General features: G+C 66.6%; 56 protein-coding genes (2 of these 56 running past the window's edge). 23 read left to right on the top strand and 33 right to left on the bottom strand.

What is annotated here, in order from left to right; translation table 11 throughout:
• The 3 genes in view from ACZK08_RS10865 to ACZK08_RS10855 are tightly spaced (each overlapping or abutting the next) and all read left to right on the top strand, a layout consistent with a single transcriptional unit that may run on beyond the window.
• Window positions 1-717 carry the 3' portion of a multidrug efflux RND transporter permease subunit gene (locus ACZK08_RS10865; protein WP_065182319.1) on the top strand. Its footprint begins 2,397 nt before the window's first position, so the window shows 717 of its 3,114 coding nt (coding positions 2,398-3,114); the start codon falls outside the window, past its left edge; the stop codon is at window positions 715-717.
• Window positions 714-1,403 carry a heavy metal response regulator transcription factor gene (locus ACZK08_RS10860; protein ID WP_053515914.1) on the top strand — a complete coding sequence of 230 codons (690 nt, stop codon included), beginning with the start codon at window positions 714-716 and terminating at the stop codon, window positions 1,401-1,403. The genes ACZK08_RS10865 and ACZK08_RS10860 overlap by 4 nt, the downstream gene beginning before the upstream one ends.
• Window positions 1,400-2,761 (top strand): heavy metal sensor histidine kinase, encoded by a 1,362-nt coding sequence (locus ACZK08_RS10855; protein WP_065182318.1) that lies wholly within the window; start codon window positions 1,400-1,402, stop codon window positions 2,759-2,761. The genes ACZK08_RS10860 and ACZK08_RS10855 overlap by 4 nt, the downstream gene beginning before the upstream one ends.
• A 9-nt stretch (window positions 2,762-2,770) precedes the next feature.
• On the opposite strand, the gene pip is transcribed toward ACZK08_RS10855, so the two are convergent.
• A complete protein-coding gene (gene pip / locus ACZK08_RS10850; RefSeq protein WP_065182358.1) occupies window positions 2,771-3,730 on the bottom strand; it encodes a prolyl aminopeptidase in 960 nt (319 codons plus the stop codon).
• Window positions 3,731-3,791: 61 nt separating this feature from the next.
• On the opposite strand from pip, the gene ACZK08_RS10845 reads away from it, so the two are divergent.
• Window positions 3,792-4,895, top strand: a complete 1,104-nt coding sequence (locus tag ACZK08_RS10845; RefSeq protein WP_065182317.1) for a DNA glycosylase AlkZ-like family protein — start codon at window positions 3,792-3,794, stop codon at window positions 4,893-4,895.
• A gap of 37 nt (window positions 4,896-4,932) precedes the next feature.
• Here ACZK08_RS10845 and ACZK08_RS10840 read toward each other — a convergent pair whose 3' ends face one another.
• The 3 genes from ACZK08_RS10840 to ACZK08_RS10830 all read right to left on the bottom strand — a co-directional run bounded on the left by ACZK08_RS10840 (window position 4,933) and on the right by ACZK08_RS10830 (window position 6,737).
• Window positions 4,933-5,493: a mechanosensitive ion channel domain-containing protein gene (locus tag ACZK08_RS10840; protein ID WP_065176095.1), complete on the bottom strand. Its 561-nt coding sequence runs from the start codon at window positions 5,491-5,493 to the stop codon at window positions 4,933-4,935.
• A gap of 5 nt (window positions 5,494-5,498) precedes the next feature.
• Window positions 5,499-6,365: a glucose 1-dehydrogenase gene (locus ACZK08_RS10835; RefSeq protein WP_065182316.1), complete on the bottom strand. Its 867-nt coding sequence runs from the start codon at window positions 6,363-6,365 to the stop codon at window positions 5,499-5,501.
• A gap of 102 nt (window positions 6,366-6,467) precedes the next feature.
• Window positions 6,468-6,737 carry a sensory rhodopsin transducer gene (locus tag ACZK08_RS10830; protein ID WP_478452178.1) on the bottom strand — a complete coding sequence of 90 codons (270 nt, stop codon included), beginning with the start codon at window positions 6,735-6,737 and terminating at the stop codon, window positions 6,468-6,470.
• Between the two features lie 144 nt (window positions 6,738-6,881).
• On the opposite strand from ACZK08_RS10830, the gene ACZK08_RS10825 reads away from it, so the two are divergent.
• Complete coding sequence (locus ACZK08_RS10825) at window positions 6,882-7,898, top strand: TIGR03885 family FMN-dependent LLM class oxidoreductase (RefSeq protein ID WP_231107780.1); 1,017 nt, start codon at window positions 6,882-6,884, stop codon at window positions 7,896-7,898.
• Here ACZK08_RS10825 and ACZK08_RS10820 read toward each other — a convergent pair.
• Complete coding sequence (locus tag ACZK08_RS10820) at window positions 7,868-9,454, bottom strand: alpha-amylase family glycosyl hydrolase (protein WP_065182314.1); 1,587 nt, start codon at window positions 9,452-9,454, stop codon at window positions 7,868-7,870. The genes ACZK08_RS10825 and ACZK08_RS10820 overlap by 31 nt on opposite strands.
• Window positions 9,455-9,615: 161 nt before the next feature.
• On the opposite strand from ACZK08_RS10820, the gene ACZK08_RS10815 reads away from it, so the two are divergent.
• On the top strand, window positions 9,616-10,407 hold the full coding sequence (locus ACZK08_RS10815; RefSeq protein WP_065182313.1) for an exodeoxyribonuclease III: 792 nt from the start codon (window positions 9,616-9,618) through the stop codon (window positions 10,405-10,407).
• A 44-nt stretch (window positions 10,408-10,451) separates the two neighbouring features.
• On the opposite strand, the gene ACZK08_RS10810 is transcribed toward ACZK08_RS10815, so the two are convergent.
• The 8 genes from ACZK08_RS10810 to ACZK08_RS10775 form a co-directional block, all read right to left on the bottom strand.
• Window positions 10,452-10,646: a hypothetical protein gene (locus ACZK08_RS10810; RefSeq protein ID WP_065182312.1), complete on the bottom strand. Its 195-nt coding sequence runs from the start codon at window positions 10,644-10,646 to the stop codon at window positions 10,452-10,454.
• Window positions 10,615-11,274, bottom strand: coding sequence for a DNA-3-methyladenine glycosylase (locus ACZK08_RS10805; RefSeq protein ID WP_065182311.1), 660 nt, complete (start codon window positions 11,272-11,274; stop codon window positions 10,615-10,617). The genes ACZK08_RS10810 and ACZK08_RS10805 overlap by 32 nt, the downstream gene beginning before the upstream one ends.
• A gap of 69 nt (window positions 11,275-11,343) precedes the next feature.
• Complete coding sequence (locus ACZK08_RS10800) at window positions 11,344-12,303, bottom strand: cation diffusion facilitator family transporter (protein WP_053515898.1); 960 nt, start codon at window positions 12,301-12,303, stop codon at window positions 11,344-11,346.
• Between the two features lie 70 nt (window positions 12,304-12,373).
• Entirely contained in the window at window positions 12,374-12,985 is a 612-nt protein-coding gene (locus tag ACZK08_RS10795; protein WP_065182310.1) for an AprI/Inh family metalloprotease inhibitor, read from the bottom strand.
• Between the two features lie 136 nt (window positions 12,986-13,121).
• Window positions 13,122-13,379 carry a hypothetical protein gene (locus ACZK08_RS10790; RefSeq protein WP_065182309.1) on the bottom strand — a complete coding sequence of 86 codons (258 nt, stop codon included), beginning with the start codon at window positions 13,377-13,379 and terminating at the stop codon, window positions 13,122-13,124.
• Window positions 13,376-14,728 (bottom strand): hypothetical protein, encoded by a 1,353-nt coding sequence (locus ACZK08_RS10785; protein ID WP_065182308.1) that lies wholly within the window; start codon window positions 14,726-14,728, stop codon window positions 13,376-13,378. Before ACZK08_RS10785 ends, ACZK08_RS10790 begins: the two co-directional genes overlap by 4 nt.
• Before the next feature lie 21 nt (window positions 14,729-14,749).
• A complete protein-coding gene (locus tag ACZK08_RS10780) occupies window positions 14,750-15,889 on the bottom strand; it encodes an SPFH domain-containing protein (protein ID WP_478452174.1) in 1,140 nt (379 codons plus the stop codon).
• Window positions 15,890-15,985: 96 nt separating this feature from the next.
• Window positions 15,986-16,858 (bottom strand): NAD(P)-dependent oxidoreductase, encoded by an 873-nt coding sequence (locus ACZK08_RS10775; RefSeq protein ID WP_081284411.1) that lies wholly within the window; start codon window positions 16,856-16,858, stop codon window positions 15,986-15,988.
• Window positions 16,859-17,062: 204 nt separating this feature from the next.
• Between ACZK08_RS10775 and ACZK08_RS10770 the strand changes: the two genes are divergently transcribed.
• Both ACZK08_RS10770 and ACZK08_RS10765 read left to right on the top strand, forming a co-directional pair.
• Window positions 17,063-17,524, top strand: a complete 462-nt coding sequence (locus ACZK08_RS10770; RefSeq protein WP_065182306.1) for a helix-turn-helix transcriptional regulator — start codon at window positions 17,063-17,065, stop codon at window positions 17,522-17,524.
• A 10-nt stretch (window positions 17,525-17,534) separates the two neighbouring features.
• Window positions 17,535-17,960: a VOC family protein gene (locus ACZK08_RS10765; RefSeq protein ID WP_065182305.1), complete on the top strand. Its 426-nt coding sequence runs from the start codon at window positions 17,535-17,537 to the stop codon at window positions 17,958-17,960.
• Window positions 17,961-18,005: 45 nt separating this feature from the next.
• On the opposite strand, the gene ACZK08_RS10760 is transcribed toward ACZK08_RS10765, so the two are convergent.
• Together ACZK08_RS10760 and ACZK08_RS10755 are read right to left on the bottom strand one after the other, a co-directional pair.
• Window positions 18,006-18,701, bottom strand: a complete 696-nt coding sequence (locus tag ACZK08_RS10760) for an HAD family hydrolase (protein WP_065182304.1) — start codon at window positions 18,699-18,701, stop codon at window positions 18,006-18,008.
• 93 nt (window positions 18,702-18,794) lie between these two features.
• Window positions 18,795-19,709 (bottom strand): hypothetical protein, encoded by a 915-nt coding sequence (locus ACZK08_RS10755; RefSeq protein ID WP_065182303.1) that lies wholly within the window; start codon window positions 19,707-19,709, stop codon window positions 18,795-18,797.
• Window positions 19,710-19,915: 206 nt separating this feature from the next.
• On the opposite strand from ACZK08_RS10755, the gene ACZK08_RS10750 reads away from it, so the two are divergent.
• Window positions 19,916-21,490 (top strand): S15 peptidase family protein, encoded by a 1,575-nt coding sequence (locus tag ACZK08_RS10750; protein WP_065182302.1) that lies wholly within the window; start codon window positions 19,916-19,918, stop codon window positions 21,488-21,490.
• Here ACZK08_RS10750 and ACZK08_RS10745 read toward each other — a convergent pair.
• Window positions 21,464-23,896, bottom strand: a complete 2,433-nt coding sequence (locus ACZK08_RS10745; protein ID WP_196768754.1) for an ATP-binding protein — start codon at window positions 23,894-23,896, stop codon at window positions 21,464-21,466. The two genes, ACZK08_RS10750 and ACZK08_RS10745, sit on opposite strands and share 27 nt — an antisense overlap.
• A 264-nt stretch (window positions 23,897-24,160) precedes the next feature.
• Window positions 24,161-24,799: a response regulator gene (locus ACZK08_RS10740; protein WP_065182300.1), complete on the bottom strand. Its 639-nt coding sequence runs from the start codon at window positions 24,797-24,799 to the stop codon at window positions 24,161-24,163.
• 83 nt (window positions 24,800-24,882) lie between these two features.
• On the opposite strand from ACZK08_RS10740, the gene ACZK08_RS10735 reads away from it, so the two are divergent.
• Window positions 24,883-25,527 (top strand): LuxR C-terminal-related transcriptional regulator, encoded by a 645-nt coding sequence (locus ACZK08_RS10735; protein WP_065182299.1) that lies wholly within the window; start codon window positions 24,883-24,885, stop codon window positions 25,525-25,527.
• A 90-nt stretch (window positions 25,528-25,617) separates the two neighbouring features.
• Window positions 25,618-25,821 (top strand): hypothetical protein, encoded by a 204-nt coding sequence (locus ACZK08_RS10730; RefSeq protein ID WP_065182298.1) that lies wholly within the window; start codon window positions 25,618-25,620, stop codon window positions 25,819-25,821.
• Window positions 25,822-25,856: 35 nt separating this feature from the next.
• Here ACZK08_RS10730 and ACZK08_RS10725 read toward each other — a convergent pair whose 3' ends face one another.
• A complete protein-coding gene (locus ACZK08_RS10725) occupies window positions 25,857-26,162 on the bottom strand; it encodes a hypothetical protein (protein WP_154582308.1) in 306 nt (101 codons plus the stop codon).
• 433 nt (window positions 26,163-26,595) lie between these two features.
• On the opposite strand from ACZK08_RS10725, the gene ACZK08_RS10720 reads away from it, so the two are divergent.
• From ACZK08_RS10720 to ACZK08_RS10665, 12 genes are all read left to right on the top strand, one after another.
• Window positions 26,596-26,961, top strand: a complete 366-nt coding sequence (locus tag ACZK08_RS10720) for a hypothetical protein (RefSeq protein WP_155761045.1) — start codon at window positions 26,596-26,598, stop codon at window positions 26,959-26,961.
• 172 nt (window positions 26,962-27,133) lie between these two features.
• Complete coding sequence (locus ACZK08_RS10715) at window positions 27,134-27,877, top strand: hypothetical protein (protein WP_065182296.1); 744 nt, start codon at window positions 27,134-27,136, stop codon at window positions 27,875-27,877.
• Window positions 27,878-27,945: 68 nt separating this feature from the next.
• Window positions 27,946-28,443: a CS1 type fimbrial major subunit gene (locus ACZK08_RS10710; protein WP_065182295.1), complete on the top strand. Its 498-nt coding sequence runs from the start codon at window positions 27,946-27,948 to the stop codon at window positions 28,441-28,443.
• A gap of 83 nt (window positions 28,444-28,526) precedes the next feature.
• Window positions 28,527-31,058, top strand: coding sequence for a TcfC E-set like domain-containing protein (locus tag ACZK08_RS10705; RefSeq protein WP_065182294.1), 2,532 nt, complete (start codon window positions 28,527-28,529; stop codon window positions 31,056-31,058).
• On the top strand, window positions 31,055-32,278 hold the full coding sequence (locus tag ACZK08_RS10700; protein WP_065182293.1) for a hypothetical protein: 1,224 nt from the start codon (window positions 31,055-31,057) through the stop codon (window positions 32,276-32,278). The genes ACZK08_RS10705 and ACZK08_RS10700 overlap by 4 nt, the downstream gene beginning before the upstream one ends.
• Window positions 32,279-32,359: 81 nt before the next feature.
• Window positions 32,360-32,956, top strand: coding sequence for an NADPH-dependent FMN reductase (locus ACZK08_RS10695; protein WP_065182292.1), 597 nt, complete (start codon window positions 32,360-32,362; stop codon window positions 32,954-32,956).
• Window positions 32,957-32,967: 11 nt separating this feature from the next.
• Window positions 32,968-33,651, top strand: coding sequence for a hypothetical protein (locus tag ACZK08_RS10690; RefSeq protein WP_053515858.1), 684 nt, complete (start codon window positions 32,968-32,970; stop codon window positions 33,649-33,651).
• 19 nt (window positions 33,652-33,670) lie between these two features.
• Entirely contained in the window at window positions 33,671-34,621 is a 951-nt protein-coding gene (locus ACZK08_RS10685; RefSeq protein ID WP_065182291.1) for a DUF2268 domain-containing putative Zn-dependent protease, read from the top strand.
• A 90-nt stretch (window positions 34,622-34,711) separates the two neighbouring features.
• Window positions 34,712-36,001 (top strand): serine hydrolase domain-containing protein, encoded by a 1,290-nt coding sequence (locus ACZK08_RS10680; protein WP_428992335.1) that lies wholly within the window; start codon window positions 34,712-34,714, stop codon window positions 35,999-36,001.
• 59 nt (window positions 36,002-36,060) lie between these two features.
• Window positions 36,061-37,101 (top strand): alpha/beta hydrolase, encoded by a 1,041-nt coding sequence (locus ACZK08_RS10675; protein WP_065182289.1) that lies wholly within the window; start codon window positions 36,061-36,063, stop codon window positions 37,099-37,101.
• Between the two features lie 32 nt (window positions 37,102-37,133).
• Window positions 37,134-38,615 (top strand): OprO/OprP family phosphate-selective porin, encoded by a 1,482-nt coding sequence (locus ACZK08_RS10670; protein ID WP_065182288.1) that lies wholly within the window; start codon window positions 37,134-37,136, stop codon window positions 38,613-38,615.
• Window positions 38,616-38,692: 77 nt separating this feature from the next.
• A complete protein-coding gene (locus ACZK08_RS10665; RefSeq protein ID WP_065182287.1) occupies window positions 38,693-39,115 on the top strand; it encodes an H-NS histone family protein in 423 nt (140 codons plus the stop codon).
• A gap of 78 nt (window positions 39,116-39,193) precedes the next feature.
• Here ACZK08_RS10665 and ACZK08_RS10660 read toward each other — a convergent pair whose 3' ends face one another.
• The 15 genes from ACZK08_RS10660 to ACZK08_RS10590 form a co-directional block, all read right to left on the bottom strand.
• Complete coding sequence (locus ACZK08_RS10660; RefSeq protein WP_065182286.1) at window positions 39,194-39,571, bottom strand: EF-hand domain-containing protein; 378 nt, start codon at window positions 39,569-39,571, stop codon at window positions 39,194-39,196.
• A gap of 33 nt (window positions 39,572-39,604) precedes the next feature.
• On the bottom strand, window positions 39,605-39,985 hold the full coding sequence (locus ACZK08_RS10655) for a BA14K family protein (protein ID WP_053515847.1): 381 nt from the start codon (window positions 39,983-39,985) through the stop codon (window positions 39,605-39,607).
• Window positions 39,986-40,071: 86 nt separating this feature from the next.
• A complete protein-coding gene (locus ACZK08_RS10650; RefSeq protein WP_065182356.1) occupies window positions 40,072-42,042 on the bottom strand; it encodes a MacB family efflux pump subunit in 1,971 nt (656 codons plus the stop codon).
• A complete protein-coding gene (locus ACZK08_RS10645; protein ID WP_053515933.1) occupies window positions 42,042-43,265 on the bottom strand; it encodes an efflux RND transporter periplasmic adaptor subunit in 1,224 nt (407 codons plus the stop codon). The genes ACZK08_RS10650 and ACZK08_RS10645 overlap by 1 nt, the downstream gene beginning before the upstream one ends.
• A 131-nt stretch (window positions 43,266-43,396) precedes the next feature.
• On the bottom strand, window positions 43,397-44,230 hold the full coding sequence (locus ACZK08_RS10640) for a hypothetical protein (RefSeq protein ID WP_196768753.1): 834 nt from the start codon (window positions 44,228-44,230) through the stop codon (window positions 43,397-43,399).
• 88 nt (window positions 44,231-44,318) lie between these two features.
• Window positions 44,319-45,674 carry a sensor histidine kinase gene (locus ACZK08_RS10635; RefSeq protein ID WP_065182284.1) on the bottom strand — a complete coding sequence of 452 codons (1,356 nt, stop codon included), beginning with the start codon at window positions 45,672-45,674 and terminating at the stop codon, window positions 44,319-44,321.
• Window positions 45,671-46,345, bottom strand: a complete 675-nt coding sequence (locus ACZK08_RS10630; RefSeq protein ID WP_053515840.1) for a response regulator transcription factor — start codon at window positions 46,343-46,345, stop codon at window positions 45,671-45,673. The genes ACZK08_RS10635 and ACZK08_RS10630 overlap by 4 nt, the downstream gene beginning before the upstream one ends.
• 151 nt (window positions 46,346-46,496) lie before the next feature.
• Window positions 46,497-47,549 (bottom strand): exo-alpha-sialidase, encoded by a 1,053-nt coding sequence (locus tag ACZK08_RS10625; protein ID WP_197600011.1) that lies wholly within the window; start codon window positions 47,547-47,549, stop codon window positions 46,497-46,499.
• A gap of 5 nt (window positions 47,550-47,554) precedes the next feature.
• On the bottom strand, window positions 47,555-49,114 hold the full coding sequence (locus ACZK08_RS10620) for a sodium/sugar symporter (protein WP_065182281.1): 1,560 nt from the start codon (window positions 49,112-49,114) through the stop codon (window positions 47,555-47,557).
• Window positions 49,111-50,046, bottom strand: coding sequence for an SMP-30/gluconolactonase/LRE family protein (locus ACZK08_RS10615; RefSeq protein WP_065182280.1), 936 nt, complete (start codon window positions 50,044-50,046; stop codon window positions 49,111-49,113). Before ACZK08_RS10615 ends, ACZK08_RS10620 begins: the two co-directional genes overlap by 4 nt.
• Complete coding sequence (locus tag ACZK08_RS10610) at window positions 50,043-50,807, bottom strand: SDR family NAD(P)-dependent oxidoreductase (RefSeq protein ID WP_111186937.1); 765 nt, start codon at window positions 50,805-50,807, stop codon at window positions 50,043-50,045. Before ACZK08_RS10610 ends, ACZK08_RS10615 begins: the two co-directional genes overlap by 4 nt.
• Before the next feature lie 5 nt (window positions 50,808-50,812).
• Window positions 50,813-51,961, bottom strand: coding sequence for a galactonate dehydratase (gene dgoD / locus ACZK08_RS10605; RefSeq protein ID WP_065182278.1), 1,149 nt, complete (start codon window positions 51,959-51,961; stop codon window positions 50,813-50,815).
• The gene (locus ACZK08_RS10600) at window positions 51,958-52,593 is read right to left on the bottom strand and encodes a 2-dehydro-3-deoxy-6-phosphogalactonate aldolase (protein ID WP_065182277.1); all 636 of its coding nucleotides are present in this window, start codon (window positions 52,591-52,593) and stop codon (window positions 51,958-51,960) included. The genes dgoD and ACZK08_RS10600 overlap by 4 nt, the downstream gene beginning before the upstream one ends.
• 10 nt (window positions 52,594-52,603) lie before the next feature.
• On the bottom strand, window positions 52,604-53,326 hold the full coding sequence (locus ACZK08_RS10595) for a FadR/GntR family transcriptional regulator (protein WP_053515824.1): 723 nt from the start codon (window positions 53,324-53,326) through the stop codon (window positions 52,604-52,606).
• Between the two features lie 93 nt (window positions 53,327-53,419).
• Window positions 53,420-55,417, bottom strand: the 3' portion of a protein-coding gene (locus ACZK08_RS10590; RefSeq protein ID WP_065182276.1) for a TonB-dependent receptor. It continues 714 nt past the right edge of the window; the window shows 1,998 of its 2,712 coding nt (coding positions 715-2,712); its start codon lies off the right edge, out of view — the gene reads right to left on this strand; it ends in the stop codon at window positions 53,420-53,422.

The following is a 55,417-nucleotide window of genomic DNA, read 5'->3' as shown; positions in this document are numbered from 1 at the left end:
AGCCACAACGGCATGCTGCCGGCGGTGAACCTGTCCTTCAATCTTGCCCCCGGCGTTTCACTGGGCGAAGCGGTCGGCCTGGTGGAGCAGGCGCAGGCGCAGATCGGCATGCCTGCCAGCATCAGCGGCCGCTTCCAGGGCACGGCACAGGCCTTCCAGGAGTCGCTGGCCAGCCAGCCGCTGCTGATCCTCGCGGCCCTGCTGGCGGTCTACATCATCCTCGGCGTGCTGTACGAGAGTTTCGTGCACCCGCTGACCATCCTGTCCACTCTGCCGTCGGCCGGCATCGGCGCGGTGCTGATGCTCTGGCTGTGGGGGCTGGACTTCTCGATCATGGCGCTGATCGGCATCGTGCTGCTGATCGGCATCGTCAAGAAGAACGGCATCCTGATGGTCGACTTCGCCCTCGACGCACAGCGCAACCGCGGGCTGGCGCCGCTGGAGGCGATCCACGAGGCCTGCCTGACCCGGTTCCGCCCGATCATGATGACCACGCTGGCCGCGTTGCTCGGTGCCATTCCGCTGATGATCGGTTTCGGTACGGGTTCGGAACTGCGCCAGCCGCTGGGCGTGGCGGTGGTCGGTGGCCTGCTGATCAGCCAGCTGTTGACCCTGTACAGTACCCCGGTGATCTACCTGGCCCTGGACCGCCTGTTCCTGCAGCGTCGCCGCGAGCGCAGGGAGGCGGCGGGCGCTGCCCTGGCGGACCCTGGATGAAACTGCTGATCGTGGAAGATGAAGGCAAGACCGCCCATTACCTGCGCACCGGCCTGGGCGAGCAGGGCTGGGCGGTGGATCTGGCTGCAGACGGTGTCACCGGCCTGCATCTGGCGCGCGAGTTCGACTACGACGTGATCGTGCTGGATGTGATGCTGCCGGGCATGGATGGCTTCAGCGTGCTGCGCGAGCTGCGCCGCAGCAAGCAGACACCGGTGATCATGCTGACCGCGCGGGACCGCGTGGATGATCGCGTGCACGGCCTGGGGCAGGGCGCCGACGACTACCTGGTCAAGCCGTTCTCGTTCATCGAACTGCTGGCGCGGCTGCAGGCCCTGGTGCGGCGTGGGCGCCAGCAGGAGCCGACCGAACTGCAGGTGGGCGATCTGCAGGTGAACCTGCTGGCCCGGCGGGCCTACCGCGATGGCTCGCGGCTGGACCTGACCGGCAAGGAGTTCGCGCTGCTGGCGCTGCTGGCACAGCGGCGGGGCCAGATCCTGTCCAAGACGGTGATCGCCGCCCAGGTCTGGGACATCAATTTCGACAGCAATACCAATGTGGTCGAAGTAGCGATCAAGCGCCTGCGCGGCAAGATCGACGGCCCTTACCCGAGCAAGCTGCTGCATACCGTGCGCGGCATGGGCTACGTGCTGGAAGTGCGCGAGGACGAGGGTGGGCGGGGATGAGGATGTCGATCGCCCAGCGCCTGTCGGCGATGTTCGCGCTGGCCGCATTGCTGGTGTTTGCGCTGCTGGGCGTGGGCGTCTATGGCGTGCTCGAGCGGCAGGTGGTGCGCTACCAGCATGCGGAACTGCAGACCAAGCTGCACGCGGTCAGTGGCAGCGTCGCGATGTGCGACAGCACCGAGCGCTGGAACAAGGTGCGCGAGAAGGTCGGCAACCTGATCTCCGGGGACCGCGACACCCTGGTCTGGGCATGGAGCGAGAACCCCACATTCCGCATCGGTCAGGCAGAGCCGCAGGTGCAGGCCCCCGGCAAGGGTGACAACGGCATGGGCACGCTGGCGCGTGAGGGTGGGCACCCGCTGCGCACGCTGTATGAACGGGTGCCGGGCAAGGGTGCGCGACCGGATGTGGACCTGTGGATCGGCATCGACTCGGAGCCCTATACGCAGGCGCTGCAGCGCTTCGGCGTTGCGTTGTGGGTGGCCGGCGGGCTGGGCGTGCTGCTGGTGGCCGGGCTTGGCTACTGGATCGCCCGGCTGGGGCTGGCCCCGCTGCGGGCGCTGTCCAACGAGGCACGCTCGCTCAGCCCGCAGCGGCTGTCGCAGCGCCTGGCCGCGCAGGGACTGCCGGCCGAACTGGGCCACCTCACGCAGGCCTTCAACGGCGCGCTGGATCGGTTGGAAGCAGCGTACACGCGGCTGGACGGGTTCAACGCGGACGTCGCGCACGAGCTGCGCACCCCCCTGGCCAATCTGATGGGACAGACCCAGGTGGCCCTGTCCCGTCCGCGTGATGTGGCGGCGCTGCAGGAGGTCATGCAGTCCAACCTGGAGGAACTGGAGCGCCTGCGTGCGATCGTCAACGATATGTTGTTCCTGTCGCGGGCCGGCCAGGGCGATATCGCGGTGGAAACGCGTCAGGTCCAGCTGGCAGACGAGGTCGCCACCGCCGGTGAATTCATGGAATTCCTGTTCGAAGAGGCCCAGCTGACGTTGCATGTCGAAGGCGACGCCACCGCCCGCATCGATCCGTCGTTGTTCCGCCGCGCGCTGACCAACCTGTTGCACAACGCCGTGCAGCATGCGCGTCCAGGCAGCGACGTGCGTGTGCAGCTGCAGTCCGAAGGCGACGGCGTGCGGGTGGCCGTGCTGAATGAAGGCAACGGCATCGCCGCCGAGCATCTGCCCCTGCTGTTCGAGCGCTTCTACCGGGTCGACCAGGCCCGTGAGTATCGGGGCGAGCGCCATCACGGGCTGGGGTTGTCCATCGTCAAGGCCATCGCCGCACTGCATGGCGGCGAAGTGTTCGTGGCCAGTTCGGACGGTCTGACGACGGTCGGCTTCACCGTGGCACGGTGAAGGAACGATTCAGCCGGGCTGGCCGAAACGGTCGGCGAAGTCGTCGGTCGCGCGCACCAGCGCGTCGGTCGTGGCCGCTTCGTTCGCACTGTGGCCGGCAATCACCATCTCCAGCCTGGCTTCCGGCCACGCCTTGGCCAGTTCCCACGCGCTGCGTGGCGGACAGATGATGTCGTAGCGGCCCTGTACGATCACCGCCGGGAGGTGGCGGATCCGCTCCACATCGCGCAGCAGCTGGCCGGGCTCAAGGAAGGCCCCGTTGCGGAAGTAGTGCGCTTCTATCCGGGCCTTGGCCAGGGTATCCATCGGGTCGCTGCTGGATTCGGCGGTCACCTCGTGCTGCAGGGTCGCAGCATTGTCCTCCCAGCCCAGCCACGCCATTGCGGCAGCAATGCGGATGGCGGGGTCCGGGCTGTCCAGGCGTGTCCAGTACGCCTGCAGCAGGTTGCCGCGCTCGTCTTCGGGAATGTGCGCTTCATAGCGGTCCCAGCGCTCCGGAAATATCCAGCGCGCACCGCCCTGCGGCTCGGAAAACCATTGGTTCTCGATGTCCCGCCCCAGATACACGCCGCGCACAATGAGGCCGGTGGCGCGGGCGGGATAGGCCTGCGCGTACGCCAGCGACAACGTCGAGCCCCAGGAGCCGCCATACACCAGCCAGCGCTCGATACCGAGGTGCTCACGTACCTTCTCGATATCGGCCACCAGTTCCTGCGTGGTGTTGTCGCGCAGTTCGCCGAACGGGGTGGAACGGCCGCTGCCGCGCTGGTCGATCAGCACGATGCGGTACCGCGCCGGGTCGAAGAAGCGACGATGCGTGGGTGAGATGCCGGCACCGGGACCGCCATGCAGATACACCACCGGAATGCCGTCGGGCGTCCCGCACTCTTCGACATGCAGGGTGTGCAGCGTGCTCACGGGCAGAGTGTGCTCGCGATAGGGCGTGATCGGGGGATACAGCGTGCGCATGATGGACGTCAGTGGACCGGGGCCTGACAGCATACCCCCGGCGCGCGCCTACAATGGCGTCATGTCCAGGCAGCCCACTCTCGACGACCTGCGCCGCTACGCGGTGGCGCGCACCCTGTTCCCGCCAACAACGTTGATGGCCGCGATCCGGCGGCTGGGCTTCGTACAGGCCGATCCGATCCGCGCGCCGGCCCGGGCACAGGATCTGACACTGCGGCATCGGGTGAAGGACTATCGGGCCGGTGACCTCGAGCGGCGTTACCCTCGCCTGCCGGTAGAGGAGGACTGCCTGGTCAACTACGGCTTCCTGCCGCGCGAGTACCTGGCGTTGATGCATCCCCGCGTCGCCCGGCGCGCATGGGACGCGGACACCGAACGCCGTGCGGCGGATGTGCTGGCGTTCGTGCGCGAACGTGGCAGCGTGCATCCGCGCGAGGTCGACCAGGCGTTCGCGCACGGCCGGGTGACCAACTACTGGGGCGGCACCAGCAACGCCAGCACGCATCTGCTGGAGGGCATGCACTATCGCGGCCTGCTGCGGGTGCAGCGGCGCGACAGCGGAACGCGCATCTACAGCGTGGCCGAGCATGCGCCGGCGGAGGACAGCGAGGACGGGCGCGTGCGGCGCGCGGCGGCACTGGTCGCGCTGATCGTGCGCAAGTACGCGCCGCTTCCATCGGCCAGCCTGACCTACCTGGCCCGGCTGCTGGGCTACGGCGCACCGCATCTGGCCGAGCAGACCCGGCAGGCGCTGAAGCTGGCGAAAGAACAGCTGGCGAGCGCTACCGTGGAGGGCACCACGTGGTACTGGCCGGCGGACGAGAATCCGCGCTCACGACGGCATGCGCCGAACGAGCAGGTACGCCTGCTGGCGCCGTTCGATCCGGTGGTCTGGGACCGTCGGCGGTTCGAGCTGCTGTGGGGCTGGGTCTACAGGTTCGAGGCCTACACGCCGGCGCCCAAGCGCCAGTATGGCTACTACGCGCTGCCGATGTTGTGGCGCGAGCAGGTGGTGGGGTGGGCCAATGTGACTGTCCGCGACGGCCAGCTTGAGCCATCGCTCGGCTATGCGGGGCGCTCACTGGCGCGCGACCGGCTGTTCCGCAGTGCGCTGGAGGACGAGCTGCAGCGCATGGCGCTGTTTCTGGCAGGCGGGCGCGGGTAGCCGTCGCCGGAAGGACCATCCAGCCGGATGCCCGGCGCTACCCGATCGGCGCCCTGCCATCGCCGCGATGACGGGTGATCCGCTGGAAGAACAATGAGTTGGGGACGCGCACCAGGCAGCCGCGTGCGCCTTCGCCGTGATCGCTGAGCGTCGTGTAGATCAGGTTGATGTCCACCACCTGGCCGCACAACCCTGGCTTGTCCACGCTGTCCAGCACTTCGATGGTGTCGTTGATCCGGAATGGACGGGTCGCCACGATGAGGAAAGAGCAGAACAGGTTGGAGAGAACGCTCCACGCGGCGAAGAACGCCACCGCACCCACCGCCATGAAGCCGGTGAGCGCCGTCCACAGTACCGAGCGCGAGACCCCCAGCCGCTCCAGCACCAGCAGCGCCGCCGCCAGATAGAGCAGCAGCGCTCCACCCCGGCGCAGGCCGACATGCAGTTCCGGCGCCAGTCTGCCGCGTCTGCGCGCTGCAAGCAGAAGCCATGCCAGCGCCCGAACCAACAGCCACGCCACGCCCAGGATCGCCAGCACTTCCGCCATCGGTACCACGGTGGCAAGCCAATCATCGACCCAGGGCGGCCACCTGTTCATCTGTGTCACAGCGTGGCGGCGCCGCCGGAGATGGTGAGCAGCGCGCCAGAGGTGTAGCTCGCGCTGTCCGATGCCAGCATCACGTAGGCTGACGCCAGTTCAGCGGGTTGGCCAGGACGTCCGAAAGGCGTCTGCGAACCGAACTGCTCCACCTCATCGGCGGACATCCCTGCGGGGATGAACGGTGTCCAGATCGGGCCCGGCAGTACGGCGTTGACGCGGATCCTGTGCTCGGCCAGCAGGCCGGCCAGGCCCAGGGTGAGGTTGGCTACGGCACCCTTGGTGGCGGAGTACGGCAGGATGTTGGGCGTCGGCCGCTTGGAGTTCACCGAGGCGGTGTTGATGATCGCCCCACCGCCACGCAGGTGTGGCACGCACAGGCGCGTAAGGTTGAACACGGCGTGCACGTTGGTATCGAACGTGCGTTTCCAGTCGTCGAGCGTGATGTCTTCGAAGTTCTCGTAATAGCGTTGGTAGGCAGCATTGTTGACCAGGATGTCCAGGCCATCGAGTTCGCTGGCGACACGGTCCACCAGCGAGCGTGCCTGTGCGGGGTCGCTGATGTCGCAGGGTACCAGCACGGCCTTGCGACCGGCCTGCTCGATCTGTTGCTGCACGTGACGGGCATCGTCCTGTTCGCCGTCCAGGAAGGCGATGGCCACGTCGGCACCTTCGCGCGCGAAAGCGATGGCCACTGCCGCACCGATTCCGCTGTCGCCGCCGGTGATGAGCGCCTTTCGACCCTGCAGCAGGCCGTAGCCGCGATAGCTGTCCTCACCATGGTCCGGCCGCGGCGTCATCTTCGCGGTCTTGCCGGGGAAGGATTGCTGCTGGGGCGGGAAGGGGGGGCGCGGATAGTCGGGCAGGGTCATCTCGGGAGCTCCTCATCGGGAAACGGCCCCAGTCTGTGCCGCGGCCGGTAAACGATCAGGCGGCGCGCTGTGGTGAGGATGTGGACGCCGCCGGCGACAGATTCACAGCGGGTGGGCGATGGTGGTCATGATGCTGTTGGCGGATTGCCGCGAATCCAGCCGCGTGTGCTGCACCACCAGGGGTTGGTCCGAGGTGATGAGCGTGGCGAAGCCGGTACCGCGCGGCACCGGTTCGGGATCATCCAGGTCATTGAAGCGCAGGTGGCGGGTGCGTCGTGCCGGAATCAGCAGCTGATAGGGGCCTGCCGGCTCGCGGTCCTCGAAGTACAGGACCAGCGTGACATGCGCATCGGTGTCGCCGGCGTTGAGCATGCAGCACGTTTCGTGACTCTGCAGGTTCCGGTGAGGGGCCGGTGCTCCAGGCCGGGATGTAGCCCTCGGCGATGGCCCAGCGTCGACGCCCGATGCAGGAGGAAGGCATTTTCATGACGTGGTTTTAGCCGTGAAGGTGTTGCCATGCTGTCCACTACCCGCGCGGAACACGTGATGACCATCGGCTACCACGCTTCCCATGAGCAGTTTGCTCCGGCCACGTTGCTGGGGCTGGCCCTGCGCTCGGAACAGGCCGGCTTCGAAGCGCTGATGTGCTCGGACCACTTCCATCCCTGGACCACCGCGCAGGGGCAGTCGGGCCACAGCTGGGTCTGGGCGGGTGCTCTGGCCGTGCAGAGCGGGTTGACGCTGGGCATGGTGACGTGCCCGATGCTGCGGCAGCATCCCGCACTGGTGGCCCAGGCGGCATCCACCCTGGAACAGCTGGCGCCCGGCCGGATCTGGCTGGCGCTCGGAACCGGTGAGGCGCTGAACGAGCGCGTCACCGGCCGGCCCTGGAATCCCAAGGGCGAACGACAGCAGGCACTGTACGAAGCGGCAGAGGTGATGCGGCGTCTCTGGGCCGGCGAACAGGTGGATCACCGTGGCGCCTTCGATGTGAGGCAGGCGCGTCTCTATAGCCGGCCGGCGTTACCGTTGCCGCTGCTGGGCGCGGCCGTCAGCGAGCAGACCGCGCGCTGGCTGGGCGGCTGGGCCGACGGCCTCATCACCATCAGCCAGCCGTTGCCGCAGCTGCGCCGCGTGGTGGCGGCCTTCGAGGAAGGCGGAGGCGCTGGCAAGCCGATGTACCTGCAGGCGAAGCTGTCCTATGCGCGCGCGGAACAAGCGGCGCTGGAGGGTGCAATGGAACAGTGGAGCGCCAACGTCCTGGCGCCGGAGCTGGCCGAAAACCTGGACCAGCCCGCGCAGTTCGAGGCACGTGCGCGATCGGTGGATGCCGGCACGCTGCGCCGTCACGTGCACGTCTCCGCGGATCCGCGCCGGCATCTGGGCTGGTTGCAGGACCTGCAGGGGCTGGGGTTTGACCGCATCTACCTGCACAACGTGAACCGGGAGCAGGACCGCTTCATCGACGATTTCGCGGCGCACGTGCTGCCGGGGCTGCGCACTCAGGACGCGTCGCCCGCCAGCCAGGCGTAGCCGTGCCCGCGCACCCGGCAACGGGTGCCATCGATGCGCGCGCCATGATTGACCACGGGTGGCAATGATGCCGTGTCCGCCAGGTCGATCTCGATCTCCTCCAATGCGAAGTTGATCAGCGCCAGCGCCTGCGCGGAACCGTCGTCGTAGGCGAGCACCAGCAGCGCAGGCGAGGGTGAGGGCTGCACATGCGGCCCCCGCTGCAGCACTGGATGGGCAGCCCGCTGCTGCAACAGTTCACGCACGCGCAGCAGCAGTGACCCCGGCGTGTCGCGCTGCGCCGCCACGCTGACCGAGCGGTAGCCGAATGGTCCGTCAGCAGGCGGAGCTCGCCACGCGTGGCGAGGATCGTCACAGAACCCTGCGCCGGGACCATCGTGCCAGTGCATCGGCATCCTGACCGCATTGCGCTCCGGCAGTTCCAGGCAGTCCCCCAGCCCGATCTCCTCGCCATAGCGGATGACCGGCACCTGGCCCAACGACAGCAGTGTAGCCCACGCCATGGCCTGCCAATCGACATCGCCGTCCAGCATCGGTGCCAGGCGGCGCCGGATGCCCCGCCGGTAGATGCGCATGCCCGGGTCAGGGGCGAAGCGCTGCATCACTTCCTCGCGCTCCTCCGGTTCCAACTGCTCAAGATCCAGCTCATCGTTGTTGCGCAGCCACGCGATGCGCGTACCGGGCGGCGCGTGTGGACCGTACTCGGCCATGACCCGGGCCACCTCGCTGGCATCACCGCGTGCCAGGGCAAGGAAGAAGTGATTGTTCAGGTGGAAGTCGAGCAGGTGCGACAGACGGCGTCCCTGGCAGATGAAGTCACCGTACTGACCGGCGCTGACATCGGCCTCGCCGATAAGCGGCAGGCCGGGTTGCTGCGCGTCAGCGGTGGCGCGCATGTCTTCCAGCAGCCACAGGCCATCGTCGCGGGGATCGGCCTGGCGTGCGCGTTCGACCATGTAGGGCACGGCGTCGACCCGGAAGCCTGCGACGCCGCGCCGCAGCCAGTGCGTCATCACCCGGTGCAGTTCGTCGCGGACCGGCGCGTGCGCCAGTTCCAGATCGGGTTCATGCCGGTAGAACATATGGCGGTTGAACGCACCGGCCTGGGCATCCCAGCTCCAGGTCGATGCTTCGATCGGCGGGAACATCGGCTGCAGCCCGTCGTCCGGCACCTCGTCACTCCACAGATACCACGGTCGCCAGTGCGGATCGCCCTGCTGCGCCGCGGCGAACCAGGGGTGCGCGCTGGCCGTGTGCTGCATGATCAGCTCGGCAATGATGCCGATGCCGCGCGCGTGCGCGGCATCGATCAGCCGCTGGAAGGCAGCATCGTCGCCCAGTCGAGGGTCGATGCGGTAGTGGTCGGTGACGTCATAGCCGCCGTCACGGCCGGCGTTGCGATAGAAGGGCAGCAGCCAGACATGGCTGACGCCGAGCCACTGAAGATAATCGAGCTTCTCGGTCACGCCGTCGAGCGTGCCCCAGCCGCGCCCTGTGCTGTCGCGGAACAGGTAGGGGTCGACCTGATAGATCGAATGCAGTGGGCGTACCGCCATGGACAGGTTCCTCCGGCGCGGCTGACGGTTGCCCAGCGTGGCGCCACAGGGGGCATGTGACTGTGAACCACATGCATCCGGAGCATGACGCGACCTCGACGGCGCCTGCATGACGGCGCAGGCACAGTGGTAGCTCTGCCCGCCGGCTTCAGGAGTTCTGCATGGCCCGCCGCAAGACGCTGCGCATCGCCACGTTCAACGTCAACGGTATCGGCACGCGCTTGCCCCATCTGCTTGCCTGGCTCGACAGGACATCGCCGGACGTGGTCGCATTGCAGGAGCTGAAGGCCACGGATGCTGCATTCCCGGCCGATGCGCTGGAACAGGCCGGCTACGGTGCACTGTGGCTGGGCGAAGCGCGATGGAATGGCGTGGCCCTGCTGGCAAGGGATGCGGTGCCGGTGGAAAGCCGGCGGCGGTTGCCGGGCGAACCGGCGGATGTGCAGAGCCGCTATCTGGAAGCGGCGGTGCACGGCATCGTCGTGGGTGGTCTCTACCTGCCCAACGGCAATCCCCAGCCGGGCCCCAGGTTCGACTACAAGCTGCGCTGGATGAAGCGCCTTATCCGTCACGCGCGCAGCCTCGTCGATCTCCCGCACCCTGCAGTGCTGCTGGGCGATTTCAACGTCATCCCCACCGAGGCCGATGTGTACGACCCGAAGGCATGGCGCCGCGACGCGCTGTTCCAGCCGGAGGTGCGCGAGCAGTTCGAGCATCTGCTCGCGCAGGGCTGGACCGACGCCCTGCGCAGCGTGCACGGTGACAGCACGATTTACACATTCTGGGACTACTTCCGCCAGCATGCCGAGCGCGACCGGGGACTGCGCATCGATCACCTGCTGCTGAACCCGATCCTGGCGGCACGCCTGGTGGATGCAGGCGTGGATCGTTGGGTGCGCCTGCAGGACAAGGCCAGCGATCATGCGCCAACGTGGGTGACGGTGCGCACCTGATCCGGATCCGGCGTTGTCTGTCGGCACTGTGGTGGGGCGTCCGCTCAGCGCGTCTGCAACGATGCCTGCAGGGCGGCGGCCAGGGCAGCATCACCTGACACCAGGTCACGCCAGCGCAGGACCACACCCTTGCGCCGGCCTTTTTCCATCAGCTTCAGGCCCTGCGGATCAAGCGTCAGGGTGTAGTGCTGGCCGTCGATCTCCAGTTCACGCCGCAGTGGCCGGTCCAGCGGCGTCATCTGCGTGCTGCCGATGCAGGCCGGGGGCGCGTGCCGAGACGTGCCGATGGCCGCGGACATGCCAGCGCCACGGAAAGTCGACGGCGCGGCTGATGCCGATCCGCGGGCCGATGACCGGGTCCGTCGGCGGAGGTGTGCCGTCGCGGGCAATGACCACACCGTGGCTGCCCGTCACCAGATCGGCACCGTCGAAGCTCTTGTCCAGGCCGAATGCCTGGGACAGCTTGCCTGGGCCGCTGGCAAGATCGCGATCGTGCCGTGCGGCTGGCCTGAGTTCCCGCATCCTGTCGATGCCCTGCACGGGCTCCGCTGCACGCAGCAGGACTGCCACGCCCTCGTGTTCCTGCCCGCACACCACGTTGCTTCCCCAGTGGATGCCGTAGCTGAAGTACACGTACAGATGCCCGGCCTCCCCGAACATGCTGGCTGTCCGCGGCGTCGGTCCTCGGTAGGAGTGCGCGGCCGGGTCCTGGCTGCCGCCGTAGGCCTCGACCTCGACGATACGGGCCGCCCGTCCATCGCTGCGTATCAGCAGCGCATTCAGGAGTTCGGGGGCGACCTCCTGCGGCGGACGCTGGTAGAAGCGGCGCGGCAGGAGCGTCCAGTGATCGGGCAGCCAGTCAGGCACGGCGGTAGCGGGTCGGCGAACGGGGGATCAGTCTGGCGCTGGCAGGGTGAAGCGGATGCGGACGCGGCGTCAATCCGGTGAACGCGGCGCGCGAAGCGCCGCACGCCGGGCGGCGTAGACTTCCGGCGTCTGCGGTTTGACGAACAGCGCCACCAGTTCCGGGTACTCACGCTTGACGGCGTTTTCGATGCGGGTGATGCAGGCTTCGATCTGCGGCGTATGCCGATCATCCTCGAACTCCGCGCTGAGCATGGCCACCACCTGCTCCGGGCCCATCTGCATGGTGGTCACGCCATTGGCGCGGCGCAGATCGGCATCGGTTTCGGCGACGGCCAGGATGCGCTCGGCCACCGCTGGATGGGCAGGCTCGCCCACCAGCAGACCCTTGGTCTCGCGTGCCAGCAGGAACGCAGTCACCGCCAGAACTGCGGCGATGCACAGCGAGGCCACGCCGTCCAAGACCGGCATGTCCAGCAGTTGCGCCGCGACCAGCCCGGCCAGCGCGAATCCGAGACCGAGCAGGGCTGCACTGTCCTCCAGAAGCACGGTGAACGTGGACGGGTCCTTGCTGCGTCGGAACGCCTCGAAATAGCCGAGCCTGCCCTTGGTGCGGCGGAACTCGCGCAGCGCCACCCACCACGACGCGCCTTCGAAGAGGATGGAAATGCCCAGCACGCTGTAGCTCAGCACATGGTGGGTCGCCGGTTCCGGCTGGCGGATGTGCTGGATGCCCTCGTATGCCGACACGCCCGCGCCTGCCGCAAACACCAGCAAGGCCACGATGAAGCTCCAGAAATACAGCTCGCGCCCGTAGCCGAATGGATGCACGGCGTCCGGCGCCTTGCCGGCCCTGCGCAGCCCGTACAGCAACAGCACTTCGTTCAGGGTGTCGACCAGCGAGTGCACGCCTTCACTGAGCATCGCTGAACTGCCGGAGATGCCAGCGGCGATGAATTTGGCCACGGCAATGGCGAGGTTGCCGGCCAGGGCGGCATAGATGACGAGGCGGGGACCGGTGGGGGCGGACATCGCAGGGCGGTTCAAGGAAGGTTGCCTGATCTTCCTGATGCTGCCGTCCCCGGGGCGTGCAGGGCGTCCGTCAGCGACCCTTCGGATTCAGGTAGAGCCGCGCGCCGTCGGACTCGCGAAAGCCAGACCACCGTCCGCCACCCGATGCACGGAAACGGCCGTACACCGTGTTGCTGGTGTCGGTCAGCAGCAACTGGTTACCGGAAAGCACCCAGCGGTTGGCCGGGAAGAATCCCTCTGGACAGCCCGCCGGCACATAGGCGCTGTAGCCGCCGAACCACTCCATGCTCTTCAGTTCGATCGTGCAGGTGTTCCCGTTCTCCTCGCCCAGCGTCCACGTGCCGAACAGGTCGCTGTCACGCAGATCGCGGGGATGGCGGCGTTCCTGGCCCCAGCGATCGGTGTCATCGGGGACGCCGATCTCCAGATCCACGCCGGTGCTCTCGCTGTTCGATTCGGAATGCGTCCGGGAATGGGTGCTGGACTGCGAGGTCATCGAGCCGCTGCTGCCGAAGGCCGTGTCATCGCTGCGCTGGCTTTGGCTCTGGGTGGTCGAGGTCTGGGTGGTCTGCGAGGTTTCGGTGCTCTGCTGGCCAAAGCCGAAGGATGCATCCTGGGCCATGACGGGAAGCGACAGGCAGCACAGCGCGGCCAGGCAGGTACGCGGGAGCAGGGCGATCATGGCGGGATGCTCGGGAGGGCGACCCGGAAAGCATGAGACCGGCAGGGTGGGAGACCGCGTGATGGTGCCATGCCGGCTGCGCAACGGCACTCGATGGCGGGCACCGTGGCGGTGCCCGTCGCCCCGGTCCCGGCCGTCAGGGCCTGGGTTTCAGCCGCGCCAAGCGTCGTCGGTACTGGTAGACGTTGTCGCCCTCGATGCGGGTGGCCTCGGTGCCGCGCACCTGGCCCACCTTCTGGTCCGAGCCGCTGACGGGCGCGGCCTGCACTTCGGTTTCATGCTCGAAGGCGTGTGATTTGTCGGTATTGCGGTAGTAGCGGTACAGCGCCCAGTACAGCGCGGTCGCGCCGGCCGGACCTGCCGCCAACAGCCAGAGGCCACTGTCGTCGCTCATGCGGTCGCCATCAGAATGAGGATTGCCACTGCTTCGATGATCGTGCCGGCCGTAAGGGCTGCCAGCAGCATCTTCCACTGCTGCACGGGCACGCTTCCCATGGTTTCGCCGGTACGCCCGTTCACCGCGATGTAGTGCAGCATGCCGCCGTTGCGGCCGGGCTGATGATAGGAGTACAGCCAGACCGGCAGGTACATGGATACCCAGCGGGTGCCATGCACGTCCAGCTGTTCCTGCTCCCAGCGGACGCCCCGGTTGTAGCCGCGCACCGACGCTTCCACCTGTGCGCGCGCGATCGACAGCAGCTGGTCCTCCAGCCGCGGGCGCAGCGTTTCGACATCGAGATTGCGCTTCTCGGACGTGAAGCCGGCCAGGTAGGACGCGTTCCATTTCACCGCGTTCTTGGTGTCGAACGGCAGAATGGCGTTGATGATGTTGTTGGTGTTGGCACTGATGTCCAGATTGCCGCGCTCGGCAGAGGATTCCAGCGGCAGATCGTCGACGGTGAAGTTCACCTGGCGCTCGATCTGGTAGACATCGGCGTCGTATACGGTGCGCTTGTTCTTCTCGCTGCCCACGGTGTATCGGCGGGTCTGGATCTCGCCCTTGCCCGCCACGGCGGCGCTGACATTGCTGTCCACGATCATGTACGGCAGGTACACGCCGACCACGTTCTCGGGCGTGAACTGATCCTTGAAGGCTTTCAGGGCGAACAGACGGCGCTTGTCGACGAACTGGCGGATGCGGGCAACCGCATCGTCCTTGCTGATGTGGAACGGCAGTACCGCATCCGGCACCGCGCCATTGGCGATCTGCTCGTTGACGCCGAACACATGCCGGCACCAGTGGCAGCGCGCCGTCATCGTGCTCTCGGTGTTGACCGTGACTTCGGCGCCGCAGCCGGTGCATTTGAAGCTCATCAGCGCCGAGGCATCGGCATCGATGTCGCGCGCACCGCTGGCAATGATGGTGCCACGCAGCTGGTCGATGTTCTCGCCCAGACCGAATGCCTCTTCCACCCGGGCGCCATGCCATTCGTGACGGCAGTACAGGCAGACCAGGATGTCTGTGCCGAGCTTGGGCCGGATATCGGTGGCGCCGCATTTCGGGCACCGGTTCAGGCCGTCCTTCAACTCGGTGGCGGAGGTGTCGATGGCCAGCGGGTCCGGAGCGTCCACTTCGTCGCGGATCGCCTGCGGCAGCTGCGAGGTGTCCAGCGGGAAGCTGCCGGGTGGGGGAGGGACGTCCCGCGGAGAGCCCGGACCGTCCAACGCCGCCCCCGGCAACGGCGGCGGTGTCACAGGGCCGGAAGCGGGCAGCGGAGGCGGTCCGTTGCGTGGATCTGACATGTGCGGTTCGCGTCCTGCGGGTTACAGGCCCAGCGCCTTTGCCTTCAACGCATCATAGTCATCCTGGGTGATCAGGCCCAGGTCCAGCATCTCCTTGGCCTTTTTCAGCTTGGCCACCGGGTCATCCGCAGCCGGGGTGGCCGGCTGCTGCATGCCGCCGACACCGAACATGCCCGATGCCATGCCGACCCCCACCAGGCCTGCCGCGCCGCCGTTCTCGCCGGCGGACTGGATGCCCTGGGCGACACTGGCCTGCAGGTTGGAGTTGCCGCGCGATCCGGCCAGCGCGTCGGCGCGCTGCACGGTCTTGAGCAGTTCACGGGTAGTGGCGTCGTATTCGATGGAGACGATCGCCGTCTTGACGATGGCCAGGCCGCGATCGCTCTGCCACTGGTAGGCCTGCTCGACGGCGGCCGACAGGCTCTGCGCGAAGCCGATCGAATCCTGCTGCAGCCGGGTGATGCGGTTGCCCTTGCCCGGATCGTTGGTGTACAGGCTGAAGGCCGGCGCCAGCGAGCCCACCACCTCATTGAACAGCTGGGTGGCGGCAGCGTTGTCCAGGTCGGTGAAGCCGAACACCTTGCCCGGTTGCAGGTAGGCTGCGGGTACGAAGTTCTTCACGAACAGGATCGGATCAACGATCTTCAACGTGTACGAACCGCGGGTGACCGCGCCGACCTGGGTGTTGAGGAAACCGTCATCCCAGTAGATCTCCGACTGGGTGCCGAAACGGTTGTCCGGCAGTTCCTTCAGCGAGACGAAGAAGGCGGCCTGCTGGCTTCCCGGCTGGCCACCGAACTTGAAGCGCTCCCAGCTCTGCTTGATGAAGGTGCTGACCAGGCCATCGCCGGCGAAGAGGGACTGCGAGTTCAGGTCGTCCGAGCGCCATTCGTATCCGCCCGGTTCGGCGACGAAGGCGGTGATCGCACCGTCCTGGAACAGCAGCAGGCCGTAGCCCTCGGGCACGACGATCTTCGAGCCGTTGCTGATGATGTTGGACGACCCGTGGGTATTGGAGCCGCGCCCGGCATTGGTGCCCTGCGGGACCGCAGCGAACAGGGCTGCGGTGGCCGGTAGGCCGGTGGGCACGGTGTAGAAGTCCTTCCACTGGTCGGCCAGAACACCACCGACCGCACCCTTCACCGCCTGTACCAGACCCATGGCCAACTCCCTGTTGTTGCGTGGACAGGCACCATGCCTGTCGAGCCCGCCTGAATATAGCAGCGGGCGGGGGCGGGCGTGCCATCCCTTGCTGAATCAGGCGGCGGGCGGTCCTCGCAGCGCCTGCAGCACGGCCGCCATGTCCAGCCCGCCCAGGCCGAGCCGCTGGGCGCGAGCGAAGAGAGCATCGCTGGCCTCGATCAGCGGTGCCGTGATGCCGGCATCGCGCGCCGCCGCAGCCACCAGCTGGCTGTTCTTCAGCACGTCGGTGATCGACGCCTGCACCGCGTAGTCGCCGCGCACCATCTTGTCGAGCTTGATCCGCGAAACGTCACTGGCCATCGGGCCGGCATCGAGCACCTGCGCGAAGCGCTCCAGCGGAATGCCGTGCGCTTCGGCGAAATGCACGGCCTCGGCCAGGCCGGTCACCAGCGTGATCAGGTACAGGTTCACGGCGAGCTTCATGCGCAATGCCGCGGGAACATTGCCGCAGGGAACGCATTGCCTGCCCAGCGGCGCCACCAGCGCGGAGGCCTGTGCGACGTCCTCGTCTTCACCTGCCAGCAGGATGACCAGCTGCGCGGCTTCGGCCTGCACCCGCGAGCCGGACACCGGGGCTTCCACATAGCGCCCGCCGGCTGCGCGCACCTGTTGTGCCAATGCCTGCGAATAGGACGCGGAGCTGGTCCCCATGTTGATCAGCAGGCGACCGGCAGCACGCGCGGCGAATTCGGGGCTGTCGCGTGCCAGCACGCTGTCGATCGCCGCGTCGTTGGCGAGCATGAGGATGATCGTGCCGCAGGCAGCGAACACGTCTTCAACGCCATCGGCCACTTCGACACCGGCGGCGACCGCCTCGGCGTCGTTGCGGCCCGAGCGCGACCATCCCAGTACCTGGCTTCCCGTCCGCGCCAGGTGCGACGCCATCGGCGTTCCCATCACTCCGAGCCCGATGAATCCGACAGGCATGACTGCTTCCGCTGGGGACAAGGCGCCCATCATGCCGCAGGGCGCCGGCGACCGGCAGGGATTGACCGCGCGCAGTCGGCGACGCAGGCTGGGCCGGCTCATGGCCGCCCGACACCCATCGCCCCTGTCCGCATCCCCGCACGCCATTGAAGGAGTGGCGTGCGCGGGGGATGCGTGGCCCTGCCTCGTGCATGCGGGGAGGCCATGAACCAGAGCCCGGAACTGCTGCGCCGGTTGCTGCGTGCCCGCGACTGCATGGACCGCGCCAGCCACGAACCGTGGCCGGTCGCCCGTCTGGCCGAGGTCAGCGCAGTGTCCGTGGCGCACTTCGCACGCTCCTTCAAGCAGGCGTTTGGCATACCGCCCCATCGCTACCTGCTCAGCCGGCGCATCGAGCGGGCGGTTGCCCTGCTGCGCGAGACCGAACTGCCCATCACCGAGATCGCACTGGCGACCGGCTGGGTCAGCCTGGGCACCTTTGGCCGCATCTTCCGTGACATCACCGGCGCCAGCCCGGGTGCCATCCGCGAACGCGAGCGCGCAGGGGTGGCAGCGCAGGGTCGGGTACCGGAGTGCCACGCCCGCGCGGCGCGACGCCCTGACCTGAAGACCGCAGTTCTGGAGAAGCGGCGACGCGACAGCGCTGCTAACGTCGCCCCCGACTGAGGGAGGTCCCATGACGAACAGCGTGAATGTGGTCGGCCTGTACGTGCGCGACCAGGATGAAGCACTCGACTTCTACGTCGGCAAGCTAGGCTTCGAAGTGCACACCGATGTGCGCAACGGTGACTACCGCTGGCTGACGGTCTGCAGCCCCGGGCAGGACGGCGTCCAGCTTGGCCTGTTCCGGCCCGGCCCACCGGTCCACGACGCCGCCACCACGGCGAGCCTGCAGCAGCTGCTGGCCAAGGGGGCGATGCCGCCCCTGGTGCTCGCGGTGGACGATTGCCGGGCCACCTACGAAGCTTGGCGACAGCGCGGGGTCGAGTTCACCCAGGAACCGGTCGAGCGCTACGGCGCGGTCGATGCCGGATTCCGTGATCCTTCCGGCAATGGCTGGAAGATGATCGAGGCCCGGTCCGATGCGAGGCGGCGGCCATGAGCCGCGGGCGCGGGGCCGGCCCCACGCTGCATTCGGTTGACCGGATCACGCCACGGCGCCGGCCGCGTGGGCGGCCAGCAGGGCCGGCAGCTCATCCATGCGCTGGAACACCCGATGGACACCTGCGGCGCGCAGTGCCTCCGGGGTGCTGTGGTGCGGCCCGCCCTCGCTGAAGCCGAACACGGTGGCACCCGCGGCCACGCCGGCCGCAGCGCCGGTCACGGTGTCCTCGATCACCGCACAGCGTTGCGGCTCGACGCCCAGCGAAGCGGAAGCGGCCAGGTAGACATCCGGATGTGGCTTGCTGCGCGGCATGTCCTGGCCGCTGAAGACATGGCCCTCGAAGGCGTCGAACATCCCGACCTTGCGCAGTTGCAGTTCCACCTTGTGCAGGTCCGCGCCGGACGCGCAGGCGATGCGGCCGCCGGTGGCTGCGTGGATGGCCCGCACGGCTTCAGGGGCACCTGCGATGGCGGTCAGGTCCCGCTCCAGGGCACGATTGCGCTGCTGGCGGAAATCCTCCAGCCATTCGGCGGTGAAGGGTTTTCCCGTGCGCTCCTCGATCAGGCCGGCCAATCCGGCAACGGACTTGCCGAGAAAGACCTCGCCTGCCTGGGCGGGGGTCAGCAGCCAGCCGCGCGCACTCAGCATCTCGGAGAGCACGCGGGCCACCAGCGGCTCGGAATCCACCAGTACGCCATCGCAGTCGAACAGCACCGCATCGAATGGGTAGGGGGACATCGACAACTCCTGCCAGTGAAAAGCCCATCATTATCGCCGGTTCGCGCAGCGCCGGGTTGCCGGGCTGCGGATGGGATGCCGAGGGCGCGCCGACTACAGGCCCGGCTCCCGTCCCATGCGATGCGCCAACGCGAAGATCGCATCGGCCCCGGCCTGGGCAGCGTCCCTGTCTTCCGGCTGCAGGTCGCTGGTGAACAGGTCCTCGACCGACTCCGGCCCGCACATGCCCGACTGGCCGCACAGGCGGTTGAGCAGCGGAGAGTCGATTCCGCAGGGGATGCCGAGCCGGCATCCGGCGAGCATCCAGGCCGCTGTGGCGACCTCACTGCCGGCGGGAACGCCCTGCAGCTGCTCGCGCCTGCCGGCCGCCGTCGAACCCATCAGGTTGGAAAGAGCCACGTACGCCTCGCCATCCTCCTGCAGGAGGACGGCTTCAATCAGTGTCCTGTCATCGGCCAGGGACAGATCAGAACGTGCATGCAGGATCTGCTCTTCTATCTGCGCCACCAGACTGCCCTGCCGGGCGGCCAGGCTTCGGTAGTGCCGGACGTTCCTGATGCTCTCGAGAATGCGCAGCGACACCCCGGCACAGCGCCTCTGCAACCAGGCATGGCTGCGTATCAGGGCCGCACGGCGCGCAGTCGGGATGTCGCTCGTCGCGAGTGCCGTAGGGTCGATGGACATCATGCACTCGTCGTAGATCCGGCTCAGGGCCAGGCTGGCGTCGGCGTCGCCGCTGCGCGAGCGCTGCTCCAGGTCGGCGATGAGCAGATCCAGGCGGGCCGCCTCGCGGTAGCGCGCCATGGGTGAAAGCACGGGCTTGGCCTGTCCGGTACCCGCGGCGGCTGCCGACGCCGGCGCACCGTGCAGCGCAGCCTCGGCTCCGGTAGTGGCCGTGGGTGATTGCGTGCTGTCCGCAGACCGCCGCGAGGCGACGACAAGCGTCATCGCCAGGAGGACCAGCAGGGCGGCCACGCACGCGGCCATCCGGAACGGGAACTTCACCATCGACCTCTTCTTGGCAACCGGATCCACCGGCACGGGCAGGGAGCTGTCTGTATGCCTGCATCGGCACGCTCGAGCCTAGCACGCCGCATTCATGTTCAAGCCCGGCGAGACGGGGCGTTGCCGCCATGTTGCGTCGCAAGGTGTCTCCCACCATTCGCACTGGTACGGTCCGGCTCGTCGCACTGCAGCGACGGGGAGAAACGACGATGCGCAAGATGCTGCTGCTGTTGATCCTGTTGACCGGCCTGTCACCTGCCGCCTGGGCGGTGACCGTCACCACCACCCATCAGACGATACCCAGCTGGGACGGAACACCGCTCGGGGTATTCGTCATCCAGCCGCAGGGGCAGGGCGAGGGACGCCTTCCGCTGCTGGTCATGCCCAGCAGTTGGGCCGTTCCCAGCGTGGAATATGTCGGCGTCGCGCAGGCGCTGGCCCAGCGTGGCTATATCGTGCTCAGCTACAGTTCGCGCGGATTCTGGGAGTCGGGTGGGTCGATCGACATCGCCGGACCCGCCACCGTCGAAGATGTCAGCGCGCTGATCGACTGGGCGCTGGACAACACCCGGGCCGATCCCGCCCGCATCGGTGTGTCCGGCATCTCCTACGGCGCCGGCACCAGTCTGCTGGCGGCGGCGCGTGATCCGCGCATCAAGGCGGTGGCCGCACTGAGCGGCTGGGCCGACCTGCAGGCGGCGCTGTACAGCAATGACACCCCCAGCGCGCAGGGCATTGCCCTGCTGGTGGCCGCCGGCCTGGCCACCGGCCGTCCCGGTGAGGAGCTGGCCACGATCAACCGCAGGGTGGTGACCGGCAACTTCCAGGGCGCGGTCGAATCGCTGCTGCCGGTTGCGGCACTGCGCAGCCCATCGGCCAGCGTGGCGGAGATCAACGCCAACCGCCCCGCCATCTTCCTGGCCAATGCCTTCAACGACAGCCTGTTCCCGCCCGGCCAGCTGGTGGACTTCTTCAATGCGTTGACTGGCCCCAAGCAGCTGCAGTTGCGTCATGGCGATCATGCCCTCAACGAGGCGCTGGGTGCGCTGGGGGTGCCGAATGAGGTCTACGCCTCGGTGGGGGACTGGTTCGATCACTACCTCAAGGGCGTGGCGAACGGCATCGACCGTGCCCCGGCCGTGCAGCTGAAGTCGCAGAAGGGCAGCTGGAACACCTATGCAGACTGGCAGGCGACCCGTGCCGGGGCGACCCAGTACGCGCTGACCGCGCCGGGCGGACTGCTGCTTCCCACGGGCGGCCTGGTCGAGAACGGGCGCAGCAGCGGCTGGAGTTACCGCATCGGCAGTGGCCTGCCGACCGCCGCCAACTCCGGTGTCGCGATGGTGTCCGGCTCCCTGCAGATGATCAACGTTGCGCCTGGCGCCTACGTGCCCTTCATCGGCCGCAATGCCGCCGGCGTCTGGCAGAGCCCGGTCTACTGGAGCGCCCGTCGCCTGGACGGCATGCCGGAAGTGCGCGTCACCGTCACCCCCAGCCGGGCCGACACCACGCTCTATGCGTATCTGTTCGTCGAGGACGTCCTCGGCAACGGGCAGCTGATCAGCCACAAGCCGTACACCCTGCGCAGCGCGACCCCAGGACAGGCCAGCACGCTCGATCTGCGTCTTGAAGCGAGCAGCTGGAACATCCCGGCCGGAAGCCGGCTGACCCTGGTGATCGACACCGTGGACCTGCGCTATGCCGGCGTCAGCCAGCTGGGCGGAACGGTCACCTTCAGTTCCCCGGCCAACGCACCTTCAGTCCTGCGGGTGTCCTTGCACTGAGGCGATGCCGCGTTCCTCGACGGGGACGCGGCCGCGTGCGGCGGAGGAAGCGCACGGCGCCGCTGCCAGCGGCGCCTGCTGCATCCGCGTGCCATGCGCCGCATACCATCGCAGGTCTTCGATGAGGCGGGCGATGTCACTGGCCGACGCCGGGTCTGCCGTGCGTTGGCGCAGTGCCGGCATCAGGGCCCGCGCGATGGCTTCGATGCCACGCTCGCCAGCGATGGCCGCGCTGCCGCAGATGCGGTGGGCCATGTCGCCGGCCTTGCCCCAGACGCCCGCCTCGACCGCGACCTGGAGATCCTGCAGGTCGCTGTCATACGATTCCCAGAAGATCTCCAGCATTCCGCGTGCGATCTCGTCCCCCGGTCCGCGGCCCAGCCAGGCCCTGAGCTGGAAGGTGGAGAGAGGTTTGGTCACGACGTGATCGAACCCCGCCTCGGCGCACTCCTTCGCATGTTCAACGCCCTCCATCGCTGAGATCGCCAGGATGCTGGCACGTCCTTGCCGCCGCGAGTGCTCAATCGCGCGGATCCGCCGGCACAGTGCGTAGCCATCCATGTCGGGCAGGTTGCAGTCCAGCAGGATCGAGCCGAACTGAGGAGCCGTCCGGATTACGCGCAGGGCATGCGCAGCATCCGTCGCCAAGGTCACCGACAGCCCCATCGCCTCGATCTGCGCCTTGAACATCCGTGCACTGTAGATATGGTCCTCCACGATCAGTACCGATGGATTCCCGTGCGTGGCGGTCGCCTGCTGTTGGAGTGCGAGCGTGGGAGCGGAAGGTTCGCAGGCTCGCGCGTGACGTGCGGGAAGCACGACGTGGAAGCGACTGCCTTCTCCGGGGCTGCTCTCCACCTGGATGGAACCCCCCAGCCGCTGCGTGATGCGCGAGCAGATGGACAGGCCCAGGCCAGCACCGCCCAGGGCGCGTCCCTGCTGGCTCTGCCAGTAGTCGGAGAACAAGGCGTCGCGCTCCTCGGCACTCATGCCGATACCGCTGTCGATGACCTCGATGTTCAGCGTGCAGTGCCCGGACGTTCCGGCCTCCACCCACAGGCGTACACGTACGTCACCGTTGCGTGTGAACTTGATCGCGTTGGACAACAGGTTGACGACCACCTGCCGCACCACGATGGGATCGATCCACAGATCGCCCGGCTCGCCACAGGGCAGTTCCACATGGCAGGTTACGTTGCGCTCGCGCGCCTGCGGGCGGAACGCGCGCACCGACTCCTCGATCAGGGGGCGCAGCGCGACCCGCGTTGGCTCCGCTGCGCGGCTGCCTCCTTCAAATCGCGAGTACTCCAATGCGTTGTTCAGCAGAAGACTGAGGCTGGAGGCACTGGCCAGGGCTGCATCGAGGGCCTCTTCCTGCTCCGGAAGCACGGGTCCCTTGCCGAGCAGGTCGGTTGCCGAAAGCAGCGCATTGGCCGAATTGCGGATTTCATGGCTGACCACGGCCAGCATCCTTGCCTTCTCCTGCGCGGCGCGTTTGGCCAGATCCCGTGATCGCTTCATCTGGTAGGCCGCGAACGCCAGCGCCAGCAGGACGAGGGCGGCGGAAATCGCTTCCGTCCGGTAGTACAGCAGGATTGCGCCGACCGAGGGCGGCGTGCGGTACACCGTCTCCAGCCAGCCATCGATCACATCCCGGTGATGGGCGACCGAAAGCGCGCGGAGTCCGCTGTCGATGGTGTCCAGCAGCGCCTTGTCCTCGCGCCTGACCACCGCACGCACCACGATCGGCAGCTCCGCGACCGCACCGGACGCGACCAGCGTATGCTGGAAGTATCGGCGGATCACCGGGTTGTACAGCGCATCGGTTCCCAGCGCCGCATCCGCCGTTCCCGACTCGACCGCACCGAGGATCTGCGGCACTCCCGTGAACTCCAGCACCTTGATATCCGGATGATGGCGCCGGATCCAGTCGACGTACTGGCTGCCCTCGCGTACGGCGACCACGTGGCCGGCCAGCGCGCCAAGCGTAGCGAAACCGGGCCCGGCCGCGCGCGAGAACAGCAGTGTCCTGCCCTCGAAGTAGGGTGGCGACACCAGGAAGCGGTCATCCTGCGGAAGATCCAGGTCCATGACCGAAGGCACCAGATCCACCTTGCCCGACTGAAGCTGACGGTAGGCCTCCGTGGGCGATCCGGTGGGTACGAACTGGAAGCGGACGCCCGCGAGCCCGGCGATGTGCATCATGTAGCGATAGGCGGAAGCACCTTTCCCGGTGGCGAAGCCAACCGCACGCCCTCCATCCAACTGCGGATCGGCGGCCACACGGATGATGCGCGCCTGCGTGGCGTCGTGGTTGCGGGAGGAGTGATGGACTCCCGTGGCAAGCGCGCAGAGCAGAAGCGCGGCTGCAGCCAGCAGCCCGGCCATTCCTGTTGATCGTTTCATCGGCCTTCCAGAGGCGGGCAAAGCACGTGAGCGGATCTCACGGGACGTTGTGCTGAAGAAGCCGTGGCGACGCGGTGCTGTCACCCCGCGGTGCTCCTCCATTTCGGTGCTGGAAGGCTAGCAAAGAGTGCCCGATGCGTCTTTGCAACTAATTGTATTGGAGAACCTGAACGAGCCGTACATCATTCCTGCCCCGGCCCGCTGCCGCCTTCCCACTACACGAGGTGCCAACGCGACCCTGGGCGCGCCCGTCGGCAGACGCGCTCATTCCAGTCCCAACTCCGATGCGAACCTGAAAAGTTCGGCATTGCTGCTCACGCCGAGCTTGCGCATTGCCGCACGCTTCTGGGTGCTGACCGTCTGCTTGGTGACCGCCAGCTCAAGCGCAATCTCATTCACGCCCTTGCCCGCCAGGAGCAGATGTACCACCTGTGCTTCGCGAGGCGAGAGCAGTTCGCCGGCGGAATCGAATCCGTTCACATCGCGGCTGGCCAGGATGGCGGGTGAGAAATACCGGCGTCCCTGGGATGCGGCCAGCAACGCTCTGGCGACATGCCGCAGGTCATCCGACTTGCTGACCACCGCGGCCACCCCGCGCGTGAGCAGAACCTGGATGATCGGCCACTGGTCCAGCGCGGTGAGAACCACGATGCGCAGTGCCGGGTACCTGCTGCACAACGTATCCACCAACGCCAGGCCATCGCAGCCGTCGCCAGCGGGCATGGAGTAGTCGACGACGGCAACATCGGCAGGCTGGACAGCGAGGAGGTCCAGCAGTTCGACGCCGTTTGCAACGCTGGCCAGGCATTGGAATCCTGCCTGCTCATCGACGATCGCCTCAACCGCAAAGCGCGTAATCGGATGATCGTCGGCAATGACAACATCCTCGACTCGGTCTTTCATAGTGTTTTCCTTCGCATTGCGTTTTCGCGAACAGGAAACTTCACGGCCAACCTGACAACCGTCAACAGAAGGAGGCGCGAAACATGCCTGTCGAATTCATCATCGCCGATGATCACCCCGTGGTCACCATCGGCGTTGCCCGGCTCATCGCCGCACACCCGGACCTGTCCCTGCGGGGGTGTGCCAGGAATTCGAGCGAGCTCGTCAACCTGCTGGCCACCACCAGCGTGCAGGTTGCGGTGATCGACTACTCGATGCCGGGTGGCGAGTACGGAGACGGTCTGTCATTGATCCGCTTCCTCCTGCGACGCTTTCCTCGCACGGCGCTCGTCCTGCTCACCGGGAACGACAGCAGCCACATCATCGAGCATGCGCAGCGGGCCGGCGTGAAATGCATCGTTGCCAAGTCCGATCCGCTGGAGTACCTGCCACCGGCCATTCTCGCCGCGGCGGTCGGCAGGAACCACCTGTCGCCGCGGATGCTCGAACTCGCTTCGCTGCATGAGCAGTTGCCGGGCGTGGTGCTGTCCGGGCGCGAGCTGGAGGTCCTGCGCCTTCTGGTCGAAGGTTACAGCCAGCGCGAGGTGGCCCGCCAGTTGTGCCGCAGCGTACAGACCATCAGTGCACAGAAGCGCTCGGCGATGAAGAAGCTCGGCCTCAACAGCACCATCGATGTCCATCGCTATGCTGCTGCCAATGGCTGGGTGACCTGTGCCGATGGCGGATAGGCCTGCGGCATTTGCAAACTAGTTCGATTGTGGAAGTGAACTGCCATCCATACAGTGACTGCAACTTAACTCGTAGTCCGGGGGAGCGGAATGACCATTGAACTGGATGCCTGCGTAGCCGGAGTGCTTGCACGGTTCGCTGCACTGGATGTCGAGCAGCAGCGGTGGTTCCTTGATTCGTTGAATGGCTACATGTACGCGTCCGCGCCGCAGCGGAGGCAGCTGCGCAGCACGTGGGAGAACCATCGTCACGACGAGGTGGGCGGTCGCAACGCCGTGCCCCGGCAGGCCTAGGCGGCCACGCGTGTGGAGTGGGGCGCCCGCATACATCATCGCTGTTCCGTGACGCCCACGATCTGCACCGATTCCCGATACAGTGCAGCAACGCCGGACCTCGCCGCGCTTGCCTGCTCCAGTAGTGTCTCTTCCACGGGCAGAAGCCCGGAGCGACATGCCTGCACCACGTCCTTGCACTCCATCATCATCCACTTCGTCTGACTGTCGTCCATCACGATTCTCGACAGCACGCGCGAGGCTTTGCGCAATGCGATCTCCCGCGATGTCGCATGGGCACAGACGTAGGCGTAGAGCGGGGGCGCGAGGCCATGGCGATCACGCCGCAGGTCGAACTTCATCAGAAAGCACACACGCATCCGAACACCGCATCTCCGGCCGGGTCAAACGGCGCGCCATCGCGCCGACAGTGCAGCTCCAGCGGGTTTCGCTGCAGTGCAATATGACAACAGTGCAATCAAGTCCGCGTTCTTTCCATAGAACTTTTATCAATCATTCGTTGCCGAGCTGGCCGGACAGGGCGATCCGCGCTGAACTTCGGAGTTGTTCGATTGAGTGCTCCAGCCGGCGGACATAGCATGGACGGCGCGCCGGCGCAGGAAGCGGCGAGGGGGCTGTTACCTACATGGACCATGTCGAGGGGTCAAGACGATGTTCGCAGCGGGAGCCGGAGTACTGTCGGATCTGCGTCACTGCCAGTGCCGGGACTCCGCAACGATGCCCCATGATGAAGGTGCCATCCTGGGGCCGTCATCTGCATCGGAAGAGGCAGGCGTGCGCAGCCACATTGCCTTCCTGTGCCGATTCCCCGATCGCGATGTGCCGGTGATTACCAGCCGGTTCATGGGCCGGTCACTGACGGTGAGCATCGGGCTGGAGCCCCGTGGCGTCGGTCACGCAGGAAGGCAGGCCACCGGGGCAGAGCAGCGTGCGCTGCGCAGCGCGTGCGGCCGCGGTCGCATCCATACCGTTGCCATATCCACACGCACCGCCGCTCCGATCACCCTGCACGGCATGTTCCGTTCGGTGCCCGATGGCGAAGGCGTGATGATCCTGTGCGCCGACGATGCGGTCCGCCAGCATGTGATCGCTCTGATGGGCCTGTCGAATCACTGTTCCAATTGCGGCGCGACCCGCTGATTCCCTGTTAAAGCGTGCGCAGTACACGAAGCTGAGCCGTTCATCCGCGCGGCCCGGGATTTCGAATTATTCGGAATAGTTGCATACCCAGGCAGAGTATCCGTCCCTATCGTAGCGCCCTTCGATGAAGAGGGTGTCGGCAACGCCGCACCCCGACCTCAAGGAAGCTCCGATGAAACGCCTCATTCTGCTGGGCGCAGCACTGCTGTTGCCCACGTTCGCCAGCGCCGAAATGCCGTCGATCCACGTCGGCGCCATGTACGAGTACCTGTTGCCCGACCAGGGCGCATTGCTGAAGCGCGTCCGCAACAGCGGTGACGCCACGGCATTCGTGCGTGTGCAGGTCACCGAGGTGCGCTACACGGAGGACAACACGCCTTACGAGGTCGATGTGGAGCCGGGTGTGTATGGCGGTGGTGGCAATGCCCTGATTGCCAGCCCTTCGCGCCTCATCGTTCCGCGTCAAGGGCAGCAGGCCACGCGGCTGCTCTTCCACGGCAATCGTGACAAGGAGCGCTATTACCGTGTCCGCTTCGTGCCTGTGCTGCCGAAGAAGGAGGACGAGTTCGCACTGACCGAGGCGCAGTCCGAGGACTATCGCCGTTCCATCGCGGCCGGCGTCAACGTGCTCACCGGTTACGGCGTCTTCGTCATCGTGCATCCGGAAGCGCCGTCGTCCGATCTGCGCACTGATCGCCAGCCCGACCGCACCGTGGTGCACAACGCGGGCAACAGCACCGTGGTGCTCGACAACGTGCGCCAGTGCAGCACCGGCACGCAGCCCGGGCAATGCGGCGCGTCGCGCAGGGTGCATCTGTTGCCCGGACGCAGCGAGGCATTCGCACATCTGCCTGGCCAAGACCATCGCTTTGAAATCGTCGAGGGGAAATCCCGCAAATCCGTCCTGCTCGACTAGCAGCTTCCTCTGAAGCTGCGCCCACCGCCGCACACGTCGGCATTTTCCAACCCTGGAGCAATATTGCAATGAACCTGAAGTCCATCACCGTGGCCGCCCTGGCCGCCCTTGCCCTGTCGCCGGCCGTCGCCTTCGCCGATCCGGAGCAGTTCCCGCTGCAGATCAACGTCACGGCCACCGTGCCGTCGCCGACCGGCCTGCAGATTTCCCCGGTGGGTGACTGGGCCGGCGAAACCCAGGACCTGCCGTGGAACATGACCACGCAGCGCCTGGAGCCGGTGCAGAAGCAGATCGACATGAAGAGCGGCCTGGGTGCGATCACTGCGCACCTTGCCTACGACGCCAAGCTGGCGGCGCAGGCCGGCGAAATGCCGATGACGGTTTCCGTGGCCGGCAAGACCCTGGCCGTGGGCGCGGCCGCCGCCATTGAAGTCGCGACCGAAGTCGAGGCCGCGGCTGGCAAGCGCGCTTTCGTGTCCATCGCAGCCGCGCCGGTCGGTGGCGACTACCAGCAGGGCAACTACAGCGGCACCGTTTCGATGATGTTCGAAAGCCGTTCGCCGTAAGCACAGACCTGTGCAGAACGGGCGCGTCCGTTCCCCGCTGGTGCGCGGGCGCGCCCCTCAGTCTTACTCAACAAGAGAACATCATGTCTCCGCGCACCCTCCCTCTCGCCATTACCCTCGCGCTGTTCTGCACCGCGCCTGCCGTGCTGGCTGCCGAGGGCGCGCTGGACACACTGAATCTGCTGGAGCAGTCCGATGCCCTGCCGGATGACTTCCGCGATCACTTCTTCGATGTGCCGCTGGTGGTCCGGGTAGAACGGGACGGCGAGTACCTGGGTGACGCGCGCGCCGTGCTTACCCGCGACAACGCGGTGTCGTTGCTGGAGTTCACCGACGCGCACGGCAGCACCCAGCCCGAGAGCGAGCGCGAGCGTTGGCTGGCCGTGCTGGGCTCCCCTCATGCCCTCGGCCCGTGCACCAAGCCGTGCCGCGATGGGCTCGCCGGCCTGCACTACAGCCTCGAGAGCTCCCTGCTTTCGATCGCCTCCGAAGCGGCCGGCCAGGCGTTGGCGGTGCAGCGCCACCTGTCGCTGCCTGATTCCGGCAGCAGTGGCCTGATCCTGCGCCACCAGTTGAATGCCTATGGCGGGGAGGGCCAGCGGGCTGCCGGTCGCTACGCGCTCGCCGCACAGGGCAGCGTCGGCAACTGGACACTGGACGCCAGCTACCAGGCGGACCGCAGCGGCGAGGATGATCGTCGCGTCCGCCATGTCCTGCAGTCACTGCACGCACAGCGTGAGTTCAAGGACCATTTCCTGCGTGCAGGATGGTTCCTCCCGAATTTCGACGGCGTTACACGGCAGCCCCGTGGCGCAGGACGCACCCGTTTCACCACCTTCGGGGTGATGGCCGGTTCGTCCGATACGCTGTTGGTGGACAGTCGTTCGCCCAGCCTGTACCCGGTATACGTGACTGCCAACCGCGAGGGCAGCGTCGAGGTCTACCGCGACGGCAGCCTGATCCTGACCCAGGCGGTCCGTCCGGGGCTGCAGCAGGTGGAGACGCGACGTCTGCCTGGCGGCATCTATGAAGTGGAACTGCGTGTGATCGAGGACGGGCGCGAGACGTCACGCACGACATCCATCATCCACAAACCCGCCCAGTGGCGCGATCCCAGCCGGCGTTGGCGCTACAGCGCCTTTGCCGGCGTGCAGGACAGCCTGCTGGACAGCTTCGATGATCCCGGCGCGGGCCGGCCCGCCGTGGGCGGCGTGGTCAACTATCTTGCGCATCCACGTGCGGTGCTTGGCGTTGCTGTGCAATCCATCGGGAACGATCGCTCGCTTGCCGGCTCAGTCGACTGGCAGGTCAATGACTGGGCCAATGTCTACACGAACGCCTATACCTCCAACCGGACCGGAAAGGGCGTGGACCTGCAGGGCCTGCTGCGCTACCGCAATGGCAGCGTGGTCGCCTCGCATACGCGGAGCTGGCAGGTGCAGGGCGATCTCATCGAGCCTCCGCCGTTTCCCGGGTACACCAGCGCGCCCGTGCGCGAGGGCTGGTTGCGCACCTCGGCAGTCGGGGTCAATCACGGGTTCGGCCGGCATGGCCAGCTCTCGGCCCGGATCTCACACAGCCAGGGCTTCAGCCGCGGCACCGGCTTCGACCTTTCATTCAGCCGTCGGCAGACGCTGTTCGGCAGTGACGCCAACTGGCGGGCTTCGGTCTTCGATCGCCCCGGCAGCATCAGCTCGGGCCTACGACGCAATCGTGGCGTGGAGTTCACCTTGAACATCGCGCTCGGCCAGGATGGGCGGCGCTACAGTGGCAGCCTTGGCTCACGTACCGCGGCCCGGGGCGGCCGTGACGTCTACGCCAGTGCAGGCGTGCAACAGAGCTTCGCAGACAGCATCGTGCACAGTGTCGCCGGGCAGGCCACCGTGGACAGCACGGGCATCGGCCTGGGCGGCAACGCCCACTTCGAGTCGGCTGCACTGCGCGGGGATCTCCATCTGCAGCGCTCTTCGCTGGACGGTGGTGTGAGCGGGGGCGTCAATCTGGAGAGCACGCTTGCCGTGGGCGGAGGCACCCTGGCGATCGCAGGCGACGGCCAGGCCAGCATGGTTGACACCGGCATGATCATCGATGTGCGTTCGGACCTGGCCGGCGCCACGATCCGCGCGCACGACAGCCGTGGCGGCTCCCACATCCTACGCCCCGGCCGCAATCTGCTGCCGGTGTCCGCCTATAGGCCCGGGTCGATCCAGCTCGACTTCGATGATCACCATGCGCCGGCCGCCGCGATCCAGCCGTCGGTGCTGCCCTATCACCTCAACAAGGGTGGCATCGCCTACAACCAGGTGGATGTCGTCAGAACGATCACCGTGCTGGGCCATCTGCAGGACTCGCAGGGGCGGCCGTTGGCCGGTGCGCACGTGATCAATCATGCCGGGCGCAGTGTCGCCGAGGCCGATGGCTTCTTCGCCCTGGAGATGAACAGCCGGATGCCGACGCTGGTGGTGCGTCATCCGGACATCAGCACGTGCAGTTTCGAGCTGGATGGCCGCACAACCCGCCCGCGTGGCGAGATGTGGATGGCTGGCATCCTCAGATGTCCACCTTCGGCCGTGGCCGCACAGGCTGCGGCCGGCCATGCTGGAGAAGCGCCATGATGTTCCATCTGCTGTGCCGCTTCCTTCGCCGGCTCATGCTCGGCGTGTCGATGCTGCTGCCCGCCCTGGCCGCGCAGGCGGGCGACGTGTACATCACGGCCGAGTTCAAGCCTGACCTGACAAACCCCAACCAACGGGGATTCGTCAATACCACGCCGTGGAGCGGGGTCTGTGCCAATGCGCATATGGCGACCTGCATCGCCAACAACTGGTGGAGCATCGATACGACCGTCCGTGGCAGCAAGGAGGTGATCCGCAATGCGGACTACGGCCCGGATGGCTTTTATATCGCGATGCCGGCACCGCGCATCGTGACCGTCACGTCCGAGGATGGCGCCAGCAGCTTCGACCTCACCCTGCGGGTGATCGGGGCGGCGATGCGGTTTACCGACGAGGACAGGGACGGGGCGTCGAGCGGGTTCTACTCCAGCGGCGGACCGAACAACTGCTCGTATGGGGTGACAGGATCAAGTGCCTATACTGTCATGCGCATGCTCCTACGCCGCGACGATGGACAGGGCGCCGTCGCCTGCGGCCTGCACTGGGTGAACACCAACAACTATGCCATTCCGGCACTGGATTTCGTCTATGCGCTGGAAACCCCGGCGCCGCTGGAGATGCGCAGTGGCATCTACACCGGTTCGACCCGCTTCTCGTTCGGGGGAACCGGGCAGGGCAGTGACTTCGACCTCGGGCACCGGGTGTCCCTGTCCGACAGCCTGGTGAACGTGCATTTCCGCCTGGAGGTGCGCCATGCGTTCCGGTTGGATGTGGCCCCCGGCATGGATCACGCGGTGCTGGCGCCCAAAGGCGGGTGGAGCCAGTGGACCGACCATGGCATCGCACCGGCGCGGCTGCAGCAGGAAGTTCCGTTCCACATCAGCAGTTCCGGCCAGTTCAGTGTCTCGATGCAGTGCGAGCACCTGCAGGCGGACGGGCGCTGCGGGATCCGCAATACGAGCGTAGATGCCGATGACGTTCCGTTGGATGTCAGCCTGACACTGCCGGGTTTCCGTGATCGCGCGAGCGGCCGCCAGGTGGTGGATCTGCCGCTGCGGGTGAACCAGCCTCCGCCTGTATTCACCGCCGATGCCGTCATCATCGGGCGTTCGTCGACGCTTCGGTTCGCCGTGAACGGCGAGCCGGTACGGAAGATGCTGGACCACCCGGGCACCACGTATCAGGGCAGCGTCACCGTGGTGTTCGACGCAGATCCATAGCGCTGCGACGTGTGGTGTCTGGCATCATCGGCAGAGCATTCGGACGAGTGCTCTCCATCCGGTCCTTCCTGGGAACCTCTGATGCCTGACAATTCCGCCCCCCTGCGCGTACTCGCTTTCGCCGGCAGCCTGCGCCGGAACAGTTACAACCGGCACCTGATCGACGCTGCAACAGGCTCGGCGCCGGCCGGCCTGTCGCTGACCGTCCATGACAGCATCGCTGACATTCCGCTGTTCAACGAAGACCTGGAAGCAGACGCTGCGGGTGGTCCGGACGGCGTGATGCGCCTGCGTGCTGCGGTTGCGGCGGCCGACGGCGTGCTGATCGCCACGCCCGAATACAACCAGTCCCTGCCGGGCGTGTTGAAGAACACCCTGGACTGGCTGTCGCGCAACGATGCCGCGCTGGGTGAGGTGCTGTCCGGCAAGCCGGTCGCCATCATGGGCGCCACCCCGGGGCGGTGGGGCACACGGCTGGCGCAATCGCAGCTGCGCCACGCGCTGGCCGCGATGGGGGCACTCGTCATGACCTCGCCGCAGCTGTACATTGCCGAGGCGGCATCGGCACTCGACACCGCAACGAATGACTTCGATGACGCCACCCGCAAGCGGTTGCACCGCTTCCTGGAGGGGTTCCAGAGCTGGATTCACCAGTTGCGCGGGGAGCGCACGCCATGAACCACACTCGCATGAAACCGATTGGATGCCTTGCCCTTGCACTGGCCGCGATGCTGACCGGCAATGCCTGGGCCGAGTCAGACGAGAGCACCAAGCGCCCGTCGGCCGAGCAGCTGCAGCGGCTGATTGTCGACCGCTCGCCGCAGACTCGCGTCGAACGTCCTGACAGCGAGCGGATCACAGCCCGCCGCATCGACATCGTGGATGACAAGGGCGTGATCCGCATGACGCTGTCGGGGCAGACGCCGGCACCGATCATCGATGGCATCCAGTACAAGCGCGCGTTCAACGTCGCGGGCATGGTGCTGTACGACGACAAGGGCAGTGAACGCGGCGGGTTCGGCACCGCTGACATCGAGGGCGGGATGGCCGTGCTGGCGCTGGATCACCCGGCCATGGATGCGATCGGCTGGCGGGTATCGCCCGATGGCGAGGTCCGCTTCTCGATCAACCAGGCACCGCCGCCGATCCGCGATGCCGCACTGGGCAACAAGCTGGTACCGGGGGTGCAGGTTCCGACGCGTATCCAGATGGTGGTGGGCGCCGACGGCACGCCGGCCATCGCCTTGAATGACAAGCAGGACCGGACCCGCCTGCGCCTGACCGTCACTGCCGAAGGCCATGGTGCCATCGAGTTCCTCGATGCACAGGGCAGGGTGGTGCATACGCTGGCCCCGGAAGCCGGTGCGCAGTAGACGCCGGACGCGGCGGTCGATGGCATCGGTCATCTGCAGATGGATCGCCGGTGGGCTGGCAATGGCCTTGCTGGCGACGGCCGCACAGGCGGAGACCCGGGCGCGCGCGCCCATCGTGCGAACCGATGATGTGACACGCTTCTTCGCGGTGATGGACGCCAGCGGTGGCAGGCCGGATGCATTGTTGCTGCAGCGCCGCTATCTGGAGCCGGGCAGCGATGCGCTGCATCAGTTCAGCGAACTGCGTATCGGCTCGATGCAGCGGCTTGCCGATGCAATCCAGCAGAAGCCGGCGCTGTATGTGAAGGCGCGCACGTGTGCTGCGGCACTGCCGGGCATCCGCAGCGGAGTGACCCGTGCGCTGCGGAATCTCGGCGAGATCGTGCCGTCGGCCCGTTTTCCTCCGGTCACCCTCCTCGTCGGACGGGGCACCACCGGTGGCGTTACCACGCCCGACGGCGTGGTGATCGGCCTGGAGACACTCTGCAACGCGGACTGGATGCAGGCCGATGTGACGGAACGCTTCGTGCACCTGATTGCGCACGAGTATGTGCACGTGCAACAGCACGGCGCCGCTGTTGAAGTACCCGCGCCTACGCTGCTGTACCAGACGCTGCTGGAGGGCGGTGCAGAGTATGTGGGTGAACTGATCTCCGGGCAGCCCGCCAACAGCCATCTGCAGCGCTGGGCCGCAGGGCGCGAATGCGCCCTGGAACGGGAATTCGTCGCGCAGCGCGACAGCACCGACCTGTCGCGGTGGCTGTACAACGGGCCTGGCGATGACACCCGCCGCGGCGATCTGGGTTACTGGATCGGGCAGCGCATCGCGCGGGCGTACGTCAACCGCGCCGACGACAGGCAGAAGGCCATTGCCGAGCTGCTGGATGCAAGGCCCGAAACCGCAGAAGCGCTGTTCAGCGCCAGTGGTTGGACGCCGGCGTGCGTTCCCGGCAGTACCGCGGCGCGGTAGGCACGTCGTGCTGAAGCCATGACTTCAGGCACTGCAGGCGGTCTGCCTCCATCGCCACTCTGACCGCATGTCCCAGGAAGGAGCATTGCCTTGTCTGCCATCCGACACGTGGCGTCCGTATTGCTGGCGTTCGCGCTGTACTGTCCTTTCGCCGAGGCCAGGCAGTCGCCTGCCGAGGTGCTGGCGGATATCGAGCGTAACGGGCGTGCTGCCCATTCCGACGCTGTGCTGATCCAGAAGGACGGTGTTCCACTGCTGGATGTGGCCTCGACCAGCGAGCCGATTCACCTCATGTCGGCCACCAAGTCGATCATGGCGCTGGCGATCGGCCTGCTGCTCGATGACGGGAAGCTTGCGTCGCTGGACGAACCGGTCAGTGCGATCTATCCGGAATGGCGCCAGGGCCAGAAGCGGGACATCACGGTAAGGATGTTGCTGGAGCATACCTCCGGCCTGCAGAACGTTCCCAACGCGGGGGTCGAGCTGGAATCTGCGCCGGATCTCGTGCAGCTCGCGCTCGCAGCGGAAATCACGTCCGTGCCCGGCAGCGCGTTCTCCTACAACAACAAGGCCACCAATCTTCTGCCGGGCATCATTGCCCGCCTGGCCGGCCAGCCCGTGGATGCCTATCTGGAGGCGCGCCTTTTCAGGCCCCTGGGGATCACGCGCTACGACTGGATGAAGGATGAAGCGGGCACGCCCTTGGGCATGGCCGGGCTCTCCCTGTCAGCCCGGGACCTGGCCGCCATTGGTCAGCTGATGCTCGATGGCGGGGTGGCCAAGGACGGAACGCGCCTGATGAGCGAACACGCGATCTCCTTGATGACCGTCGAGAGTACGCAGTCTGCGGACGTCGGACTACTGTGGTGGCGGCTGCCGGAATGGGAGCGATACACGCTGCGGAAGGATGCGCAGCGCACGCTCCGGGAGCGCGGCGTATCTGACCGGCTTCAGCATGCGCTGCTGGCGGCGGAAGGCAGTACCTTTGCCAGCAAGTCGGCGCTGATGGCGCATCTCAGCCAGCAGCTGGGCGACGATTGGCAGCCGTTGTACGCCACCGAGATCACCGGCCGCGGGCTGAAGATCGCCGATCTTTTCCAATCCCAGCGTGGTCCGGTCAGCGCTTACGCCGCCAATGGATATCTTGGCCAGCACCTGGTGGTCGTACCGGAGCAGCGCATCGTCGCGGTCCGGCTGATCCAGCGCAGGGAAAGCCATGCCTTCCCGGTCGACGATTACGCCACGTTTCCAGCGGAGATCATTCGCTTGGCGAAGTCGATGCCTGCGTTGGCTGCGCCCGCCACGGGCATCGGCGGGGCGCAGGATGATGTTGCAGTGCACACAGAAATACGCAGCACAGCTAGTCCCATCCGGCTATAGGAGCCCAGCGCCGCTCGACGCACACTTCGTCCCGTGAAGGCCTACGGGAGGGGCGTGAGATGAGTCTGTACACGGCGAGACTGCGCAGGCTGGCAATGCTTGTGTTGCTGCTGAATCCCTTGCTTGCGGGTGCGGCGCCGGCGGCATCGCCTGTGCCTGCACCCGAGGTGGTTCCGCTGTGGCCGCAGGGCCACTGGCAGCAACGCGCGCGTGGCCCGGAACGGATCGGGATCGAAGGCAGCGCGAAGGGCGCGGTCTCGGGCATCAGCGATGCGCGCATGGAAATCTATCGCCCGCTGAAGCCGAACGGCTCCGCGGTGGTGATCTTCGGCGGTGGCGGCTACTTCCGGATCCAGATCGGCAGCGCCGCCAAGCCGACGGCGCAGTGGCTGCAGTCGCTGGGGGTCACGGCTGCGGTCGTCTACTACCGGCTGCCTGCCGATGGATGGGCACCTGTCTCGCCCTTCCAGGATGGCCAGCGCGCCATGCGGCTGATGCGCGCACAGGCGCCCAGCCTGGGGGTCGATCCGGAGCGCATCGGCGCGTTGGGCTTTTCCGCTGGAGGCAACCTGGCCGGGATCGTCGCCACGCGCTTCGATGCCCCGTTGTATGCGCCGGTGGATGCGGCCGACCAGCTGTCGGCGCGGCCGGATTTCCTCGGCATGATCTATCCGGTCGTTTCAATGCGTGCGCCGCTGGACCAGACCCGGTCGAAGCGGGAGCTGGCGAGCCAGGACGACGCCCAGCAGGCGTATTCGGTCGAAGAACACATCCGCAAGGACATGCCGCCGGTGTTCCTGGCCCAGGCCGTGGATGACCGCATCGTGGATGTCGGCCACAGCGTGGCGATGTACCAGGCCGCGCATGCAGCGGGTATTCCGGTGGAGCTGCATCTGTTCGAGGCCGGAGGCCACAGCTGGGGGCTGGGCCGGCCCGGCACATTGGTGGCGCAGTGGCCGCGGCTCTTCGCCAACTGGGCACGCAGCCACGGCTACCTCGGGCCAGCGCCTGCGCGGCTGCCCCCGAACGGTGGCCTGGCGATGCCGGCCGCTGCACCTCAGCCCCAGCCTGCGCTGGACGACGATGGCGCGGGCGACTGAGCCGCGCACCGTACTTCATTCGGGAGAACTCCATGAATTCACTGAAGCGTGCCGCGCTCGCCGCGGCTGCCGGCGGCGGCCTGTTGCTGGCGTCACCCTCCGTGCTGGCCGCGGCCAGCGATACCGAAGCCGGGTTGCGTGCACAGGTGCAGGAGCAGGCCAGACAGCTGCGCGAACAGGCAACCCTGCTGCAGCAGCTGAGCGCACGCCTGGCTGCGCTGGAAGGGGGAACGCAGGGCGCTGCCGCAGTGCCCGGCAGCGACGCCAACGTTGACGCGCAGGTAGCCGCCGCAATCGCCGACACCCGGCAGGACGACCTGGCCATTCTGCAGGCACAGGTGGCCCAGCTTGCCGCGACCGGTGGGGGAGGCGATGGCAATGTGCGCTGGCGCAAGGGTGGCCCCGAGCTGCGCAGCGGTGATGGCCGGTTCACTTTCCATCCCCGTGGCCGCGTGCTGGTGGATTTCAGCACCACCCACGGATCCGGATTCGACGCGCGCAACGTCACCGGCACCGATCTGGCCAGCGGCCGCCTGGGTGCAGAGGGGCAGATGGGACCGCTGGGCTACAAGATCGATGCGGACTTTGCTGGCAACGAGGTATCACTGAAGGACACCTACCTGTCCTGGGACACGCGGATGGGAGGGCTGCCGACAGAGATCTACGTGGGCAACAAGCTCAAGGACCGTGGCCTCGACGGTGGCACCAGTGGAGTGAACACGCCTTTCATGCAGCGCAATGCCGTGGCCTCGGTGGGCGCCCAGCAGAGCGGGTACTACGGACTGGGCGTCACCACCAAGGTGATCGGCGATGGCTGGCATGCCAGCGTCGCGGTGACCGGCGATGATATCGGCAATGACAGCACGGCCAGCGACACGATTGCGTATCTGCTGCGCGCGCACTGGAACCCGCTGCGTGGCCAGGCCGGCTTCCTGCACCTGGGCGGCTGGTACTGGTACGAGGATCTCGGCCAGGACGTCGGCAGCATCAACAAGACCTCGCCGATCGCACTGGGCTGGAACGGCAACGTGCGCGTATCGGCCAGTTCCATCGCCAACGTCACCGACAACCGCGCCTGGGGCCTGGAACTGGGCGGGGTGTACGGCCCGGTGTGGGCCTTTGCCGAACACACCACGCGCACCATCGAGTCGCGCACGGTCGACCCGGTCGACCAGCAGGCCACATCGATCTACGCAGGCTGGCTGATCACCGGTGAGCGCCCTGGATTCAGCAGCCGATCCGGCGTCTGGGGCACCACGCGCGTACTTCGCCCCGTGCAGGAAGGCGGCATCGGCGCCTTCGAGCTGGCGGCCCGCTATGACCGCTACGACTTCCTTGATGCTGCCCGCGGCGGCGAGGGCACGGCATGGACGCTCGGGCTCAACTGGTACCTCAACAACTGGTCCCGCCTGATGCTGAACTACGTTCACTGGAAGACCGACAACAAGGTGGGCAATGCCCAGGGGCCGGATTCCGGCAATACTGTCGGCGTACGGGCGCAGGTCTCGTTCTGAGCCCGGCCGGCGATCCGGGTGCGGCACCCGCGGAGCATCCCTTGACAGGTCACGGCGCCCCCACCACGCTGCGTGCCATGCATATCGATATCAAGGCGCTGAACGAGCGGCAGTTGAAGGCACTCATCGCGGCCGCCGAGCGGCGGCTGCAACTTCTCGCACAGCGACGTTCCGCGGCCGTCGTCAGGCGTGAGCTGGTCGCCGCCGCCGCAGAATGCGGCTATTCAATCGAGGAACTGTTCGCCGGCGCCAGCGCGGTGCCCGTGCCTGCGGGCAGCGCTTCCCACAGGCGCCGGAAGACAGGCAAGGTCGCACCCAAATACCGCGACCCCGAGAACCGACGGAACACCTGGACCGGCCGAGGGCGCATGCCGCGCTGGCTTGCGGACAAGACCCGGCACGGTCGCAGCGCGACCGATTTCCTGATTCCGGGCCTGGCCAGGCCGACGACGGGCAAGGATGTGGTCATCGGGCGCAGGAGTGTGTTCAAGCAGAAGTGATGGGCGGGCTGCCTCGCGCCCCCCCGGCGCGGGTCCGGGGCCTGGATCAACATCCGGCCCCGGACCTGCCGCCCGGACTTACTTCACCGGGGCATCGGCTGTCTGTGCCGCCACCATCGCCTGCTGCATTTCAGCCAGTGACAGGTAGCCGTCGCCATTGACGTCCAGTCCCGCGAAGTACTTGGCGATCTCGGGCACGATGGCAGCCTCATCCTTGCTGATCCTGCCGTCCTTGTTGCTGTCCATTGCCTTGAAGGCTGCATCGATGGAATCGGCCTGCTTGCTGAAGCGTGCGTTCTGGTACTTCGCGTACTCGAGCTTGTCGACGCGGCCATCGGCGTTGGCGTCCATTGCCGAGAACGTGGAATCGACGTAGGCCTGCCTTGGGTCGTTGCCGGCGGCATGGGCGAGGGCAGGCATCGCACACAGCGCGATCAGAAGTCCGGTCTTCTTCATGAGTCAGTTCTCCCTTGATGAGTGTTGTGTTGATCAGCGGCAGGGGTATGTGTAGCCGTCGCCGCCACGATAGGTATCCGTGCGCCGATCGTAGTTGCCGTAGCGGCTGATGCAGTAATCGGCACGCTCCCGGTTTTCGCGTTCGCGTTTGGCGGCGGCAGCGATCACTCCGGCAACCACCGCAGCGCCCACCGCACCTACCACGATGCCCTTGGCCTTGGCGTCGTCGCGGCGGTCCCGTTCCCGCTCGCGTCGTTCCCGCTCCTCGCGCTCGCGTTGCGCGTAGCCATGGCTCCACTCTCCGCGATAGCCATCACGATGCTGGGCGTGCGCGTCCCCCGCGTACGGAAGCACCACCAGCAGCTGCACGGCTGCACCCAGCAGCAGCGCCATACGTCCTGTCTTCAGAATCATTTCCCGCTCCTGTGCGGCGTTGTTTGATATCGACAGTAGACGCTGCGAACATTGCGCGAATCTGCCGTGATTTCCCGCCGTCGACGTCAACGGATCAATGCTTCGACAGGATCGAGCTGCGCAGCACGACGGGCCGGCAGGAAGCCGAAGCCCACGCCAATGGCGCTCGAGCAGGCAAATGCCGCAAGGATGGACGCAAAGGAGAACACCAGGTTGAAGCCGACCCTGGCCAGTTCCATAGCCAGGCCCAGGCCAAGCGCGACCACGATGCCCAGCACACCACCCAGCAGGCACACCAGCACCGATTCGATGAGGAACTGCTGCAGGATGTCGCCGCGTCGCGCGCCGACGGCCATGCGGACACCGATTTCCCGAGTGCGCTCGGTGACCGAGACCAGCATGATGTTCATCACGCCGATGCCGCCTACTACCAGCGCAATGGCGGCAATGGAGCTGATCATCATCGTGAGGATGCCCGTGGTCTGTTCGATCGACTTGCGGATCTGCGCGTTGTTGCTCATGTAGAAGTCACGCGTGCCATGGCGCTGGCCGAGGACGCGGGTAATCGCGGCCTCGGCAGCCTGCATGCTGATCGCATCGGATACGCGCACGGTGATGCTGGAGACATGGCTCTGGCCGAGCATGCGCGCCATGACGGTTGTGTAGGGCACCCAGATGCTCAGCACCGAGCCATCGCCAACGGCGGCCGAATCCTTCTTCGTCACCCCGGCCACGCGCAGCGGAACATTGCCTGCCAGCAGTATTCTCCCGATCGGGTCTTCACCTGGCCCGAACAGGCGGTTGCGGGTATTGATGTCAATCACTGCCACCTGCTGGTAGCCGTCCACGGCGTTCCGCGTGAAGAAGCTGCCTTCGCCCAGTTCCAGCCCACGCACGCGGAAATACTGCTCGCTGACACCGTGGATCTGGAGGCTGGCCGTACGGTTGCCACGCATGGCTGTCGCGGTGGTCGCCACACCGGGTGTAGCGCTGTCGATGAAGGGTTGCCCGGCCAGGGCCACACTGTCACTCGGAGTAAGCGTCTCCACCTGCGCGGCGCGCACGTCACCGAAGCCCGCGCCGGGATAGATCTCGATGGTGTTGGTGCCCAACGACGCGATGTTGGACAGGATCGCCTGGCGTGCACCGGTCCCCAGCGCCACTACGGATACCACCGAAGCAATGCCGATGATGATGCCAAGCATGGTGAGGAACGTGCGCATGCGATGGGCGTTCATGGCCCGCAGCGCCATCCGGAAGGCCTCTCCGAAGCGGTCGCGCACGGCCTGCAGGCCACCACCCTCCGCCTGCGCAGCAAGCGGCTGCGCAGCACCGTTCGATGACATCGCGGCGGTGCGGGTACGGCGGTCCGAAACGATGCGGCCATCGCTGATCTCGATGATCCGCTGGGCGTGCTCGGCTACGGCAGGGTCATGGGTAACCAGAACCACGGTGTGGCCCTCCGCATGCAGTTCGCCAAGGATCTTCATCACCTCCTTGCCCGATTGCGTGTCCAGCGCACCTGTCGGCTCATCGGCGAATATCACCTCTCCGCCGTTCATCAATGCACGTGCGATGGATACGCGTTGCTGCTGGCCGCCGGAGAGCTCGCCCGGGCGGTGGTCCATGCGGTCGCCCAGGCCAAGTCGCACCAGCAGCTGTGCCGCCCGCGTGTGACGGGACGCGGTCGGCATGCCGGCATAGATCGCCGGGACCTCGACATTGCTGATCGCGGACAGCTCGTTGAGCAGGTGATAGCGCTGGAAGATGAAACCGAAGTGCTCGCGGCGCAGCGCAGCCAGTTCGCCGGCCTCCATGTCCGCTGTCTTGCGGCCGTCCACCTGGTAGGTGCCCGCCGTAGGCTGGTCGAGGCAGCCGAGAATGTTCATCAGCGTGGACTTTCCCGAGCCGGACTGGCCGATGATGGCGACCAGCTCTCCGGCATGGATGTCGAGGTCGACGCCGTCCAGGACCACAAGTGTCTGCTCGCCCGCCGGGAACTCGCGGCGCAGTCCGCGCACACACAGCAGGGGGCCCGGCTGCGACTGGTCCGCCATCATGATTGCGCCGGCGGGGAGTCCGCCTTGCCTGCCGTGGCCGGCGTCGCGCCGTCAGCATCCGCCTGGCCCAGGACGACCTGCTCGCCTTCCCGCAGCCCGCTCCTCACCTCGACCCTGATCTGATCGTCCAGCCCGATGGTGATGCGGCGGGGGACCGGATGGCCACTGGCGGATGGCACCTGCACCGTGTAGCTGCCGTCTGCGCCCCGTGCACCCAGCGCCGCGGAAGGTATGGTCAGCACGTTGCGCGAGCGCCCCAGCACGATGCGGACCTGGGCGGTCATGTAGCTGCGCAGGCGACCATCGCTGTTGTCCACGTCGAACTGGCCGTTGTAGTACATCGCCGTACGGCTGGCATTGCCGGACAGGGCCGGTGAAGACAGGCTGGAGGTGTCCTCCCGGGTGATCGATTCGGGGGCCGGCGCGATGTCGCGAAGGGTGCTGGTGTAGCGCCGGCCTGCATCTCCGAGAATGGTGAAGAACGCCTCCTGGCCCAGAGCGGTACGAACGACATCGGCCTCCGAGATCTCGGCATAGACCGTCATCGTGTCCTGGTTGCCAAGGATGATGATGGTGGGGGCGCTCTGTACTGCGTTCACCGTCTGGCCCTCGCGGGCCACCACGGCCAGAACCATGCCGTCGGCCGGAGCGGTGATGCGCGTATAACCCAGGCTGGTCTGCGCACTGTCCACGTCTGTCAGGCGCTGTACGATCTCGCCGTCCAGGGCATCGATCTGTTCACGTGTTGCGTCAACATGGGCCCGCGCGGCGTCGACATCTGCCCTGGCCACCAGTTGCGCTGCGCCAAGCTGCCGCAGCCGCCGTAGCGTCAGTTCCTGCTGTGCCAGCTCTGTGGACAGCGCCTGGCGGTTGGCGCGGGCGCTGCGCTCGGCCGCCTGCGCGCTGCGCAGGGCATTGCGCTGCGTGCGTGAATCGATCTCTGCAATCAGATCACCTGCCTTTACTTTGTCGCCCAGTTTCACATGCAGCGTTTCGATGCGTCCGGAAACCTGGGCGCCTACACTGACCAGACGCGATGGCTTCAGGGTTCCAGTGGCTTCGACGACCTGTTCGATGTCGCCACGGGTGACCGCAGCGCGTTCCAGTTCCGGTGGTGCTGGCGGTGCCAGCCACATGTAGAGCAGAGCGGGGACGCAGAGCAGCGCTGCACCGCCGATCAACAGCCTGCGTCGGCGACGCGTGGAAGCAGGACGCGTCATGACGGCGACATCCATAAGCAGCAGATCATCGGGTGTCCTTGCATCGGTGATGAAGGGCGCATGGGGACATGCACCTGCGGACACCGAGTCTTGCCGCGCTGCATTGCGCGAACCTTGCGTGATCGCTGCGCTCAGGCAGCCGCAGAGATGCCGAGTAGGGCGATCGTGATGAAATGCAGCAGGCCCCCAACCACCATCAGGCCCGACCATGTCACGCCTGCCGGGGACAGGGGGTGCCGCCGCTGCAGGGCCAGCCCGCCCAGGTAGACCAGTACGCCGGCGCCTGTGACGTACTGCGCGAACGGGGCCATGTCCACGCTCAGCAGTGCGATGCAGCCCAGCATCACGGCAGTCGCCATTACCTGCAGGACAGGGTGCAGCAACAGATGACGGGGGCGGACGAACGCGGTCCGCACGGGGACGGACAGGCCGGCCAGCACACCGCCTGCGAGCAGCGTCGCCGTGTTGGCATCCGTGCTTGCGAGTGCGGCCAACGGCACCATCAATGAGACCATCGAAAGATGGGGGAAATGGCGATCCAGCAGCACCAGCGGGCCAGATACCGTGCTCTCGCCCGCGCCGCGGACAGCACGCAGTCCGTGCAGGAACGCCTGCGCCGCCACGTACAGCAGGACAGCCAGCGCGAGCCCGGAAGACCCGCGTACGCCGATGCAAATGACCAGCGCTGCGCCGGGGAGGGCGAAGAACAGCCCGCCGAACAGATGAATCAGCACCTGGCCGCGTGCGCTGTCGGGTATCACACGCAGCCAATCCGGCCAATGCTCCAGGCCCCACGTGTCCGCCTTCCGCGGGCGGCGCCTCCAGGCCGCAGCAGTCAGGGCCGGGGGGGCCTCGTGCGCACGGGAGGACGTGGCGCGTGCGTCGCCGCGTGCGGCGCTGCCGTCAGACATTTGGCTTCCTTTCGTGACCCGACATCGCGACGCATGCGCGCCGATCAAGGTCATGCTGGATGGCCAACATTGCGCCAGGGTTGCGTCAGCCCGGAACCCGGAATGGGACATCCCCAGGAATCCTCTGCGCCGCCGCAACGGGCTACAGCGGGTGACCTGACGCGAGGTTCCCGCCGGCAGGATGCGCAGGGAACTCGGCGCGGATCAGCGCACCGCCGCTTGGCGCATCGAGAATCGTGACATGGCCGCGATGGCGCTCGAGGACCTGCCGTACCAGATTCAGGCCAAGTCCTGCGCCGGTCTGGCGCGGCCGCAGGCGCTGGAAGGGCTCGAATACGCGCTCGCGCTCGGCCTCCGGTATTCCAGGGCCGTCGTCCTCCACCTCCAGGCGTGTTCCCTGTACCCGCACAGTGATGTTGCGTCCACCATGTTCCGCTGCATTCAACACCAGGTTCGTCAGGACGCGTTCGACCGCACCTGTCTCGCCCTGTATGGGATGGTGTGGTTCGACCACCACGGCGACCGTGCGCCCGGACTGGATCAGCAGCGGGGCCAGGTCGGCAACGACGCGCTTGGCCAGGCGGGCGAGGTGGATGGTTTCCAGATGCGCGACACTATCCAGCCGGTGCAGGTCCAGCAGCTGCTCCGCCAGCGTGGCCAGACGCGCGACCTCCACGGACAGGCTGCGCGAGGTGACATCGTCGGCTGCTTCGATCTTCACCCGAAGAATGGCGATCGGTGTACGCAGTTCATGTGCGGCAGCAGCGATGAAGCGCTGCTGCCGCTCGTGACCGTCATCAAGCCGGTCCAGTGCCTCGTTGACGGCTGCTACCAAGGGCGCGATCTCCACTGGCACGGCAGTTTCGGTCAGGCGGATCCCGCGCCGACTCGCCGAAATATGCTTGGCCTCCAGGGCGATCCGTTCAACCCCTGCAAGCGCCTTGCGTACGATAAACGGGGTGGCGATCAGCGTTACCAGCGCGAGCAGCACGAAGATGGGTAGAGTGAACACATGCGCCGCGATCGCCATCTGCCAGGTGAGTGAATCGGTTTCACCATGGGCCATGATGGTCAGCTTGCCGGCCGGGCCGGTGTGCCGACGGATCACAATGGCCAGTCCGTCGCCACGCTCGTGGCCGCGCAGGTCGCCGAACGGAACGCCCCGAAGCCTGCCGATCAACGACGCATAGGTCGGCGGGACGTTTCCGAAACTGACCGTCTGTCCCTGCTCATCCTCGGCGACGAACCAGGCACCTGGCGCCACTTTCAGCAGTTCGTCGAGTTCATGCGTGCGCTGTACGTAGAGCCGTCCCTGGTTGTCGCGGTGCACGGCGTTGGCGGCGATCGGGGCAAAGGTCTGCAGCGTGTAGTAGCCGCCGCTGTCCATGCGAACCAGCACCATGAGGAGTGTGAAGAATGCGATCAGCAGCGCCAACAGATGCAGGATGAGGGGCTTGATGATGAGCGGCCATTTCAGCGAGGGTTGTCGCCTGCTCACGTGCGCTCCCGCATCAGGTAGCCGACGCCACGGATCGCATGGATCTCCACCCCCGCGTCGGCGTCAGCCAGCTTCCTGCGCAGTCGTGATACGTGTGAATCGAGCGTGTTGGAATGAATGCCGTCGTCGAAGCCATACACCGCCATCTCGATGGATTCCCGCAGCACGGTACGCCCCAGCCTTCGGGTCAGCACGGTCAGCACCCGAATCTCGCGCCGGGGAAGCTCCAGGCGCTCGCCGCGGACGGTAGCCTCACCTGTCATCGGGTCGAACAGCAGATCGCCAGCGCGGATCGACTCTTCCTGGATCCCGGAGGGCCGACGGCCGACGGCGCGTATGCGCGCGAACAGTTCTTCCAGTGCAAAGGGCTTGCCGAGATAGTCGTCCGCACCCTCGTCCAGGCCCTCGACCCGATCTGGCAGGCCACCCAAGGCACTCAGGACGATGACGGGCACGAGGCAGTTGCGTGCACGCAGCAGCGGTATCAGAGCGAGACCATCCCCATCCGGAAGCGTCCGGTCCAGCAGGATCAATTCGTGTGCCCCGTGCAATGCAGCCTCCCGGGCAAGTCCGAAGGTATCTGCCAGGTCCACGACATGATGGTCCCGCTGCAGTGCGGACTTCAGGGCCGCAGCCAGTTCTGGCTCGTCTTCGACCAGCAGGATGTGCATCGGTGGCGTCCAGGAATGGGCGGGAGGCGGCCCTTCCAGAAGGCGCAAAGGGCAGGGCGCTGGCAAGGTATTACGGAAACATTGCGCCAACATGGCGTGAATGCACCGCATGTGCAGCCTTGTCCTGCCGGGTTGCCCCGCATGCGCCCCCCTAGTAGCTCCCGAAACGGATCTGCACTGCGCCGTCCACCACGTTCACGACGCCGATCTCCGCAGGGCCGAGCTCGACCACGGCGGGCCAGGAATGGCGGAAACCCAGCGGCCATGCGGGAGGCGTTACCGTGCGCCAGCTCGATCCGCTGTCCTCGCTCCAGCTGACTTCGTTCAGGCACGAGGTCACGAACATTACCCCGCGCGTACTGGTCATGACGTGGGGGCCGCAGCGCTGGTCGGCGAGCGGCGTACCGAGGCCGGCCGGCCAGGTCCGCCCGTCCGTCGAGACCTTGTACGACACCGGGCATTGCGGGTCATCGCCGCAGGTCTCGAACACCATCAGGTAGCCACCGGCGGGGCGGCGTGCCATGACGGGCATGCCGGGCCGGAGCTGCCCACCGCCGGGCTGTTCGGCAATCGTCATCACAGGTCCCCAGGTGCGCCCGCCATCGTTGGACAGGCGCTGTGAAACGACCTGGTTGTAGGACGGATGCTCGTCGGCACGGGTTTCATCGGCATACACCACCGACAGCGTGCCGTCGTCCAGGCGCGTCAACACCGGCTCCCACACGCCGCGGTCCTTGCGCCCGTTCGGCGCCTCGTTGCCGGCGAGGGTGCTCAGGAAGGTCCAGTGTGCTCCCAGGTCGTCGCTGGCATAGAGATGCAGCCGGTAGGAGACGCCTTCGACCAGCGAACGCATCGCCAGCAGCACACGCCCCTCCGGCAGCACCAGCAGTTCGCCGTTGTCGATCATCCGACCGGGCTCGGCCACGTCGGACCAGGGCGCCCAGCTGCGGGCCCGGTCACTGCTGATCGAGAGCTGCAGGGTGGTCGGCTGCCCTTCATTGAAGCGCGTGGTCACTGCCAGCCAGCGGCCATCCGGCAGCTGCGCCAATCGCCCCCAGCCCGCGTTGCGGGCGGCCACGGTGGCGGTGCCGGTCCATGTGATCTCCGCTGCGTGCAGCACAGAGGCGAACCCGGTCAGGGCCAGCAGTGCCAGGCAGCGCATACCACTGCGCAGAGCGAATGCGTGTCGGACAGTCAGGCGCATCGAGGTCACCAGTAGGTTGCGTAGAGGGCCACCAGGATCGCCAGCACCGCCAGCGAAGCGATGTTGAACGATGGGGCGGTGGCATAGCTCACATCGTCGGTGCGGATACGATCGCGATCGCCACTGGCGCGGGTGCCCAGCGCGACGCCTACGCCCAGCAACAGCGTGACCAGGAACACCACGCCCATGCGGTCCATGAAGGGCAGCGAGGGCCACAGCAGCTTCAGGGCCAGCGACAGTACGAAGGAGCCGACCGCCGCAGCCAGCGCACCGGCTTCGTTCGCACGCTTCCAGAACAGGCCCAGCAGGAAGATCACCACGATGCCGGGGGTGAAGAAGCCGGTGAACTCCTGGATGTACTGGAAGCCCTGGTCGAACCCGCCCAGCAGTGGGCGCGCGGTCAGCACCGCCACGATGATCGAGACGGACGCCGCGAACCGGCCAACACGCACCAGTCTGGCTTCCGAGGCATCGGGCGCGCGCTTGGCATAGAAGTCGAGCGTGAAGATGGTGGCGACGGAATTGATCTTCGATGCCAGCGACGCAACGATGGCGGCCACCAGCGCGGCGAACACCAGGCCCAGGATGCCGCTGGGAAGCAGCGCCAGCATCGTCGGGTAGGCCGCGTCCGGGCGTTCCAGGCCGGGGGCGAGCATGACCGCGGCGATGCCGGGCAGCACCACGATGGCCGGAATGAGCAGCTTCAGGAACGCAGCGAATACCACGCCCTTCTGCGCCTCACGCAGATCCTTGGCGGCCAGTGCGCGCTGGATGATGTACTGGTTGAAACCCCAGTAGCTGAGATTGGCGATCCACATGCCGCCCAGCAACACCGACAGCCCGGGCAGATCCTTGTAGAACGGGTTGTCCTTGCTGAGGATCATTTCAAAGCGTTCGGGATGCTGCTGCCACAGCTGCATGAAGCCGTCGGTGACGCTGCCGTTGCCGATCTGGCCCAGCGTGATGAAGGTGACCAGCAGGCCACCCAGAACCAGCAGCGAGACCTGCACGATGTCGGTCAGCGCGACCGCCTTCAGGCCGCCATACAGCTGGTAGGCCAGTGCGAAGGCGCCCAGCAGCACCAGCGCCACGTCCTGGTTGAGGCCTGCCACGCCGGCAATGGCGATCGAACCCAGCCACAGGATCGAGGTGAGATTGACGAATACGTACAGGCCCAGCCAGAACACGGCCATCAGCGTGCGGATGCGGTTGCCGTAGCGCTCCTGCAGGAACTGCGGCATGGTGGTGATGCCGTTGCGCAGGAAGATCGGCAGGAACCATTTGCCGACGATCAGCAGCGTGATCGCCGCCATCCATTCATAGGATGCGATGGCCAGGCCGATGGCATAGCCCGAGCCGGACATGCCGATGATCTGTTCGGCCGAGATGTTGGCCGCGATGAGCGAGGCACCGATCGCCCACCACGGCAGGCTGCGGCTGGCCAGGAAGTAGTCCTGGGCCGACTTCTGCCGGCCGGCCTTCTCGCGGGAAACCCACTGCGCGAGGATGAAGATGCCGGCCAGATAGGCCAGCACGATGCTGATATCCAGGGGGGAAAGGCTCATGGAAGCTCCGCGATGGGTCCGCGCTGTGGGCACGGCGGCACGTCATTGGGGTTGCCGGCGAACCGGGGTTCGGGAACGCCGGCGATGCCGGCGTCGGTGGCGAACAGATGGCCGGCGAAGGGGTCGCGCGCACGCGCGGCCGCGTCCAGGCCGTCGTGCGCGCTGGTGATGAACATCGTTCGCAGCGTGCTGCCGCCAAAGACCGGGCGGGTGGGCTGCGCGACCGGGACGGAAAGCGTGCGGTCCTGCCGGCCATCGGGCCGGTAGCGCACCACGCGCGAACCGCCCCAGCGGGCATTCCAGAGTCCGCCTTCAGCATCGACCACACTGCCATCGGGCTCGCCATCCTCGGCGCGCAGATCGGCGAACACTGTTACCGCACCCGGGCTGTCGCCGTAATCGCAACGCAGGATCTGCTTCTGCAGCGAGTCGCAGAAGTACATCGTGCGGCCGTCCGGGCTGAACGCCACGCTGTTGGCAATCGCCACGGTCGGTAGCGGAAGCGTCTCGAGCACGAGATCGGCGGTGAGCCTGTAGAAGGGCGCGACGGCCTGCTTCGGACCGTTCGTGGGTTCATGCAGCATGCCGAACACGAAGCGGCCCTGGCGGTCACAGGCGCCATCATTGGCGCGCAGACGCGCCCCTGTGTCGGGCAGCACAAGCACGTCACGCAGCTCGCCGCGCGCCGGATGGAAGAATGCCAGCCGCGACGCCAACGCCAGCAGCAGCCAGCCTTCGGCTTCGCACAATGCCAGTGCGGCCAGCCGCTCCGGCATCGGCCAGCGGGTGAGCGCGCCGTCACCGGGGCGATAGCGCCACAGCTGCGCCTGCGCGATGTCGGTCCAGTACACCACCGATTCGCGATCACACCACAGCACACCTTCGCCCAGGGTGTTTGCGGCCGGCACCGCGACAGTGGCGGACCCGCTCACACCCAGCCTCCGTCGATGATGAAGTCCTGGCCGGTACACATGCGGCTGTCATCGGCGGCCAGGAACAGGGCGGCGCGCGCCAGGTCATCCGCGCGCAGATAGCCCGGCAGGCATTGCGCACGACGCAGCTGTGCTTCGCCCTCCGCGTCCAGCCACAGCCGCTGCTGCTTCTCGGTGATCACCCAGCCCGGTACCAGCGCATTGATGCGGATGCGGTCCTGCCCCAGTTCCCGGGCCAGGCCGTTGACCAGGCCGTGGACCGCGGATTTGGCCACCGCGTACAGCGGATACCCGCTGTTCTTGATCATCCAGCCCGTCGAACCCAGGCAGATGATCGAACCGCCGCCGAGGGCGCGCATGTCCGGCACCAGCGCCTGGATGGCGAAGTACTGGTGGCGCAGGTTCACCGCCATGCTGCGTTCAAAGTCCGCGATGCCGGTGTCGGCCAGGGCATGACGAGCATCGTTGGCGGCATTGTTGACCAGCACCGAGAACGGTCCAGCCAGGATGCGCGCGTGGGCGATGGCGGACCGGAGTGCCTCGATATCGGTGATGTCGCAATGCAGATAGCGCGGGGCAGTCGCAATGTCGCCCAGGCTTTCCAGCAGTGCTTGGGCGCCGCTGTCGTCGATGTCGAGAAAGACGACCTTCGCACCCTGCCGCGCGAAGTGCTCGACGAAGGCGGCGCCGATGCCGGTGGCACCACCGGTGATCAGCACCGCGCGGTTCTCAAGGCTGGGATAACGTGCCTGATCGGTCATGGCGCTCACCACTCGGCCACGCTGCCATCGGCATGGCGCCAGATGGGGTTGCGCCAGCGGTGGCCTTCGGCGGCTCGCTCGTCAACGTAGGCCTGGTTGATCTCGATGCCCAGCCCCGGGCCGTCGGGAATCCTGACGAAGCCTTCCCTGTACTCGAAGGGCGCGCGGTCCACCAGGTAGTCCAGCAGATCGTTGCTGGCGTTGTAGTGGATGCCCAGGCTCTGTTCCTGGATGAAGGCGTTGTAGCAGACCGCATCCAGCTGCAGGTTGGCCGCCAGCGCGATCGGACCGAGCGGGCAGTGCAGAGCGATGGCGACGTCGTAGGCTTCGGCCATGGCCGCGATCTTGCGGGTTTCCGTGATGCCACCCGAGTGCGATGGATCCGGTTGCAGGATGTCCACGCCACCGGTCTGCAGTACGCGCTTGAAGTCGAAGCGGGAGTACAGCCGTTCGCCCAGCGCGATCGGCGCAGGCGAAAGGGCGGCCAGTTCCGGGATGGCTTCCAGGTGCTCGGAAAGCACCGGCTCTTCGATGAACATCAGCCCGAAGGGCGCCAGCTCGCGCATCAGCACCTTGGCCATCGGCTTGTGCACGCGGCCATGGAAGTCCACGGCCACTCCCACATCGCGGCCCACCGCATCGCGCACGGCCTGCACGTTCTCCAGTACCCGCGTGACCTTGTCATGGCTATCGACGAACTGCACTTCCTCGGTGGCGTTCATCTTCACCGCAGTGAAACCGCGTGCCACGGCGTCGCGGGCGGCACGGGCGGTGTCGGCCGGCCGATCGCCGCCGATCCATGAGTACACGCGGATGCGGTCGCGCACGGGGCCGCCCAGCAGGGCATGGACCGGCACGCCCAGTGCCTTGCCGTGGATGTCCCACAGCGCCTGGTCGATGCCCGCCAGTGCGCTCATCAGGATCGGACCACCACGGTAGAAGCCGCCACGATAGAGCACGTTCCAGTGGTCTTCGATGTGCCGGGGGTCCTTGCCGACCAGATAGTCGGACAGCTCTTCCACGGCCGCCGCCACGGTGTGCGCGCGTCCTTCGACGATGGGCTCGCCCCAGCCGCAGATGCCGGCGTCCGTATCGATGCGGACGAACAGCCAGCGCGGGGGCACCAGGTAGGTCGTGATGGCAGTGATCTTCATGCGGGGGAGTCCGTGTTCGTTCTGTTCCAGGCGTCGATGAACGCGCGCGCGCGGCGTGCGACGTCGTCCGCGGGGGTCTTGGGGGCATACAGGGCGGAGCCGATACCGAAGCCGGCCGCACCTGCCTGGCGGTAGGCGGCCATGCGCTCCGGGGTGATGCCGCCGACGGGCAGCAGCGGCGTACCGGCCGGAAGCACGCTGGACCACGCCTTCAGCACCGGGGGGGGCAGTTGTTCGGCGGGAAACAGTTTCAGTGCATCCGCACCGGCCCGCAGGGCGGCGAAGGCTTCCGTGGGCGTCGCCACGCCGGGCGTGCAGACCATGCCGCTGGCGTGGGCGGCGGCGATGACCTCCACGTCCGCGTGCGGCATCACCACCAGCCGGCCACCGGCATTGTTCACGTCCTGCACCTGCGCGGTGGACAGGACGGTGCCGGCACCGATCAGGCAGCGATCGCCGAGCTGCTTTGCGAGCAGTTCAATGCTCTGCAGCGGCTGCGGCGAGTTCAGCGGGACTTCCAGGATGTGGAAGCCGGCCTCGGCCAGCGCCGCGCCGATGGCGGGCGCTTCCTGCGGGGTGAGCCCGCGCAGGATGGCAACCAAGGGGAGGGGTTGCATCCAGGCGGTGCTCATGGTGTTTCCTTCAGCGTGGGGGTTTTCTGGACAGCCGCGCGCCCTTCAGATTGGCGCGGGAGTCGGCAATCATGTCCAGCATGGCGGCGCGCGCCGCGTCCGGCTGCTTCTGCCGGATGGCGTCGTACACGTCGAAGTGGCGCGGCAGCGAGTACTTGAAGTCCTGCGCGGTCTGCGCCGAGAGCAGGAAGAAGGTGCCCAGCGCCGCGTCGATGACCGAGAACAGGGATGCCAGCAGTTCGTTGTTGGTGGCTTCCAGCACGCTCTCGTGGAACATCAGGTCGGCCTTGGCCCACGCATCCTGGTCCGGTGCATCGGCCATGGCCTGGTACGCGCTCTTGATCCTGGCCAGCTGCGCGGGCGAACGCCGCTCGGCTGCGGAAGCCGCGGCCGCCGGTTCGATCACCTCGCGCATCTCCACCAGCTTTTCCACGAAGTCCTGGGTGGGCATCAGCGCGCAGCGCCACGCCAGAATGTCGCTGTCCAGCTGCTTCCAGTGACGCGGGTCGCGCACCCGCGAACCGGTTTTCTGTCGGGTTTCGATCAGCCCTTTGGAGCCCAGCACCTTCAGGCCCTCGCGCAGGGCGGAGCGGCTGACGGACAAGGTCTGTGACAGCAGCTCTTCCCTGGGCAGGAATTCGCCCGGCTGAAGTGCGCCGCTGATGATCCGCTGCCCGATCTCCTGGGCCACTTGGTCGTAGAGGTTGCGTACCTCGATCGGTTTCACAGGCATCCCTTTGGCTTGGTGCACCGCAGGCTGCGGTCACTCCTATTATCCGACAAAAGGATGGGTGAGGGGTGTGAGGCATGTGGGGGAGCGTCCTCATCAGAGCTTGAACCGGAAGCCCATGCCCAGGGTCTTGTCCTGGTAACGGATGTCGCGCGGCCGCGTGTTGCCGCTGCCCCAGTACTGGTGCAGGTTGTTGCCCAGCAGGTTGGTGGCCGAGAACACCACCGTGGCGCGCGGGGTCACGTCGTAGCTGATCGAGAAGTCCAGCGAGCTGGCCGGCTCGACCTGGTCCTCCGTTCCGGCGACCGTGGGCTGGGTGAAGAAATCGATGTACCGGCTGCGGTAGCCGTAGGCCAGGCGCGCACTCAGGCCGAAGTTCTCGTAGAACAGCACGGCGTTGTAGTTGTTCTTCGAGACGTTCTGCAGCGGCCGCGAGATCACGGGCCCGCCAAGGAACTCCGGAGACTTGGTATCGCCTTCGATGTAGGTGTAGTTGAACTGCGCACCCAGGCCGCTCCAGGCGCCGGGCAGGAAGTCGAAGGTCTGCTGGTAGGCCAGCTCGACACCCTGCAGATGGCCGCTGCCGGCGCTCTGCGGGGATGACAGCTCGTAGTCCTCTCCGGCGATGACCACATTGGTGATGTAGTTCTGGATGTAGCCATCGATGTCACGATAGAACACACCCGCACTGACGTAGCCCACCGGGGAGAAGTACCACTCCAGCGACATGTCGTAGTTGGTCGACTTGATCGGGCTCAGGTCGGGGTTGCCACTGCTGGCCACGCCCGCACGGTTGACGGTGCCGGGATTCAGCGAGATCGACGGGTTCAAGGCACCGAAGTCCGGATAGCTCAGTGTCTTGGCCGCCAGCACGCGCAGCTGCCAGGCATCGTTGAAGTGCAGGTTCAGGCTCGCGTTGGGCAGGGCATTGGTGTCCTGCGTGCTGCGGGTGATGGCACTGTAGACACCCGTGCCCGCGTCGAACGAGAAGGCGTTGAGTTCACGCTTGATCTTCTCCGCACGCACGCCTACCAGGCCATCCACGCGCAGGCCGCCCAGATCGAAGTCGTACTTCGCCTGCAGGTAGCCGGCGCTCTTGCGTTCTTCGATATCGAAGAAGCGGCCGGGATTCTCCGCCGCCAGTCCGTCCGGCAGACCGTAGTAACGGCGCAGCGCGTCGGCGTTGTCGATCAGGTAGTCGTAGCAGGGCGTCAGGAACGACTGGCTCAGTGCGGAGTTGCCGCGCTTGCTGCAGAAGAAGCTGCTGGCCGGGAACAGCCCCACCACCTGGTTGGCCGGGTTGGGCGAGGCGGTGATGTTGCCCGTACCGGCACCGCCTGGCGGCGGCGTGCTGATTTCCACGCTGCCCTTGGCGCTGGCGGTACGGTCGGCATAGCGCAGGCCGAACTGGAGGTTGGCGATCGGGCCGTCGAGGAACTCGAACGTTCCGTCGCCGCGCCAGCTGTTTTCCTCGCCGCGCGACTCGCCCCAGGTCTGGAACAGGCCATTGAGGTAGAAGCGCGACGGATCCATGGCCGGGTTGCCGGCCAGGTGCCAGTTCTGGTGCTTGCCCGAGGTGCCGTCCCATACGGTGGTGATCGGCCCGGCCAGGAAGGTGTCGATGATGAGGTTCTCATCGCGGTAGTAGCCGGACGTACGGGCCACTTCGGTGGACAGCCGCAGCTGGTCGCCGCGCCACTTGAAGCCCAGCGCGTTCTGGATGTCCTGGCCACGCTGCTTGTGCGCCTGGGTGCTGCTGGCGGCATAGCTGTCGCCGGTCCATGTACCTGCGGTGGCGTCGCAAATGGTCTGGCCGGAGAGCGGCCCGTCCAGGCGGTTGGCATAGCAGTTGTCGCCGACCTGCAGCCCCGTCGGCGGCACCACCCCGACCGGGAAACTGAACAGGAACGCCTGGTCATAGTCGTCTCGCACGAAATCATAGAGGCCCTCGACATAGACCTCGGTGCGTTCGCTGGGTTTCCACTGCAGGGCATAGTTGAACGCACTGCGCTTGCGGTCGCCATGGTTGTAGTTGGTGCCCCAGCCATTGGGGGCGGCGATCAGGTTGCCGTCATCGGTACGTGCCGGCGTGCC

The sequence above is a fragment of the Stenotrophomonas sp. 112478_Sma genome (genome assembly GCF_056479905.1).
Note: the sequence above shows the minus strand (reverse complement) of the source record. Positions and strands in the feature narration are given on the sequence as shown.

What these genes read in the sequence shown, in the direction of transcription:
- ACZK08_RS10740 (WP_065182300.1), bottom strand. Translation starts at nt 24,799, where the DNA reads ATGAAAGACCGAGTCGAGGATGTTGTCATTGCCGACGATCATCCGATT.
- ACZK08_RS10825 (WP_231107780.1), top strand. Translation starts at nt 6,882, where the DNA reads ATGCTGTCCACTACCCGCGCGGAACACGTGATGACCATCGGCTACCAC.
- ACZK08_RS10700 (WP_065182293.1), top strand. Translation starts at nt 31,055, where the DNA reads ATGATGTTCCATCTGCTGTGCCGCTTCCTTCGCCGGCTCATGCTCGGC.
- dgoD (WP_065182278.1), bottom strand. Translation starts at nt 51,961, where the DNA reads ATGAAGATCACTGCCATCACGACCTACCTGGTGCCCCCGCGCTGGCTG.
- ACZK08_RS10750 (WP_065182302.1), top strand. Translation starts at nt 19,916, where the DNA reads ATGCGCAAGATGCTGCTGCTGTTGATCCTGTTGACCGGCCTGTCACCT.
- ACZK08_RS10670 (WP_065182288.1), top strand. Translation starts at nt 37,134, where the DNA reads ATGAATTCACTGAAGCGTGCCGCGCTCGCCGCGGCTGCCGGCGGCGGC.
- ACZK08_RS10645 (WP_053515933.1), bottom strand. Translation starts at nt 43,265, where the DNA reads ATGACGCGTCCTGCTTCCACGCGTCGCCGACGCAGGCTGTTGATCGGC.
- ACZK08_RS10755 (WP_065182303.1), bottom strand. Translation starts at nt 19,709, where the DNA reads ATGGTGAAGTTCCCGTTCCGGATGGCCGCGTGCGTGGCCGCCCTGCTG.
- ACZK08_RS10675 (WP_065182289.1), top strand. Translation starts at nt 36,061, where the DNA reads ATGAGTCTGTACACGGCGAGACTGCGCAGGCTGGCAATGCTTGTGTTG.
- ACZK08_RS10620 (WP_065182281.1), bottom strand. Translation starts at nt 49,114, where the DNA reads ATGAGCCTTTCCCCCCTGGATATCAGCATCGTGCTGGCCTATCTGGCC.
- ACZK08_RS10655 (WP_053515847.1), bottom strand. Translation starts at nt 39,985, where the DNA reads ATGATTCTGAAGACAGGACGTATGGCGCTGCTGCTGGGTGCAGCCGTG.
- ACZK08_RS10815 (WP_065182313.1), top strand. Translation starts at nt 9,616, where the DNA reads ATGGCCCGCCGCAAGACGCTGCGCATCGCCACGTTCAACGTCAACGGT.
- ACZK08_RS10745 (WP_196768754.1), bottom strand. Translation starts at nt 23,896, where the DNA reads ATGAAACGATCAACAGGAATGGCCGGGCTGCTGGCTGCAGCCGCGCTT.
- ACZK08_RS10730 (WP_065182298.1), top strand. Translation starts at nt 25,618, where the DNA reads ATGACCATTGAACTGGATGCCTGCGTAGCCGGAGTGCTTGCACGGTTC.
- ACZK08_RS10780 (WP_478452174.1), bottom strand. Translation starts at nt 15,889, where the DNA reads ATGGGTCTGGTACAGGCGGTGAAGGGTGCGGTCGGTGGTGTTCTGGCC.
- ACZK08_RS10630 (WP_053515840.1), bottom strand. Translation starts at nt 46,345, where the DNA reads ATGCACATCCTGCTGGTCGAAGACGAGCCAGAACTGGCTGCGGCCCTG.
- ACZK08_RS10690 (WP_053515858.1), top strand. Translation starts at nt 32,968, where the DNA reads ATGAAACCGATTGGATGCCTTGCCCTTGCACTGGCCGCGATGCTGACC.
- ACZK08_RS10660 (WP_065182286.1), bottom strand. Translation starts at nt 39,571, where the DNA reads ATGAAGAAGACCGGACTTCTGATCGCGCTGTGTGCGATGCCTGCCCTC.
- ACZK08_RS10860 (WP_053515914.1), top strand. Translation starts at nt 714, where the DNA reads ATGAAACTGCTGATCGTGGAAGATGAAGGCAAGACCGCCCATTACCTG.
- ACZK08_RS10735 (WP_065182299.1), top strand. Translation starts at nt 24,883, where the DNA reads ATGCCTGTCGAATTCATCATCGCCGATGATCACCCCGTGGTCACCATC.
- ACZK08_RS10725 (WP_154582308.1), bottom strand. Translation starts at nt 26,162, where the DNA reads ATGAAGTTCGACCTGCGGCGTGATCGCCATGGCCTCGCGCCCCCGCTC.
- ACZK08_RS10695 (WP_065182292.1), top strand. Translation starts at nt 32,360, where the DNA reads ATGCCTGACAATTCCGCCCCCCTGCGCGTACTCGCTTTCGCCGGCAGC.
- ACZK08_RS10760 (WP_065182304.1), bottom strand. Translation starts at nt 18,701, where the DNA reads ATGTCCCCCTACCCATTCGATGCGGTGCTGTTCGACTGCGATGGCGTA.
- ACZK08_RS10640 (WP_196768753.1), bottom strand. Translation starts at nt 44,230, where the DNA reads ATGACCTTGATCGGCGCGCATGCGTCGCGATGTCGGGTCACGAAAGGA.
- ACZK08_RS10765 (WP_065182305.1), top strand. Translation starts at nt 17,535, where the DNA reads ATGACGAACAGCGTGAATGTGGTCGGCCTGTACGTGCGCGACCAGGAT.
- ACZK08_RS10650 (WP_065182356.1), bottom strand. Translation starts at nt 42,042, where the DNA reads ATGGCGGACCAGTCGCAGCCGGGCCCCCTGCTGTGTGTGCGCGGACTG.
- ACZK08_RS10705 (WP_065182294.1), top strand. Translation starts at nt 28,527, where the DNA reads ATGTCTCCGCGCACCCTCCCTCTCGCCATTACCCTCGCGCTGTTCTGC.
- ACZK08_RS10835 (WP_065182316.1), bottom strand. Translation starts at nt 6,365, where the DNA reads ATGACCCTGCCCGACTATCCGCGCCCCCCCTTCCCGCCCCAGCAGCAA.
- pip (WP_065182358.1), bottom strand. Translation starts at nt 3,730, where the DNA reads ATGCGCACGCTGTATCCCCCGATCACGCCCTATCGCGAGCACACTCTG.
- ACZK08_RS10595 (WP_053515824.1), bottom strand. Translation starts at nt 53,326, where the DNA reads ATGCCTGTGAAACCGATCGAGGTACGCAACCTCTACGACCAAGTGGCC.
- ACZK08_RS10785 (WP_065182308.1), bottom strand. Translation starts at nt 14,728, where the DNA reads ATGTCAGATCCACGCAACGGACCGCCTCCGCTGCCCGCTTCCGGCCCT.
- ACZK08_RS10810 (WP_065182312.1), bottom strand. Translation starts at nt 10,646, where the DNA reads ATGACGCCGCTGGACCGGCCACTGCGGCGTGAACTGGAGATCGACGGC.
- ACZK08_RS10795 (WP_065182310.1), bottom strand. Translation starts at nt 12,985, where the DNA reads ATGATCGCCCTGCTCCCGCGTACCTGCCTGGCCGCGCTGTGCTGCCTG.
- ACZK08_RS10710 (WP_065182295.1), top strand. Translation starts at nt 27,946, where the DNA reads ATGAACCTGAAGTCCATCACCGTGGCCGCCCTGGCCGCCCTTGCCCTG.
- ACZK08_RS10685 (WP_065182291.1), top strand. Translation starts at nt 33,671, where the DNA reads ATGGCATCGGTCATCTGCAGATGGATCGCCGGTGGGCTGGCAATGGCC.
- ACZK08_RS10715 (WP_065182296.1), top strand. Translation starts at nt 27,134, where the DNA reads ATGAAACGCCTCATTCTGCTGGGCGCAGCACTGCTGTTGCCCACGTTC.
- ACZK08_RS10790 (WP_065182309.1), bottom strand. Translation starts at nt 13,379, where the DNA reads ATGAGCGACGACAGTGGCCTCTGGCTGTTGGCGGCAGGTCCGGCCGGC.
- ACZK08_RS10770 (WP_065182306.1), top strand. Translation starts at nt 17,063, where the DNA reads ATGAACCAGAGCCCGGAACTGCTGCGCCGGTTGCTGCGTGCCCGCGAC.
- ACZK08_RS10600 (WP_065182277.1), bottom strand. Translation starts at nt 52,593, where the DNA reads ATGAGCACCGCCTGGATGCAACCCCTCCCCTTGGTTGCCATCCTGCGC.
- ACZK08_RS10840 (WP_065176095.1), bottom strand. Translation starts at nt 5,493, where the DNA reads ATGAACAGGTGGCCGCCCTGGGTCGATGATTGGCTTGCCACCGTGGTA.
- ACZK08_RS10610 (WP_111186937.1), bottom strand. Translation starts at nt 50,807, where the DNA reads ATGACCGATCAGGCACGTTATCCCAGCCTTGAGAACCGCGCGGTGCTG.
- ACZK08_RS10830 (WP_478452178.1), bottom strand. Translation starts at nt 6,737, where the DNA reads ATGCTCAACGCCGGCGACACCGATGCGCATGTCACGCTGGTCCTGTAC.
- ACZK08_RS10625 (WP_197600011.1), bottom strand. Translation starts at nt 47,549, where the DNA reads ATGCGCCTGACTGTCCGACACGCATTCGCTCTGCGCAGTGGTATGCGC.
- ACZK08_RS10820 (WP_065182314.1), bottom strand. Translation starts at nt 9,454, where the DNA reads ATGGCGGTACGCCCACTGCATTCGATCTATCAGGTCGACCCCTACCTG.
- ACZK08_RS10845 (WP_065182317.1), top strand. Translation starts at nt 3,792, where the DNA reads ATGTCCAGGCAGCCCACTCTCGACGACCTGCGCCGCTACGCGGTGGCG.
- ACZK08_RS10800 (WP_053515898.1), bottom strand. Translation starts at nt 12,303, where the DNA reads ATGTCCGCCCCCACCGGTCCCCGCCTCGTCATCTATGCCGCCCTGGCC.
- ACZK08_RS10665 (WP_065182287.1), top strand. Translation starts at nt 38,693, where the DNA reads ATGCATATCGATATCAAGGCGCTGAACGAGCGGCAGTTGAAGGCACTC.
- ACZK08_RS10855 (WP_065182318.1), top strand. Translation starts at nt 1,400, where the DNA reads ATGAGGATGTCGATCGCCCAGCGCCTGTCGGCGATGTTCGCGCTGGCC.
- ACZK08_RS10775 (WP_081284411.1), bottom strand. Translation starts at nt 16,858, where the DNA reads ATGCCTGTCGGATTCATCGGGCTCGGAGTGATGGGAACGCCGATGGCG.